43 protein-coding genes and 1 CRISPR repeat array (2 of these 44 cut by a window edge) are annotated in these 57,671 nt (G+C 55.8%); of the genes, 25 read left to right on the plus strand and 18 right to left on the minus strand.

Annotated features, from left to right (window positions below; genetic code table 11):
* The 3 genes in view from U9O48_RS07850 to poxB are tightly spaced (at most 38 nt apart) and all read right to left on the minus strand, a layout consistent with a single transcriptional unit that may run on beyond the window.
* Nucleotides 1-5, minus strand: partial view of an SDR family oxidoreductase gene (locus tag U9O48_RS07850; RefSeq protein WP_285149122.1) — the 5' portion only. The gene continues 1,432 nt to the left of window position 1, outside the view; 5 of the gene's 1,437 nt are visible here — the first part of the coding sequence; it begins with the start codon at nt 3-5; its stop codon lies beyond the left edge, outside the window.
* A gap of 10 nt (nt 6-15) precedes the next feature.
* On the minus strand, nt 16-1,017 hold the full coding sequence (ltaE, locus tag U9O48_RS07855) for a low-specificity L-threonine aldolase (protein WP_324724004.1): 1,002 nt from the start codon (nt 1,015-1,017) through the stop codon (nt 16-18).
* A 38-nt stretch (nt 1,018-1,055) separates the two neighbouring features.
* Nucleotides 1,056-2,774, minus strand: coding sequence for a ubiquinone-dependent pyruvate dehydrogenase (gene poxB / locus U9O48_RS07860; protein WP_282492340.1), 1,719 nt, complete (start codon nt 2,772-2,774; stop codon nt 1,056-1,058).
* 152 nt (nt 2,775-2,926) lie between these two features.
* On the opposite strand from poxB, the gene U9O48_RS07865 reads away from it, so the two are divergent.
* Nucleotides 2,927-3,361, plus strand: coding sequence for a DoxX family protein (locus U9O48_RS07865; protein WP_285145455.1), 435 nt, complete (start codon nt 2,927-2,929; stop codon nt 3,359-3,361).
* Nucleotides 3,362-3,465: 104 nt separating this feature from the next.
* Here U9O48_RS07865 and hcr read toward each other — a convergent pair whose 3' ends face one another.
* The 4 genes from hcr to aqpZ all read right to left on the minus strand — a co-directional run bounded on the left by hcr (nt 3,466) and on the right by aqpZ (nt 8,033).
* Nucleotides 3,466-4,434 carry an NADH oxidoreductase gene (gene hcr / locus U9O48_RS07870; protein WP_324724005.1) on the minus strand — a complete coding sequence of 323 codons (969 nt, stop codon included), beginning with the start codon at nt 4,432-4,434 and terminating at the stop codon, nt 3,466-3,468.
* 10 nt (nt 4,435-4,444) lie between these two features.
* Complete coding sequence (hcp, locus tag U9O48_RS07875; protein WP_324724006.1) at nt 4,445-6,097, minus strand: hydroxylamine reductase; 1,653 nt, start codon at nt 6,095-6,097, stop codon at nt 4,445-4,447.
* Nucleotides 6,098-6,240: 143 nt separating this feature from the next.
* Nucleotides 6,241-7,140: a lysine exporter LysO family protein gene (locus U9O48_RS07880; RefSeq protein WP_324724007.1), complete on the minus strand. Its 900-nt coding sequence runs from the start codon at nt 7,138-7,140 to the stop codon at nt 6,241-6,243.
* Between the two features lie 191 nt (nt 7,141-7,331).
* Entirely contained in the window at nt 7,332-8,033 is a 702-nt protein-coding gene (gene aqpZ / locus U9O48_RS07885) for an aquaporin Z (RefSeq protein WP_255411544.1), read from the minus strand.
* Nucleotides 8,034-8,399: 366 nt separating this feature from the next.
* Between aqpZ and U9O48_RS07890 the strand changes: the two genes are divergently transcribed.
* A complete protein-coding gene (locus tag U9O48_RS07890; protein WP_282492346.1) occupies nt 8,400-10,058 on the plus strand; it encodes an ATP-dependent endonuclease in 1,659 nt (552 codons plus the stop codon).
* Here U9O48_RS07890 and U9O48_RS07895 read toward each other — a convergent pair.
* Complete coding sequence (locus tag U9O48_RS07895) at nt 10,055-11,011, minus strand: VirK/YbjX family protein (protein WP_324724008.1); 957 nt, start codon at nt 11,009-11,011, stop codon at nt 10,055-10,057. The genes U9O48_RS07890 and U9O48_RS07895 overlap by 4 nt on opposite strands.
* Nucleotides 11,012-11,170: 159 nt before the next feature.
* On the opposite strand from U9O48_RS07895, the gene macA reads away from it, so the two are divergent.
* Together macA and macB are read left to right on the plus strand one after the other, a co-directional pair.
* Complete coding sequence (gene macA, locus U9O48_RS07900; RefSeq protein ID WP_285158402.1) at nt 11,171-12,286, plus strand: macrolide transporter subunit MacA; 1,116 nt, start codon at nt 11,171-11,173, stop codon at nt 12,284-12,286.
* A complete protein-coding gene (gene macB, locus U9O48_RS07905) occupies nt 12,283-14,223 on the plus strand; it encodes a macrolide ABC transporter ATP-binding protein/permease MacB (protein WP_324724009.1) in 1,941 nt (646 codons plus the stop codon). The genes macA and macB overlap by 4 nt, the downstream gene beginning before the upstream one ends.
* Before the next feature lie 120 nt (nt 14,224-14,343).
* Here macB and cspD read toward each other — a convergent pair whose 3' ends face one another.
* Nucleotides 14,344-14,565, minus strand: coding sequence for a cold shock-like protein CspD (gene cspD / locus U9O48_RS07910; protein ID WP_100777020.1), 222 nt, complete (start codon nt 14,563-14,565; stop codon nt 14,344-14,346).
* A 319-nt stretch (nt 14,566-14,884) separates the two neighbouring features.
* On the opposite strand from cspD, the gene clpS reads away from it, so the two are divergent.
* From clpS to cas6f, 9 genes are all read left to right on the plus strand, one after another.
* Entirely contained in the window at nt 14,885-15,205 is a 321-nt protein-coding gene (gene clpS / locus U9O48_RS07915) for an ATP-dependent Clp protease adapter ClpS (RefSeq protein ID WP_282492351.1), read from the plus strand.
* Nucleotides 15,206-15,232: 27 nt separating this feature from the next.
* A complete protein-coding gene (gene clpA / locus U9O48_RS07920; protein WP_282492352.1) occupies nt 15,233-17,512 on the plus strand; it encodes an ATP-dependent Clp protease ATP-binding subunit ClpA in 2,280 nt (759 codons plus the stop codon).
* Nucleotides 17,513-18,218: 706 nt separating this feature from the next.
* Nucleotides 18,219-18,659, plus strand: a complete 441-nt coding sequence (locus U9O48_RS07925; protein WP_324724010.1) for a hypothetical protein — start codon at nt 18,219-18,221, stop codon at nt 18,657-18,659.
* 175 nt (nt 18,660-18,834) lie between these two features.
* Nucleotides 18,835-20,364: direct repeats of the CRISPR family, unit length 28 nt; unit sequence GTTCACTGCCGTGCAGGCAGCTTAGAAA.
* A gap of 305 nt (nt 20,365-20,669) precedes the next feature.
* Nucleotides 20,670-21,647, plus strand: a complete 978-nt coding sequence (cas1f, locus tag U9O48_RS07930) for a type I-F CRISPR-associated endonuclease Cas1f (RefSeq protein ID WP_324724011.1) — start codon at nt 20,670-20,672, stop codon at nt 21,645-21,647.
* A complete protein-coding gene (gene cas3f / locus U9O48_RS07935; RefSeq protein WP_324724012.1) occupies nt 21,644-24,862 on the plus strand; it encodes a type I-F CRISPR-associated helicase Cas3f in 3,219 nt (1,072 codons plus the stop codon). Before cas1f ends, cas3f begins: the two co-directional genes overlap by 4 nt.
* Nucleotides 24,863-24,884: 22 nt before the next feature.
* Entirely contained in the window at nt 24,885-26,192 is a 1,308-nt protein-coding gene (gene csy1 / locus U9O48_RS07940; RefSeq protein ID WP_324724013.1) for a type I-F CRISPR-associated protein Csy1, read from the plus strand.
* The gene (gene csy2 / locus U9O48_RS07945) at nt 26,189-27,124 is read left to right on the plus strand and encodes a type I-F CRISPR-associated protein Csy2 (RefSeq protein WP_324724014.1); all 936 of its coding nucleotides are present in this window, start codon (nt 26,189-26,191) and stop codon (nt 27,122-27,124) included. The genes csy1 and csy2 overlap by 4 nt, the downstream gene beginning before the upstream one ends.
* A 13-nt stretch (nt 27,125-27,137) precedes the next feature.
* Nucleotides 27,138-28,136, plus strand: a complete 999-nt coding sequence (gene csy3, locus U9O48_RS07950; protein ID WP_324724015.1) for a type I-F CRISPR-associated protein Csy3 — start codon at nt 27,138-27,140, stop codon at nt 28,134-28,136.
* Between the two features lie 9 nt (nt 28,137-28,145).
* Nucleotides 28,146-28,700, plus strand: coding sequence for a type I-F CRISPR-associated endoribonuclease Cas6/Csy4 (gene cas6f, locus U9O48_RS07955; RefSeq protein WP_324724017.1), 555 nt, complete (start codon nt 28,146-28,148; stop codon nt 28,698-28,700).
* A gap of 142 nt (nt 28,701-28,842) precedes the next feature.
* Here the strand turns inward: cas6f and infA are convergent, their stop codons facing one another.
* The 5 genes from infA to trxB form a co-directional block, all read right to left on the minus strand.
* A complete protein-coding gene (gene infA, locus U9O48_RS07960) occupies nt 28,843-29,061 on the minus strand; it encodes a translation initiation factor IF-1 (protein WP_002211347.1) in 219 nt (72 codons plus the stop codon).
* Nucleotides 29,062-29,349: 288 nt separating this feature from the next.
* Complete coding sequence (gene aat, locus U9O48_RS07965) at nt 29,350-30,054, minus strand: leucyl/phenylalanyl-tRNA--protein transferase (protein ID WP_282492353.1); 705 nt, start codon at nt 30,052-30,054, stop codon at nt 29,350-29,352.
* 46 nt (nt 30,055-30,100) lie between these two features.
* Entirely contained in the window at nt 30,101-31,822 is a 1,722-nt protein-coding gene (gene cydC, locus U9O48_RS07970) for a heme ABC transporter ATP-binding protein/permease CydC (protein WP_324724019.1), read from the minus strand.
* Nucleotides 31,822-33,588 (minus strand): heme ABC transporter permease/ATP-binding protein CydD, encoded by a 1,767-nt coding sequence (cydD, locus tag U9O48_RS07975; protein ID WP_324724020.1) that lies wholly within the window; start codon nt 33,586-33,588, stop codon nt 31,822-31,824. The genes cydC and cydD overlap by 1 nt, the downstream gene beginning before the upstream one ends.
* Before the next feature lie 113 nt (nt 33,589-33,701).
* The gene (trxB, locus tag U9O48_RS07980; protein ID WP_282492358.1) at nt 33,702-34,670 is read right to left on the minus strand and encodes a thioredoxin-disulfide reductase; all 969 of its coding nucleotides are present in this window, start codon (nt 34,668-34,670) and stop codon (nt 33,702-33,704) included.
* A 549-nt stretch (nt 34,671-35,219) separates the two neighbouring features.
* Here trxB and lrp point away from each other — a divergent pair.
* From lrp to U9O48_RS08025, 9 genes are all read left to right on the plus strand, one after another.
* Nucleotides 35,220-35,714, plus strand: a complete 495-nt coding sequence (gene lrp, locus U9O48_RS07985) for a leucine-responsive transcriptional regulator Lrp (protein WP_000228473.1) — start codon at nt 35,220-35,222, stop codon at nt 35,712-35,714.
* A gap of 134 nt (nt 35,715-35,848) precedes the next feature.
* A complete protein-coding gene (locus U9O48_RS07990) occupies nt 35,849-39,565 on the plus strand; it encodes a DNA translocase FtsK 4TM domain-containing protein (RefSeq protein ID WP_324724023.1) in 3,717 nt (1,238 codons plus the stop codon).
* Nucleotides 39,566-39,692: 127 nt separating this feature from the next.
* Nucleotides 39,693-40,307 (plus strand): outer membrane lipoprotein chaperone LolA, encoded by a 615-nt coding sequence (lolA, locus tag U9O48_RS07995; protein ID WP_282492360.1) that lies wholly within the window; start codon nt 39,693-39,695, stop codon nt 40,305-40,307.
* Nucleotides 40,308-40,316: 9 nt separating this feature from the next.
* Nucleotides 40,317-41,660 carry a replication-associated recombination protein RarA gene (gene rarA / locus U9O48_RS08000; RefSeq protein ID WP_324724025.1) on the plus strand — a complete coding sequence of 448 codons (1,344 nt, stop codon included), beginning with the start codon at nt 40,317-40,319 and terminating at the stop codon, nt 41,658-41,660.
* 92 nt (nt 41,661-41,752) lie between these two features.
* The gene (serS, locus tag U9O48_RS08005; RefSeq protein WP_100777011.1) at nt 41,753-43,045 is read left to right on the plus strand and encodes a serine--tRNA ligase; all 1,293 of its coding nucleotides are present in this window, start codon (nt 41,753-41,755) and stop codon (nt 43,043-43,045) included.
* A gap of 208 nt (nt 43,046-43,253) precedes the next feature.
* On the plus strand, nt 43,254-45,698 hold the full coding sequence (gene dmsA, locus U9O48_RS08010) for a dimethylsulfoxide reductase subunit A (protein WP_285145434.1): 2,445 nt from the start codon (nt 43,254-43,256) through the stop codon (nt 45,696-45,698).
* A gap of 10 nt (nt 45,699-45,708) precedes the next feature.
* Entirely contained in the window at nt 45,709-46,326 is a 618-nt protein-coding gene (locus U9O48_RS08015; RefSeq protein WP_282492364.1) for a DMSO/selenate family reductase complex B subunit, read from the plus strand.
* Between the two features lies 1 nt (nt 46,327).
* On the plus strand, nt 46,328-47,191 hold the full coding sequence (locus U9O48_RS08020) for a dimethyl sulfoxide reductase anchor subunit family protein (protein ID WP_285149142.1): 864 nt from the start codon (nt 46,328-46,330) through the stop codon (nt 47,189-47,191).
* Between the two features lie 273 nt (nt 47,192-47,464).
* Nucleotides 47,465-48,613, plus strand: coding sequence for an MFS transporter (locus U9O48_RS08025; protein ID WP_095281432.1), 1,149 nt, complete (start codon nt 47,465-47,467; stop codon nt 48,611-48,613).
* Between the two features lie 37 nt (nt 48,614-48,650).
* Here U9O48_RS08025 and pflA read toward each other — a convergent pair whose 3' ends face one another.
* From pflA to ycaO, 4 genes are all read right to left on the minus strand, one after another.
* Nucleotides 48,651-49,391 (minus strand): pyruvate formate lyase 1-activating protein, encoded by a 741-nt coding sequence (gene pflA, locus U9O48_RS08030; RefSeq protein WP_095281433.1) that lies wholly within the window; start codon nt 49,389-49,391, stop codon nt 48,651-48,653.
* Nucleotides 49,392-49,595: 204 nt separating this feature from the next.
* Nucleotides 49,596-51,878 carry a formate C-acetyltransferase gene (gene pflB / locus U9O48_RS08035; protein WP_282492366.1) on the minus strand — a complete coding sequence of 761 codons (2,283 nt, stop codon included), beginning with the start codon at nt 51,876-51,878 and terminating at the stop codon, nt 49,596-49,598.
* Nucleotides 51,879-51,927: 49 nt separating this feature from the next.
* On the minus strand, nt 51,928-52,785 hold the full coding sequence (gene focA / locus U9O48_RS08040; protein ID WP_133159644.1) for a formate transporter FocA: 858 nt from the start codon (nt 52,783-52,785) through the stop codon (nt 51,928-51,930).
* A gap of 406 nt (nt 52,786-53,191) precedes the next feature.
* Entirely contained in the window at nt 53,192-54,952 is a 1,761-nt protein-coding gene (ycaO, locus tag U9O48_RS08045; RefSeq protein ID WP_324724028.1) for a 30S ribosomal protein S12 methylthiotransferase accessory factor YcaO, read from the minus strand.
* Nucleotides 54,953-55,090: 138 nt separating this feature from the next.
* Between ycaO and U9O48_RS08050 the strand changes: the two genes are divergently transcribed.
* From U9O48_RS08050 to aroA, 3 genes are all read left to right on the plus strand, one after another.
* The gene (locus U9O48_RS08050) at nt 55,091-55,783 is read left to right on the plus strand and encodes a DUF421 domain-containing protein (protein ID WP_285149144.1); all 693 of its coding nucleotides are present in this window, start codon (nt 55,091-55,093) and stop codon (nt 55,781-55,783) included.
* 162 nt (nt 55,784-55,945) lie between these two features.
* On the plus strand, nt 55,946-57,034 hold the full coding sequence (gene serC, locus U9O48_RS08055) for a 3-phosphoserine/phosphohydroxythreonine transaminase (RefSeq protein WP_285149145.1): 1,089 nt from the start codon (nt 55,946-55,948) through the stop codon (nt 57,032-57,034).
* A gap of 71 nt (nt 57,035-57,105) precedes the next feature.
* Nucleotides 57,106-57,671 carry the 5' end (the start) of a 3-phosphoshikimate 1-carboxyvinyltransferase gene (gene aroA, locus U9O48_RS08060; RefSeq protein ID WP_285149146.1) on the plus strand. The gene runs 718 nt beyond the window's last position, so only the first 566 of its 1,284 coding nucleotides appear in the window; the start codon lies at nt 57,106-57,108; its stop codon lies off the right edge, out of view.

The raw sequence follows: 57,671 nt of genomic DNA on the forward strand, positions 1-57,671 counted from the left end.
GACACGTCATGCTCCTTAACGCTGTAAAAAGGCCTGCCAGTGTTTGACCACTTCCGCCAGCTGCTCGCGGCTCACATCGAGGTGCATTACCAGACGCACAATCGGTGAGGCGTTCATCAGCACGCCGTGGGCTTTCATATACTCGCCCAGCGCCGCCGCATTCTCTTCGCCGACGCGAACGAACAGCATATTGGTGTCGTGACGCATCACATCCGCGCCGATCTCGCGCAGCTGCGTCGCCATCCAGGCGGCGTTGTCGTGATCTTCTTTCAGACGAGCGACGTTATTTTTCAGGGCGTACAGCCCGGCCGCCGCCAGAATCCCGGCCTGACGCATTCCGCCGCCGGTCATTTTACGCCAGCGGTTAGCGCGCTTAATGTAGTCCGCGTTCCCGACCAGCAGGGAGCCGACCGGCGTCCCCAGCCCTTTCGACAGGCAGATGGTGAACGAATCGCAGTACTGAGTGATCTCTTTCAGCTCGCAGCCATACTCCACCACGGCGTTAAAGATACGCGCCCCGTCGACGTGCAGGCCCAGTTTGCGCTCGTGGGTGAATTCCCACGCGGCTTTGAGATACTCGCGCGGCAGCACTTTGCCGTTGTGGGTATTTTCCAGACTCAGGAGTTTGGTGCGGGCAAAGTGGATATCGTCGGCTTTGATTTTGGCCGCCACTTTATCGAGCGGCAGGGAGCCGTCAGCGGCGGCGTCGATAGGCTGCGGCTGAATGCTGCCGAGCACCGCCGCGCCACCGGCTTCGTACAGATAGTTATGCGCGCCCTGGCCGACGATATACTCTTCGCCGCGCTCGCAGTGGCTGAGCAGCGCCACCAGGTTAGCCTGAGTGCCTGTCGGCAGGAACAGCGCCGCCTCTTTACCGCTTAATTCGACGGCGTAGCGCTGGAGTTCATTGACGGTGGGATCGTCACCGTAAACGTCATCCCCGACCGGGGCGGCCATCATCTCTTCGAGCATGGCGCGACTCGGACGGGTAACGGTATCACTGCGTAAATCAATCATGGCATTTCCCTGTGTTTTAAAAGGCAATGCCGACTGTTTTACCTGAGCCAGTTGGTTTTTGCCAGTTCGATAACCTCGTCGCCGCGCCCGCTGATAATGGCGCGCAGCATATACAGGCTAAAGCCTTTCGCCTGCTCCAGTTTGATCTGCGGCGGAATAGCCAGCTCCTCTTTGGCGACCACCACGTCCACCAGCACCGGGCCGTCGATGGAGAAGGCGCGCTGCAGCGCTTCGTCAACCTCAGACGCTTTTTCCACACGGATGCCGGTGATCCCGCAGGCTTCGGCGATCTTCGCGAAGTTGGTGTCGTGGAGCTCGGTGCCGTCCGTCAGATAGCCCCCGGCTTTCATCTCCATCGCCACAAAACCTAACACGCTGTTGTTAAACACCACGATTTTGAGCGGAAGTTTCATCTGCACCACCGACAGGAAATCGCCCATCAGCATGCTAAACCCGCCGTCACCGCACATCGCCACCACCTGACGTTCCGGCGCGGTGGCTTGCGCACCCAGCGCCTGCGGCATGGCGTTGGCCATCGAGCCGTGGTTGAAGGAGCCAATCAGGCGGCGTTTGCCGTTCATTTTCAGATAGCGCGCCGCCCAGACGGTCGGCGTGCCGACATCGCAGGTAAAGATGGCGTCATCAGAGGCGAAATGGCTGATCTGCTGCGCGAGGTACTGCGGGTGTATGGCTTTTTCGCTCGGTTTGGCGAGATCGTCCAGCCCTTTGCGCGCGTCGCGATAGTCGCTCAGTGCCTTGTCGAGGAACTTGCGATCGGTTTTCTCCTCCAGATGCGGGAGCAGGGCGGCCAGCGTCGATTTGATATCCCCGATCAGCGCCATATCGACCTTGCTGTGCGCGCCGATGCTGCCGGGGTTGATATCGATTTGGATGATTTTGGCATCGTTTGGATAGAACGCGCGATAGGGGAACTGGGTGCCGAGCAACACCAGGGTGTCGGCGTTCATCATGGTGTGGAACCCGGACGAGAAGCCAATCAGGCCGGTCATGCCGACATCGTAAGGGTTGTCGTATTCCACATGCTCTTTGCCGCGCAGGGCGTGAACAATCGGCGCTTTAATTTTTCCGGCAAATTCGACTAACTCTTTATGCGCCCCCGCACAGCCGCTGCCGCACAGCAGGGCGATATTGCTGGAGTAGCGCAGGAGTTGCGCCAGTTTTTTCAGCTCCTCTTCCGCCGGTGTGACGACCGGCTGCGGAGCCTGATACCAGTGCGTACTGGCCCCTTCTGGCGCGGCTTTGAGCGCCACGTCGCCCGGCAGGACCACCACCGATACGCCGCGGTTGAGGATCGCTTTGCGCATGGCGATCGCCATCACCTGCGGGATCTGCTCCGGCGTGGAGACCAGCTCGCAGTAGTGGCTACATTCACGGAACAGCTCCTGGGGATGCGTCTCCTGAAAATAGCCGCTGCCGATTTCGCTCGACGGAATATGCGCCGCAATCGCCAGCACCGGAACGTGGTTGCGATGGCAGTCGAAAAGACCGTTAATCAGATGCAGGTTGCCTGGCCCGCAGGATCCTGCGCACACCGCCAGCTCGCCTGTCAGCTGCGCTTCTGCGCCTGCGGCAAAGGCCGCCACCTCTTCGTGACGCGTCGGCATCCAGTCGATGGTGCCCATTCGGTTGAGGCTGTCGCTTAAGCCATTGAGGGAATCGCCGGTGACGCCCCAGATGCGTTTGACGCCCGCCTGTTCCAGGGTTTTTGCTACGTAGGCCGCTACGGTCTGTTTCATGGTTGTCCTTCTCCGTTTTGTGATAACGCTTACAAGCTTAGAAGAAACTGAGCGTTATGCCCGTTTAATGCCCCCGATTAATAGTGACTTTCTTTGTGCAACATTTCGTCATATTCTGCTGGGACACAGGGTGAAAACAGGAATCATTTCAGATGGTTAAATCATTGTTAATTGCTGTTAATAGAACGCTAACGCACGACGATTTTGGCAAACTGTTATTACGTCTGGCGGTCGGCGGGCTGATGCTGTTTCACGGTCTGCACAAGCTGTTTGGCGGCGTGGGCTTTATCAGCGGGATGCTGGTGGCAAAAGGGCTGCCGGGGTTTATTGCCTATGGCGTGTTGATTGGTGAAGTAGTGGCACCGGTTCTGATTGTGCTCGGGATCCTGACGCGTCCGGCGGCGCTGGTGCTGGCGTTTACCATGATCGTAGCGTGGCTGATGGTCGGCACGGGCAAAACTTTCGCGCTGGATGCTGTCGGGGCCTGGGCGATTGAAAGCCTGGTCTATTTCTTCATTGGCGCGCTGGCCGTGGCGTTTATGGGGGCAGGGCGTTATGCGCTGGCGCGGGATCCGGCGTGGCGTTGAGATAAAAAAAGCCGGGTGGCGGCTACGCCTTACCCGGCCTACAGGTGTATAGGATATCGTAGGCCCGGTAAGCGTCAGCGCCACCGGGCACAACACGCACAACTTTACGCCAGAACCAAATCACCCTGCGGATGACAGGAGCACGCCAGCACGTAACCCTCGGCGATTTCCGCATCCGTCAGCGTCATGGTGCTGCTGACAGAATACTCACCGGAAACCACTTTCGTTTTACAACACCCGCACACGCCCGCACGACAGGCGGCGACCACCGGAATCTTGTTGCTTTCCAGCGCTTCCAGCAGCGTGGTGCCGACGCGCCCGAAGAAAGTCTGGGCTGGCTGCAGCTTGGTGAATTTCACCCCGCTGGTAGCCGCGTCGGCGACGGGCGTAAAGAACTGCTCCTTGAAGAAGCGAGTCACGCCGAGCGCTTTCACCTCTTTCTCCACGATCTCCATATAGGGCGCGGGGCCGCAGGTCATCACGGTGCGTGAGGCGATATCCGGCACGCTTTGCAGCAGTTCGCGGCTCAGGCGATCCGCAACAAAACCGTGGGTGGCGTTGTTTTCTGCCACCAGCGTCACCGGATAATTGCGCCACTCGTCGGCGAAAATCACATCCTCCGGCGAGCGCACGCTGAAGATCACCTGCACGTCAGCCTGCGGACGGTTTTTCGCCAGCCAGCGACGCATCGACATCACCGGCGTTACGCCGCAGCCTGCCGCCAGCATCAGGAATTTATCGTCGGCTTTGTCGTCGCAGACGAAATCCCCCTGCGCGTCGGAGAGCCACAGATAATCCCCGCGCTTCACCTCGTTGGTCAGCCATTGGGAACCGGCACCGTCGTCGATCCGGCGCACGGTGAGCGTGATGAATTCACTCACCCCCGGCGTCGAGGAGAGAGTGTAGGCGCGCAGAGTATCCGCCGAGTTACGGACACTCACCAGCGCATACTGACCGGCGCGATACGGGTAAAAATCATGGCACAGCAGCGACAGCGTCCACACATCCGGCGTCTCCTGATGGATGTGATGAACCTGCATCCGCCACGGGCATTGTGAGGTTGGCATCGTCATGAAAAACTCCTTACGCGCTCAGCAGTTGCTGCATGTCTTCTTCAACGGTGGTCACAGAACGCAGACCAAATTTCTCGTTAAGCACCGCCAGCAGATCCGGGGTCAGGAAGCCTGGCGCCGTCGGGCCCGTCACGATGTTGGTCACGCCGAGCGACAGCAGGGTCAGCAGGATCACAATCGCTTTCTGCTCGAACCACGAAAGCACCAGCGACAGCGGCAGATCGTTCACGCCGCAGCCCAGTTTCTCGGCCAGCGTCACCGCCAGAATGATCGCCGAGTAGGCGTCGTTACACTGACCGGCATCGATCAGGCGCGGCAGGCCTTCGATATCGCCGAAGTCCAGTTTGTTGAAACGGTACTTACCGCATGCCAGGGTCAGGATCAGGCAGTCCTGCGGAACGCTGGTCGCAAAATCGGTGAAGTAGTTGCGTTCCCCACGTGCGCCGTCGCAGCCGCCGACCAGGAAGATGTGGCGCAGTTTTTCGCGGCTCACCAGGTCGATCAGGGAATCTGCCGCACCGAGCAGGGTTTCACGACCAAAGCCGACGGTGATCAGGTGTTCGATTTCGCTGAAGGGGAAGCCCGCCATCTGCTGCGCCTGGGTGATCACAGGACCGAAATCATCGCCCTCGAGGTGGCTCACGCCCGGCCAGCCGACGATGCTGCGGGTCCAGATGCGATCGTCATAGGAGCCGACGGTCGGATCGATGATGCAGTTGGAGGTCATGACGATTGGGCCAGGGAAGCGGGCGAACTCCACCTGCTGGTTCTGCCAGCCGCTGCCGTAGTTCCCGACCAGATGTTTGAATTTACGCAGCTCCGGGTAGCCGTGGGCAGGCAGCATTTCGCCGTGGGTGTAAACGTTCACGCCCGTGCCTTCGGTCTGTTGCAGCAGGTTGTAGAGATCTTTCAGGTCATGACCGGAAATCAGAATACATTTCCCGGCGGTGGCTTTAACGTTGACCTGAGTCGGCGTCGGGTGACCGTAGGTGCTGGTTTCGCCCGCGTCCAGAATGCTCATCACTTTGAAGTTCATCTGGCCGATTTCCATGGAGCACTCCAGCAGAGCGTTCATATCGGAAGGCCAGGTGCCGAGCCACGCCATGATTTTGTGGTACTGGGCGTAGATATCGTTGTCGTACTGGCCGAGAACGTGGGCGTGTTCCATGTAGGCCGCCGCCCCTTTCAGACCGTACAGGCACAGCAGACGCAGGCCGAGAATGTTCTCGCCAATCGCCGCTTTGTCTTTATTCGGGGTGAATTCCGCCGCCTGACGCTGCAGCTCGCCCAGATCGTCGCTGACCAGTTGCAGACCGGCCATTGGGTTGTCGACCGCAGCGCTGGCGTCGGCTTGCAGGCTTTGCGCTTTCAGCGCTTCGCGCAGGGCGATGGCTTCACGCGCGTAGCCCACGATGCGTGGCGAATCGAAGTTGACGTTAGTGAGAGTCGAGAAGAAGGCGCGCGGGGCGAAGTTGTCGATGTAGTGGTCGACAATGCCGTATTCACGCGCTTTTGCCGCCCAGGCGGAGAGGCCTTGCAGGGCGGCAATCAGCAGATCTTGCAGGTCAGACGTTTCGGCGGTTTTCCCGCACATGCCCTGCGCGTAGGAGCAGCCGTTGCCGGCTGGGGTACGGATGGTTTGTTCACATTGCACACAAAACATAATCACACCTGTTAAAGTTATATTTGATATACATGTTTAAGGTTATGCCTGTGGTCGGACGGAGAAAAGGTCTTTCTGCTACAAAGTAAAGGGAGATTGATTTAACGCAATTTTGGCGGCAGAGACCTACCGCCAGAGAGGTATTACGCGGAGAAGAGCGCCATCAGAATCGGCACCAGCAGGCTCAGAATAAAGCCGTGGACGATGGCCGCCGGGACCAGCTCCAGACCGCCGGAGCGCTGCAGGACGGGCAGGGTAAAGTCCATTGAGGTCGCACCGCACAGGCCGAGCGCCGTAGAGCGGCTTTTTCGCACCAGGCCAGGAATAAGCATAATGGCGATAAGCTCGCGGCCCAGATCGTTAAAGAATGAGGCGCTGCCAATCACCGGGCCAAAGGATTCCGTCATCAGAATACCGGACAGAGAATACCAGCCAAAACCGGAGGCCATCGCCAGCCCGGTTTTCAGCGGCAGATCGAGAATAAAGGCATTCATGACGCCGCCGATAAGCGAGCTGCCGACAACCACAACCGCAACGATCATTCCGCGTCGATTAAGCACAATCTGTTTTAGCGTCATACCGTTATTGCGTAACTGAATGCCGATCAGGAATAAAAGGAAAATCAGGGTATATTCGCTGGCTTCGGTGGCGTGTTGTAAAAAGGCTAATCCGGTCAGGCCAAGCAAAAAGCCGAGAACGACCACGCCGCATAATTTTAATGATTCCAGCGCCATCGCAATTCGCGAGGGTAATTTTTCCTGCTGGTGGTGATTAATCCATGGCAGTGAGCGCTCAAGCCAGAATAGCGCGGCAATATTGCACGCCAGAATAACCACAATAGTCACAACAGAATAATGGAGAATTGAGAGTAAATTGGCGGCCAGGTTATCCAGGAACGCAAGGCTTATTCCCATGAAAAACAGGATGACGTAGACAATCCAGCTGAGAAAGCGATTAATGAGTTTTAATGCCGACTCATGACGAAGGGGAATAAGGTAGCCCACTACCAGCGGCAGCAGAATGATTAAGAGTCCTGAAAACATGAACAGCCGGGTCCTTTTTTGAATGTCCGAAGAGCGCCTGTGACACTACCCAATTCCGGCTGCGCAGTCAAAGTGCAAAAGAAAAGCCGGGTGGCGGCTTCGCCTTACCCGGCCTACTTTTTGACTCGATCACGTTCTTGTAGGTCGGGTAAGGCGTAGCCGCCACCCGACACCACAGCGTACACAATCTATCAGTCGCGTTTTTCCAGCAGCGTACGATACAGTAGCCCGCCGAGGATACCGCCGACAATCGGCATCACCCAGAACAGCCACAGCTGCTGCAGCGCCCAGCCACCCTGGAAGATCGCCACTGCGGTGCTGCGCGCAGGGTTCACGGAGGTGTTGGTCACGGGAATGCTGATCAGGTGAATCAGGGTCAGCGCCAGGCCGATCGCAATCGGTGCGAAACCGGCGGGAGCGTGTTTGTCAGTGGCACCGTGGATCACCAGCAGGAAGCCGGCGGTCAGCACGATTTCAATCACAATCGCCGACAGCATTGAGAAGCCGCCCGGAGAGTGCTCGCCGTAGCCGTTAGAGGCAAAGCCGCTGGCTGCTGCGTCGAAGCCCGCTTTACCGCTGGCCACCACGTACAGAACCGCTGCCGCAATAATGCCGCCAACCACCTGCGCAATAATATAACCAATCACGTCTTTCGCCGGGAAACGACCGCCGGCCCACAGACCTAATGTCACCGCCGGGTTAAAATGGCCGCCGGAAATATGGCCGACAGCAAATGCCATCGTTAATACGGTTAAGCCAAAGGCTAATGCTACGCCTGCGAAACCAATACCTAATTCCGGGAATGCAGCTGCCAGAACGGCGCTACCGCAACCACCAAACACCAGCCAGAATGTACCAAAGCATTCTGCCGCTAATTTTCTAAACATAACCACCTCGTTAATTTCCGCGCGCTGTCCTGCGCGCGGGCTACTAAATCGCCTAAAGGGATGACGACTCAAAGAGCCATTATTTTAAAAACCAACAACACCCCTTCGCCAGTTAAATAAATCTGCTTAATTTGATTTATGGCAATGTGATGTTAATCCTTGTTCGAACTGGATGGATTTAAAGCATAGTCCAATTCGGAATGCGAAGTATCTTATGCGGGCTAATATGTTTCAAACGAAAGTCGAGAAGCAAATTCTGATTTTTACCGCCAGCCCCGACATATTCGGTAAAGGTTAATGTGTCCTGTCGCCACGCCTCCCGCTATACTGCTGATAACTTGAAGGAAAAAGTGAGCGTTTCAAGGGGGATGTATGTTTCTCGAACGTGTGGAGATCGTCGGGTTTCGCGGCATTAATCGCATATCGCTGATGCTGGAACAGAACAACGTGCTGATCGGCGAAAACGCCTGGGGTAAATCCAGCCTGCTGGATGCCTTAACCCTGCTGCTTTCGCCCGGCGCTGAGCTTTACAGCTTCGTTCGGGAGGACTTTTGGTTTCCGCCGGGGGATATTCTCGGGCGCGAGCACCACCTGCATATCATTCTGACCTTTCGCGAGCTTGAACCTGGCCGCCATCGCGTGCGTCGTTATCGACCGCTTTCCCCCTGCTGGACGCCCTCGGATGATGGCTATCAGCGCATTTTTTACCGTCTGGAAGGCGAGCTGGCGGAAGACAACAGCGTCCTGACCCTGCGCGGGTTTATGGATGCCCGCGGGCAGCCGATTATTCTCGATGACATCGACGCCCTGGCCGGGCACCTTGTGCGCCTGATGCCGGTGCTGCGCCTGCGGGATGCGCGCTTTATGCGCCGGATCCGCAACGGGGCGGTGCCGAATCTGCCTGAAGTGGAAGTCACCGCCCGCGAGCTGGATTATCTGGCGCGCGAACTGGTGGCGCGACCGCAAAATCTGACCGACGGGCAGATTCGCCAGGGGCTGTCGGCGATGGTTCAGCTGCTGGAGCACTACTTCTCTGAGCAAGGTATTTCGCAAACTCATAATCGTCTGATGCGCCGTCGTTCCCACGATGAGCAGCGCAGCTGGCGCTATCTGGATATTATCAACCGCATGATCGACCGGCCTGGCGGACGGGCGCATCGGGTGATCCTGCTGGGCCTGTTCTCCACGCTGCTGCAGGCGAAAGGCTCGGTGCGTCTGGACCGCGATGCGCGTCCACTGCTGCTGGTGGAAGACCCGGAGACGCGGCTGCATCCCATCATGCTCTCTGTTGCGTGGCACCTACTGAATCTCTTACCGCTGCAGCGCATCACCACCACCAATTCCGGCGAACTGCTCTCCCTTACGCCGGTGGAACATGTCTGCCGTCTGGTGCGCGAATCGTCCCGCGTTACCGCGTTTCGTCTTGGACCGGGGGGGTTAAGCCCGGAAGACGGTCGGCGGATCGCGTTTCACATCCGCTTTAATCGCGCGTCGTCGCTGTTTGCCCGCTGCTGGCTGCTGGTCGAAGGGGAGACGGAAACCTGGGTGATTAACGAACTGGCGCGCCAGTGCGGCCACCATTTCGACGCTGAAGGGATCAAAGTTATTGAGTTTGCCCAGTCGGGATTAAAGCCGCTGATCAAATTTGCCCGCCGGATGGGCATCGAATGGCATGTACTGGTGGATGGCGACGAGGCCGGGAAAAAATACGCCAGCACTGTGCGCGGTTTGCTGAACAACAACCGGGAAGAGGAGCGCGAGCACCTCACGGAATTACCGGCGATGGATATGGAACACTTTATGTATCGCCAGGGGTTCAGCGATGTCTTTCATCGCGTCGCCATGATTTCGCCGGACGTGCCGATGAATATGCGACGGGTCATCGCCAAAGCGATTCATCGTTCATCGAAGCCGGATCTGGCCATTGAAGTGGCGGCGGAAGCGGGAAGAAGAGGGGTGGATGCGGTGCCGACGTTGCTGCGCAAAATGTTCTCCCGCGTGCTGTGGCTGGCACGCGGGAAAGCCGATTAGCTGCGGGCTGCCTGATTGACCTGAGCGATCAGGCTGTCCAGCAGTTCGTAGCGGCGGCGGTACTCTGAGCGTTTCTTGCTCGCGATCTCTTCCATTGGTTTACGCGCCATCGCCAGCGGCAGCTGGAAGTGGCCGCTCTTCTGCGCTTCGCCACCTAACGAGAGCCAGAAGCTGTCGTAATCCGCCAGCAGTTTGCCCTCTTTTTTCTTGCGGTAGCGCCAGCTGCGATAGATATGCGTATGGTTGCTGACCGCCATAATCTGCTCGACCGGGAACGCTGCGCCCAGCGTCATCGCCGCTTCCACCAGCAGACGTTTCGGGAACAGGCCGTGGCAGGCTTTGGTCGCGCCCTGGATCAACTCGTGAGGCACAAAAGACTTCGCCCCTTGCAGGCCACCGATAAACAGGGTGGTTTTCCCTTCGTGCTGACACAGGGTGAAGGTCATCTCAGCCAGCACCGTATTCTGATGATCGCAAAACGCCAGCGTCGCTTCGCCCTCTTTATCGAGGAATGCGTCGGCGCACAGACGGATCCTAAACTGCTGTTCGTCTTTGCCGGTCAGCGTCAACAAGGTGACACCTTGTTTTGATAAATAGCCGTTAATCAGCGCTGCCGGAAGGGTTTTGCTCATGCTCTGGTAGTGCCAGTTCAGCGCCTCGAGGGCTTTCTGACGGCTCATGTCCACCGAAAGCCAGGGACGATGCAGACGGCACGGCAGCCCTGGCTGCACTTTCAACATTTGCATTAACCGCGGCTGTTTTGCCAGGCTTGCCAGCAGGCGCGCGGTGCTGAACGGTGCCGCAAGTGTACGCAGCATGAATTTACGCCGATAAGCGGGGTTTTGCCACGCAAGCCCTGGCGTTAATTCGCCGGATGCAAGGCTCTGGAAAAGCTGCCAGCCCGATTTTGGCTGAGAACGTTGGGAAGAAGGTATATCGGCGATGGAAGACATGATTATTCCTGGCTTCTGGATGAGATCGCTATTTCAGCAGGGGTTTAATCAACATCTCGTCAACAAACGGGGTGAGAGACAAAAAACGGGGGTTTCGTTGAGGAACAGTTTAGTTAGAATCAACGTTTATAATTGCCAGAACATTTATTTGGAACATTTATGAATCTCAAGGGAAAACGCAGGAAGCTGTTTTTGCTGTTAGCCGTCGTCGTGCTGGTGGGCGGATTCTGGCTGTGGCAGATCCTCAACGCGCCTGTGCCACACTACCAGACGCTGATTGTGCGTCCGGGTGAGCTGCAGCAAAACGTGCTGGCGACAGGCAAACTGGACGCCTTGCGTAAAGTTGACGTCGGCGCGCAGGTCAGCGGTCAGTTAAAAACGCTGTCGGTTGAGATTGGCGACAAAGTAAAAAAAGGTCAGCTTCTGGGGGTGATCGACCCCGAGCAGGCGGAAAACCAGATCCGCGAAGTAGAAGCGACGCTAATGGAATTACGCGCCCAGCGCAGCCAGGCGGAAGCGGAACGGAAGCTTGCGCAGGTGACGCTTGGGCGTCAGCAGGCGCTGGCGAAAACCCAGGCCGTTTCTCGTCAGGATCTGGATACGGCTACTACCGAACTGGCGGTGAAACAGGCGCAGATTGGCACCATTGACGCGCAAATCAAACGTAATCAAGCCTCTCTCGACACGGCCAAAACTAACCTCGATTACACCCGCATCGTGGCCCCCATGGCCGGGGAAGTGACGCAAATCACCACCCTGCAGGGCCAGACGGTGATCGCCGCGCAGCAGGCGCCGAACATTCTGACGCTGGCGGATATGGGCACCATGCTGGTGAAAGCCCAGGTTTCCGAGGCCGACGTGATCCATCTGAAACCCGGCCAGAAGGCCTGGTTTACGGTGCTCGGCGATCCTAATACGCGCTACGAAGGGGTGCTGAAAGATATCCTGCCGACGCCGGAGAAGGTCAACGACGCCATTTTCTACTATGCCCGCTTCGAAGTGCCTAACCCGAAAGGCGTGCTGCGCCTGGACATGACCGCGCAGGTCCACATTCAGCTCACGGGCGTGAAAGATGTGCTGACCGTTCCGCTGGCGGCGCTGGGCGAACCGGCGGGCAACAACCGCTATAAAGTGAAAGTCCTGCGCAACGGCGAAACCCGCGAACGCGAAGTCGAGATTGGCGAGCGTAATGATACGGACGTGGTGATCGTCAAAGGTCTGGAAGAGGGCGACGAGGTGGTGACCAGCGAAACCCTGCCCGGGGCCGCGCAATGACGGCACTGCTTGAGCTCAACGATATCCGCCGCAGCTATCCTTCCGGGGACGGCGCGGTGGAGGTGCTGAAGGGCATCACCCTGAGCGTCGAAGCCGGGGAGATGGTGGCGATAGTCGGGGCATCCGGCTCCGGGAAATCCACCCTGATGAACATTCTCGGCTGTCTGGATAAACCGACCAGCGGCACCTATCGCGTGGCGGGAACGGATATTTCCACCCTCGACAGCGACGCGCTGGCGAAACTGCGCCGGGAGCACTTCGGATTTATCTTCCAGCGCTACCATCTGCTTTCGCATCTGACGGCGGCGCAAAACGTCGAAGTCCCGGCGGTGTACGCAGGGATTGAGCGCAAGAAGCGCCTTGAGCGCGCCCAGGCGCTGCTGACGCGGCTGGGTCTGGCCGAGCGCGTGGATTATCAGCCCTCGCAGCTTTCCGGCGGGCAGCAGCAGCGTGTGAGTATCGCCCGCGCCCTCATGAACGGCGGACAGGTGATTCTGGCCGATGAACCGACCGGGGCGCTGGACAGCCATTCCGGCGAAGAGGTGATGGCGATCCTGCACCAGCTTCGCGATCAGGGCCATACGGTGATTATTGTCACCCACGATCCGCAGGTGGCGGCGCAGGCGGAAAGGATCATCGAGATCCACGACGGGGAGCTGGTCAGCAATCCCCCCGCGAAGAAAAGCCATGCCGGTGTACAAAGAGAAGTTATGCCGCCGTCGACGGGCTGGGGGCAGTTCGTCAGCGGATTTCGCGAGGCGCTGACCATGGCATGGCTGGCAATGGTGGCAAACAAAATGCGCACCCTGCTGACGATGCTCGGCATCATCATCGGCATCGCTTCGGTGGTGTCGATTGTGGTGGTGGGCGATGCGGCGAAACAGCTGGTGCTGGCGGATATCCGCGCCATCGGGACCAACACCATTGATATTTATCCCGGGAAAGATTTCGGCGACGACGAGCCGCAAAACCAGCAGGCGCTGAAATATGACGATCTGGTGGCGCTGCAAAAACAGCCGTGGGTTAACTCTGCCACCCCTGCGGTGTCGCAAAACCTGCGCTTGCGCTACGGGAATATCGACGTCGCGGCCAGCGCCAACGGCGTGAGCGGGGACTATTTTAACGTCTACGGCATGACCTTCAGCCAGGGCGCGACCTTCAACGCCGAGCAGCTCGCGGGCCGCGCGCAGGTGGTGGTGCTGGATGACAACTCGCGTCGTCAGCTGTTCCCCAATAAAACCAACGTCGTCGGGGAAGTGATTCTGGTGGGCAACATGCCCGCGACGGTGATCGGCGTGGCGGAAGAGAAACAGTCGATGTTTGGCAGCAGTAAAATCCTGCGCGTCTGGCTGCCGTACACCACCATCTCCGGGCGCATCATGGGGCAGTCGTGGCTTAACTCCATCACCGTGCGGGTGAAAGAGGGCTACGACAGCACCCAGGCCGAACAGCAGATCGAGCGACTTCTCACCCTGCGCCACGGGAAGAAAGATTTCTTCACCTGGAATATGGACGGCGTCTTGAAAACGGCGGAAAAGACCACACGTACTCTTCAGATGTTCCTGACGCTGGTGGCGGTGATTTCGCTGGTCGTCGGCGGGATTGGGGTGATGAACATCATGCTGGTATCGGTGACGGAGCGCACGCGCGAGATCGGCATCCGCATGGCTGTGGGAGCGCGCGCCAGCGATGTGTTGCAACAGTTTTTGATTGAAGCGGTGCTGGTCTGTCTGGTGGGCGGCGCGTTTGGTATCACGCTGTCGATGCTGATTGCCTTTACGTTGCAGCTGTTTTTACCGGGCTGGGAAATTGGTTTCTCACCCTTTGCGCTGCTGACGGCGTTTTTGTGTTCGACGGCAACGGGCGTATTGTTTGGCTGGTTACCGGCGCGCAATGCGGCGCGGCTGGATCCGGTGGATGCGCTGGCCCGCGAGTAAGTGATTGGTTTTGTATGCCCGTGCAAGCGTAGCGCCGGCGGGCATCGCGCGCTGGAAATAAAAATGCCAGCCGATCGGGCTGGCATTTTGACGACAGGATGTACACAATGAATCAGAGGGCTATGCGACAGCTTCTGCTTCGATGGGCACAATGACGCTGGCATGATTGCCTTTTGGCCCCTGGTGAACATCAAACCGAACCGACTGTCCGGCTTTTAGTGTTCTGTAACCATCCATCTGAATGGTGGAGTAGTGAGCGAAGATATCTTCGCCGCCGCCTTCAGGGCAGATGAACCCGAACCCTTTGGCGTTGTTGAACCACTTAACAGTACCCATTTCCATGCTTCGACATCCTTCGTATATCTTATTAAGTAAGATGGAATGAACCGGTGGTGGAGTGGGGGCTGTTCAAAACCTCGCCAACTCACGCCTGTACAATTTAGATAAACCAGCCTTATCGTCAAGTGTCAGGCGCTGGAGTTGGGACAATAATCAACCAAAATTTGAAGCAGTTAACGCTATTGACGGGAATGTGACAGACATCGCGGATGGCAGTAATAGATGTTTGTTATCTGATATCTGAGGTAGATTCAGAATAGGTATCAATGCCTGTCAGCGAAAATGTTCTGCCGGAAAACGTAACCGATGATGACGACTGACAATGGGTAAGAGCAACGACTGGCTGGATTTTGACCAGCTGGCGGAAGACAAAGTGCGCGACGCGCTAAAACCGCCATCTATGTATAAAGTGATGTTAATGAACGATGATTACACGCCGATGGAATTTGTTATTGACGTGCTACAAAAGTTCTTTTCTTATGATGTTGAACGTGCAACGCAACTGATGCTCACCGTTCACTATCGAGGCAAAGCCATCTGCGGCATTTTTACTGCCGAAGTGGCCGAAACGAAAGTGGCGATGGTGAACGAGTATGCAAGGGAGAACGAGCATCCGTTGCTGTGTACGCTGGAAAAAGCCTGAAAAGGCATAAAATTGGGGGAGGTGCCTATGCTCAATCAAGAACTGGAACTCAGTTTAAACATGGCTTTCGCCAGAGCGCGTGAGCACCGTCATGAGTTTATGACCGTTGAGCACCTGCTGCTTGCACTGCTCAGCAACCCATCTGCCCGCGAAGCGCTGGAAGCCTGCTCCGTGGACCTGGTGGCGTTACGTCAGGAACTCGAAGCCTTCATCGAACAAACCACCCCGGTGCTGCCCGTCAGCGAAGAGGAGCGCGACACTCAGCCGACGCTCAGCTTCCAGCGTGTCCTGCAGCGTGCGGTGTTCCACGTCCAGTCCTCTGGCCGTAGCGAAGTGACCGGCGCGAATGTGCTGGTTGCCATCTTCAGCGAGCAGGAGTCGCAAGCTGCGTACCTGCTGCGCAAACACGAAGTCAGCCGACTCGACGTGGTGAACTTTATCTCTCACGGAACGCGAAAAGACGAGCCGAATCAGGCCTCGGACTCCAGCAATCAGGTCAATAATAATGAAGAGCAAGCAGGCGGGGAGGATCGTATGGAAAACTTCACCACCAATCTTAACCAGCTTGCTCGCGTCGGCGGAATCGACCCGCTGATTGGCCGCGATAAAGAGCTGGAACGCGCGATTCAGGTGCTGTGCCGCCGCCGTAAGAACAACCCGCTGCTGGTGGGGGAATCGGGCGTCGGTAAAACCGCGATTGCCGAAGGGCTGGCCTGGCGTATTGTGCAGGGCGATGTCCCGGAAATTATGGCCGATTGCACCATCTACTCGCTGGACATCGGTTCTCTGCTGGCGGGCACCAAATACCGCGGCGATTTCGAAAAACGCTTTAAAGCGCTGCTGAAACAGCTGGAACAAGACACCAGCAGCATCCTGTTTATCGATGAAATTCATACCATCATCGGGGCAGGCGCGGCGTCTGGCGGCCAGGTGGATGCGGCCAACCTGATCAAACCGCTGCTCTCCAGCGGCAAGATCCGGGTGATGGGCTCGACCACCTATCAGGAGTTCAGCAATATTTTCGAGAAAGACCGTGCGCTGGCGCGCCGCTTCCAGAAAATTGATATTACTGAGCCATCCGTTGAAGAAACGGTGCAGATCATCAACGGCCTGAAACCGAAGTACGAAGCGCACCACGACGTGCGTTACACCGCCAAAGCGGTGCGTGCGGCGGTGGAGCTGGCGGTGAAATACATCAACGACCGTCATCTGCCGGATAAAGCGATTGACGTGATCGACGAAGCGGGCGCGCGTGCGCGTCTGATGCCGGTCAGCAAACGCAAGAAAACCGTCAACGTGGCGGATATCGAATCCGTCGTGGCTCGCATCGCGCGTATCCCTGAGAAGAGTGTTTCTCAGAGCGATCGCGACACCCTGAGAAACCTCGGCGATCGCCTGAAAATGCTGGTGTTTGGTCAGGACAAAGCCATTGAAGCTTTAACCGAAGCCATCAAAATGGCCCGTGCAGGGCTGGGACACGAGCACAAGCCGGTCGGTTCCTTCCTGTTCGCCGGTCCAACCGGTGTCGGGAAAACTGAGGTGACGGTGCAACTGTCGAAAGCGCTGGGCATCGAGCTGCTGCGCTTTGATATGTCCGAGTACATGGAACGCCACACCGTCAGCCGTCTGATTGGTGCGCCTCCGGGATACGTGGGCTTTGACCAGGGCGGCCTGCTCACCGACGCGGTGATCAAGCATCCGCACGCGGTACTGCTGCTCGATGAAATCGAGAAAGCGCACCCTGACGTGTTCAACATCCTCTTGCAGGTGATGGACAACGGTACGCTGACCGACAACAACGGGCGCAAAGCGGACTTCCGCAACGTGGTGCTGGTGATGACCACCAACGCCGGCGTGCGTGAAACGGAACGTAAATCGATCGGCCTGATCCACCAGGATAACAGCACCGACGCGATGGAGGAGATCAAGAAGATCTTTACGCCAGAGTTCCGCAACCGTCTGGACAACATTATCTGGTTCGATCACTTGTCGACCGAGGTGATCCATCAGGTGGTGGACAAGTTCATCGTCGAACTGCAGGTTCAGCTGGATCAGAAAGGCGTGTCGCTGGAAGTGAGCCAGGAGGCCCGCAACTGGCTGGCCGAGAAAGGCTACGACCGTGCGATGGGTGCCCGTCCGATGGCGCGAGCCATTCAGGACAACCTGAAAAAACCGCTGGCCAACGAGCTGCTGTTCGGTTCATTGGTAGACGGCGGCCAGGTGACAGTGGCGCTGGATCAGGCGAAAGGGGAGTTGACGTACGACTTCCAGAGTGCGCAGAAGCATAAGCCGGAAGCGGCTCACTGAGTTTGATTGTTTTGGTAAAAGCCGGGCGAAAGCCCGGTTTTTTTATGCCTGTTTTCGGCCCGATCGGTCCCTTGTCTGTGTGGGTGATCTTCAGGGCGAAAGTGTGTGCTCAATCGGTCCCCCGTCTGTGTGGGCGATCTCCAGCGTGATAGTGTTTGCTCAATCGGTCCCCTGTCTGTGTGGGTAATCTCCAGGGGGAAGGTATTTGCTCGATCGGTCCCCTGTCTGTGTGGGTGATCTCCAGTGTGAAAGTGTTTGCTCAATCGGTCCCCTCTCCCTTGAGGGAGAGGGTTAGGGTGAGGGGGAACATGCGGCTCTGGTGCTGACTCCGCCCTCGCAGCGAAACCTTCACAAGATGAATATCTTGAGCCGCTGAAATTTTGCGAGGCGTTTTCCAGAATTTAAATATGGTTATTGCTGGATAAAATCACAGTAATAAAATGGCGGCGCACCTGCAAAATCAGGTGTCGGGATTGGCGTCCTGACTCATACGATGGATGATGTTGATTTATCAACAATCATTGGGTTCGTTCACTCTTTTGAAATCTGCGGATATAATCCGTAAGCTCAATTATGGTGGGCTGAACTGGGGCTTCTTTTGAAGCGCCGATTTTTCGTGTGAGTCGGTACGCCAAACCGGTTCAGTCTGCCACCTGACTTGGCGTTCGGGTGGAAATATTCAAATTTCACACGGAGTCTTTATTAAATGGAAAACACGAAAACTTTCCCCCTCTATAGCGAACTCAGCCAGGATATCCCCGATCTCCCGACACTTGCCGAGCGCTGTAAATTGCTCGCCGAAATTCTTCTCGACTGTAATTCGCTACCGCAAACGCAGCCAGTTGCCCGTTGTTTTGCGGCATATCTGGATATCCTGCAGGCAGAACTGGAAAAATCTATGGCCGATTTTCGTGTTGTTGAGATTTCTGACGAGCAAGAACAGCCAGAACCCAGGGGCTGGTTTCTGGAGGATACAGAAACACAGTGCAATTACTGTCGCGCGTTAAATCATGTTCTGCTGATCTCGCATTTTGACCGCGATATGCTCCCGCACCTGACCGGGCTTTTACATGATATGACGCATATGATGGCCGAAGGACTGGTGGCATCCAGTCATCAACCCACCGTTACCGTGATTCATTGCTGATTATTAGCACCGCGTCGGGAGCGATCTCCCGGCGTAGGGTTCCAGACCCTTTTTTTCCGGATGATTGTAACTTATTGATTTTTTTGTGGGATTAATGACGGAAATAAAAAGGGTTACAACGTACTGAAGTTGATTATTATCTTTGGCAACAATGGGATAAGGGTGTTACGCTCTAGTTCACTGCCGTGCAGGCAGCTTAGAAACTATTGCTTCGTCATGTTCCAGAAAACACCAGGTTCACTGCCGTGCAGGCAGCTTAGAAATCGCCCACGCCGAAAATTTTCGAAAACTTGCTGTTCACTGCCGTGCAGGCAGCTTAGAAATGAAAACAGCGTCAATGGGCCAGCCTGCGAGCGTTCACTGCCGTGCAGGCAGCTTAGAAAATGTCGCGCGCTCTGGTTTATTCCTCACGGCTTGTTCACTGCCGTGCAGGCAGCTTAGAAAAGCACCCGCATAAAAACAAAAAGAAGAAGAGCGTTCACTGCCGTGCAGGCAGCTTAGAAAAGAGGGCTGGGTAGCCGTTCCCGCTGAGCCGAGTTCACTGCCGTGCAGGCAGCTTAGAAATGCCAAAGAGGGAGATCGACAACATCTCCTTCGTTCACTGCCGTGCAGGCAGCTTAGAAAGACACTCGCCAGGTTTCCTGAGCAGAGTTTTAGGTTCACTGCCGTGCAGGCAGCTTAGAAAAGGATAAGAGCACCGGCTTTCACAAGGTCGCGGTTCACTGCCGTGCAGGCAGCTTAGAAACATCGGTTTTATAGAAACTCCAAGTCAGAATTGTTCACTGCCGTGCAGGCAGCTTAGAAATAGAGCCACTTCAATTCCCAGCGTCTGCAGGTGTTCACTGCCGTGCAGGCAGCTTAGAAAACGCAAGCCAGTGCGCAGGCCGCAATTAATCAGTTCACTGCCGTGCAGGCAGCTTAGAAATGTCGTAATCATGGAATGTACCCGCCCGTGAAGTTCACTGCCGTGCAGGCAGCTTAGAAACCTCTATTGCACTCGCGGAAATGGCTCAATGTGTTCACTGCCGTGCAGGCAGCTTAGAAATTGAGCACGCTATCGCTTACGTCCGCCATACGGTTCACTGCCGTGCAGGCAGCTTAGAAAACGACCACAAATACAGTTAAGCAAGCGTCAAGGTTCACTGCCGTGCAGGCAGCTTAGAAAACGACGCCGCCAAAGCCGCAACCAACGTGAAAGTTCACTGCCGTGCAGGCAGCTTAGAAAGATGCCTGGATTACATCTGCCTCTGTGTAATCGTTCACTGCCGTGCAGGCAGCTTAGAAAGTTGACCGGCATTCAGTCAGCGTGGATAAAATGTTCACTGCCGTGCAGGCAGCTTAGAAAGATGAAATGCAAATACCGCCCACGCACGAGATGTTCACTGCCGTGCAGGCAGCTTAGAAAGTTTAACGGCAACCGTAGAGGGCTTTTATCGTGTTCACTGCCGTGCAGGCAGCTTAGAAACGCAGAGATACGGGCTTGTCGAACTCAAGCCAGTTCACTGCCGTGCAGGCAGCTTAGAAACAAAGGATCACGTCAATTTTTCTCACGCCGTCGTTCACTGCCGTGCAGGCAGCTTAGAAAAATGACCAGCCAACAATCGAGAACCTCGGCGGGTTCACTGACGTGCAGGCAGCTTAGAAAGACGCCAGCAGTCATGGAGAGTGACGACGCCTGTTCACTGCCGTACAGGTAGCTTGGAAAGCGCCGTGCTAGTCACAAGAAGCGTATTCTCAGCCCACTGCCGTACAGGCAGCATAAACCCTATTAGTTAATTAAATAAACCTATATTAATAAACATAATACTACCCATCCTTTATTAATAATCACCCGACATGAAATTATTTTTATTATTCGAAATTAACATGCGATTTTTAATTTTATTAAAACGCCAATGATGTCTTTTTGTATTTTTTGCAGATTGATTTCATGCATTAAATACGCTCTAATCATGACAACGAAATTTGATGCAAGAACCACATTAAATACTATTTAATCAGGATATTGCTATGTCTGTAAAAGGAGTTACACCATCCGACCTCAAAACGATTCTCCATTCTAAGCGAGCCAATATCTATTACCTCGAAAAATGCCGCGTGCAGGTGAACGGTGGTCGGGTTGAGTATGTTACGCAGGAGGGTAAAGAGTCCTTTTACTGGAACATTCCCATCGCCAACACTACGGCGGTTATGCTGGGGATGGGCACGTCGGTCACGCAAATGGCCATGAGAGAATTTGCGCGCGCAGGAGTCATGGTCGGTTTTTGCGGGACAGACGGCACACCGCTTTATTCTGCGAATAAAATAGATATTGATGTTTCCTGGCTCAGTCCGCAAAGTGAATATCGTCCGACAACTTATCTGCAAAACTGGGTATCTTTTTGGTTTGACGAAGAGAAACGATTACAGGCAGCAAAACAGTTCCAGTTTATTCGTTTAATCCAAATCGAGAAATATTGGGTTGGGTCGCGCCCGCATCTGGAAAAATTATTTCATCCGGATAAGAACACCCTGAAGAACATTCTTGAACACGCCAGGCTGGGAATGGAAAATGCAGAAGATCATACCGCGCTAATGCTTCAGGAAGCGCAACTCACCAAATCACTTTATAAATTAGCCAGTCAAACTGTGGGCTACGGTCAATTTACTCGCGCCAAACGGGGCGGTAGTGTCGATCTGGCAAACCGTTTTCTCGATCAAGGGAATTATCTGGCCTATGGGCTTGCCGCCGTTGCGACCTGGGTGACGGGTATTCCCCATGCGCTGGCGGTGATGCATGGCAAAACCCGGCGCGGTGGGCTGGTGTTTGATATCGCGGATTTAATCAAGGATGCGCTGGTCATGCCGCAGGCGTTTCTGGCGGCGATGGAGGGCGAAGACAACCCGATGTTTCGCCAGCGCTGCATCAATGCCTTTCAGCAGGCGGATGCTTTGGATGTGATGATCACATCATTGCAGGAAACGGCGGAAGCGGGAGCGGCACGATGAACGTGCTGATTATATCCCGGTGTACCAGGAACGCCCGTGAAGAAAGTTGCCGAATAGTCGATCAGTTTGCCGAGCGCACGGGGGATGCCGCATGGCAAACCACGATCACCCTCGAAGGGGTCAACACGCTGCGCAAACTGTTGCGTAAAACCGCGCGGCGTAACACGGCGGTGGCCTGTCACTGGCTCAAAAAGAGCGGGCAAACCGAACTGCTGTGGATTGTCGGTAATCTGCGTCGCTTCAATGCTCAGGGGCGGGCCCCGACGCATCGCACCACCACGGATGTGCTCAAAAATGGCACGGAGCATGGCTGGCACTGCGCCGAAAGTATCGCGTTGCTGGCGGCTATCGCTGGGCTGTTTCATGATTTTGGCAAGGCGGGTCGCTGTTTCCAGCAGACGCTAAAAGGTGAAAACCAGCAGCGCTGCCAGCCCTACCGCCATGAATGGATCTCCGTGCGTCTGTTTCAGGCGTTTATCGGTGAAAAAACAGATCAGGAGTGGCTGTCTGAGCTGGAACATTTCAAAGCGTCGGATGAGAAAATCTGGCTCAAAACCCTTTTCTCCGATATGCCATCAAAGAGTGACAGTCCGCTGCGTGGCATGCCGCCGCTGGCGAAAACCGTCGCTTGGTTGATCGTCTCACACCACCGTTTGCCTCAGGCATTATCCACCACGCCACAGCTGGAATATTGCACTGGCTGGCTGGATCGACAGCTGAACGCCGACTGGAATTCGCTGAATCACAAACCCAGTGAGAAGCACCCGTGGCGCGAGCGAGACTATAAAAACGTCTGGTCATTTCCCAACGGCACACCGCTTCGTAGCCAGACCTGGCGGGAGAAAGCCAGGCAAATTGGCAAGCGGGCAAAAAATGCCGTGTCACTAGCCCAGTATGGATCGCTGGATAACCGATTCACGGTCCATCTCGCGCGGCTCTCACTGATGCTGGCCGACCACTTTTACTCAGCGTTTCTTCCTTCTCTTATCTGGCAGGATGACGCCTGCGATCTGTGGGCCAATAGCGATCGCCAGACTGCACAGTTGAAACAAAAACTGGATGAGCACAACTGCGGCGTCGCTCACCATGCGCTGCTGACGGGCCGATCTTTACCCTGGCTTCGTCGCTCGCTCCCGGCTATCTCCCGACACAAGACTTTTCGCGAAAGGGCGAAAGACGCCCGATTTCACTGGCAGAACCAGGCCTGGGATATTGCTCTGGCGCTGCGCGAACGCAGTGCAGAACAGGGTTTTTTCGGTGTGAATATGGCTTCTACGGGCTGCGGGAAAACCTTAGCCAATGCCCGAATTATGTATGGTCTGGCAAATGAACAGGAGGGTTGTCGCTTTAGCGTTGCGCTGGGACTGCGCACGCTAACCCTGCAAACTGGTCAGGCGTTGCAGTCGCGGCTGGGGCTTGATGACGACACGCTGGCGGTGGTGACGGGCTCGGCTGCCGTTCGGGAACTGTATGAGCAGGATAAAGACGACGCGGATAACAGCAGCGCCAGTGATGAAGCGTTTTTTGCCAGCCATCATTATGTTCACTACGAAGGCAGCACCAGTCAGGGTGCGGCACAGAAATGGCTGGCTGCGGAGCCTGCGCTGAATCGCCTGGTGAGTGCGCCGGTGCTGGTGACGACGGTGGATCACCTCATGCCTGCGACAGAAGGTGTGCGGGGTGGCAGGCAGATCCCGGCGATGCTGCGTCTTCTCACCAGCGATCTGGTCCTTGATGAGCCGGATGATTTCGACGTTGATGATTTGCACGCCCTGTGTCGGCTGGTGAACTGGGCGGGAATGCTCGGGTCGCGCGTGTTGCTTTCATCCGCGACGTTACCGCCCGCCTTAACCGAAGCGCTGTTTGAGGCTTATCAGGAAGGGCGTAAAGCCTGGCAGGCGGCCTGCGGAGTGCCAGGAAAACCGGTTGCGGTTTGCTGCGCCTGGTTCGACGAGTATGGCGCGAAGTCGCAGGAGGTGAGTGATGACGCTACATTCCGTCAGACGCACAGTCAGTTTGTGGCGCGTCGGGTGGCGCATTTAATCCGGCAACCCTCTCTGCGACGGGGAAAGCTGGCCGCTATTGCGCCAGGATCAGACTTCTACGGTGCCGTAGCGGCATTGATTTATCAGAACATGCTGGCGCTGCACCAGCAGCATCGCAATCTCCATTCAAGTGGCAAAACAGTCTCGTTTGGTCTGGTGCGGCTGGCGAATATCAACCCGCTGGTGGCCGTGGCGCAAGTACTGATGGCCATGCCTGCACCGGAAAATTACTGCATTCATTATTGCGTCTATCACAGTCAGCATCCGCTGGCGGTGCGCTCCATGATCGAGAAGCGGCTGGACAGGGCGTTTACACGTCATCAACCTGAGCAGATTTGGGCATTGCCCGAAGTCAGACAAGCGCTGATCTCCCCTGAACAGCATCATATTTTTGTGGTGCTCGGTACCTCGGTGCTGGAAGTAGGGCGCGATTTTGACGCCGACTGGGGGATTATCGAGCCGAGCTCGATGCGCTCTTTGATTCAGTTTTCCGGACGCATTCAGCGCCATCGTCAGCAGGTTCCTGAAAGTAACAATCTGGTGGTTTTCAACCGCAATCTGCGGGCGCTACGCGGTGAATCGGTGGCGTATTGTAAACCGGGCTTTGAAACGGAAAAGCATCGACTGACTCACCATGATTTAAACGCACTCCTGCCCGAATCTACGCTGCGTACTCTTAACGCGATCCCGCGGATTGTCGAGGATGTGCCGGATAACGCCTTTGCCCGACTGGAACACACTCGGTTGCGCGCCGCTCTGCTGGAAGGGGGAGACAAAAATGACGTGGTTGCTGCGCAGTGGTGGCGACTTCCCCTGGACTGGAATGGTGAATTGCAGCGGCGCACTCCTTTCAGGCAATCCTCCCCGCAGGTGTCCTGGTTTCTGACCATGAATGAGGATGATGACGACCCTACGTTTTGCCTGTTGCAGGAAGATGGGGGGCTTAAACCTGCTGGTTTATTTCAGAAGCAGGCGTTGTTGCTGGCCGCTGGTGTACGGGCCTGGGTCGACATCGATTATCAGGAGTTGCTGGTCGACCTTGCGGAAGCGAAGCAGATGGAGTTGCGAAACGTCTCGCTACGCTACGGGGAAATATCGTTACGGATGAAGGGTAAAGACGCCACCGAACAATGGCGATATCACCCGATTTTGGGTGTGTTCAGGGAATAGTGACTCACTGGCAGGAGCAGGTATGGATGACAGATCGCTGGCCGCGTTTATCGCGGAGTACATCGCCGGGAGACGGCAAACCAAGCTGGACGCTTTCGAAAAAGAAGCCGCAAAGCGGAGCGCTGAGAACAGCGCAACGCTTGCGGAAGAGCGCCGTGAGCTGGAACGTCGCTACGAGCCAAAAGCATGGCTGACCGATGCGGCGAAACGAGCCGGGCAAATTAGCCTCGTGACCCATGCAGCAAAATTTACGCATGGAGATTCAAAAAGTAGCAGTATATATAGCGAGGCAGTGGCGGCGGAAGGTTACCTCAGCAGCGCGGCGTTGCAAGGTCTGGAACCGGATGCAGTCGGCAATGCGGCGGCGCTGGATGTCGCGAAGTTACTGCAAGCACGCATAGAAGGTGATTCGCTGCTGGACTGCCTGAAGCGCGGCGATCATCGACCCTTTGCGACCTTTACGGATGATGGCACTCAGCTGAATGAATGGATCAGCGGATTTTCCCGCGCGCTTACCGCCGCCGAACCCGCCTCGCACAAGCTGGCAAAGCAAAACTATTTCCCGGTCAACGGCGATTACCATCTGCTCAGCCCGCTGTTTGCCACCTCTTTTGTTCACGCTCTGCATCAGAAAATGATTGCTCTGCGTTTTGGCGACGAAGTGAAAGCCATCTGGAAAGCGCGCCGCGAAAAAACCTGGCATCCGCAGCCGCTGGTGCGCTTTCCCGATGCGGCCGAAACGCATTTTGGCGGCACGAAACCGCAGAATATTTCTTACCTGAAAAGCGTGCGCGGCGGGCGTACGTGGCTGCTCTCCGCGCAGCCACCGCAGTGGAAACGGGCGGAAAAACCGCCGGTGAATATGCTTTCCCTGTTTGCGTTCGGCGGTCAGTTTGATCGACGTGCCAAAGGCATCGTGACATTGCTGGTGTCGTTGCTGTCCAGAACCGGTAAATACACTAACCACCGAATTCGCGGTGCGCGTGAAGAGTACATTGAAGCGCTGATCGACCTGCTGTTTCTGGTGGCAACTGAGATTCAGCGCGAAGCATGGCAAGGCTGGACGCTTAACTGCCCTGAACTGAAAACCCATCAGCAGCTGTGGCTCGATCCCTGGCGCACGAAAACGGATGAAGCATTCCGTCTGGAGCGTGAGAAAGACGACTGGCAGGCCAGCGTAGCGGAAGACTTTGCCCTGTGGCTGAACGCCCGTCTGCGCAAGGCGTTGCCGGAAGTGGGAGCGGTGGAAAAACGAGAATGGGAAACCCGTCAGCATCTGCGTGACCATCTGCGCGAGCTGGAAAAAATCATTCAGGAGGAGCTGAAATGAGTTCGTTGATCCTGCTTCGCCGGGTACGCGTTGAGAACGCCAATGCTATTGCGGGCGTGACCTGGGGTTTTCCGGCGATCACCCATTTTCTGGGGTTCACCCATGCCTTATCCCGCAAGCTCAGCGTCACCCACGGGCTGCACCTGGACGGCTGTGCTGTCGTCAGCCACGAGCATCAGGTCCACGCACATACTTCCGGGCGCGATTATCAATTTGCGTTAACCCGTAACCCGCTGACGCGCGAGGGCAAAACGGCCTCCTTCAACGAAGAGGGACGGATGCACATGACGGTTTCGCTGCTGCTGGAATGTCACGGAGAAATCGCCAACGGCGAGTACGGGCAGCAGGAACTGGCGGATGCCTTGCAACAGATCTGCCCGACGCTCAGGCTGGCGGGTGGGATGATTGTCGGTATTCAGGATATTCGCGTACTGGATATGCCGCAGACAGCCGCTGAGATGTGCCGTTTACAGTGGCGGCTGATGCCGGGATTCGTCCTTCGCGATCGCAGCGCCTGGCTTGCTGAACACCATCAGGCGTTACTGGCAAGCGATCCGACAGCCACTGTGCTTGATGCCTGGCTCGACTTCGCCGCGCTAAAAATCGAGGCGGAAACGCCGGATGAGGGCGATATTCACGAAGGCGAGCCTGCTGAGTGGCACCGCGTCGGGAAACCGCGGCCAGGCTATCTGGTGCCGCTGATGACGGGGTATCAGCGCATCTCTGAACTCTATGCGCCGGGTGTCGTCGCTCATGCGCGCGACGCGCAAACGCCGTTCGCTTTTACCGAGGCAGTCTACGGGATTGGCGAGTGGTGCGGGATGCACCGTATCACATCACTGGAAGCGATCTTCTGGCGCTATCGCACGACACAAACCGGTTATTACTGCCAGGGAGCGGATGCGCCGCTGGCCGCTCAACATCAAAACTGAAAGGGATTCTCTTATGGCAAAGGCTCCAACGGCCGTTAAAACGGCATCTGTGCTGGCGTTCGAACGTAAATTGGCCACCTCTGACGCGGTGATGTATTCGGGAAACTGGCAGGGCGAGAACTGGCAGCCCATCCGCATTCAGGAAAAGGCGGTGCGCGGCACCATTTCCAATCGCCTGAAAAATACCCTTACCAGCGATCCGGCAAAGCTGGATGCGGAAATTCAAAAAGCGAACTTACAGCGTGTGGATGTGGCCGCGCTTCCGGCGGATGCCGATACGCTGCAGGTGAAATTCACGCTGCGGATATTGGGCAATCTCTCCACGCCGTCCGTCTGTAATGACCGGGTCTATCAGGATGAGTTATGTCAGGTTGTTGAGGGGTACATTGGCGAACATGGCTTTGGCGAACTGGCGCGGCGCTATGCGACAAATCTGGCGAATGGCCGCTTTCTGTGGCGTAACCGCGTGGGCGCAGAGCAAATTACGATTAAGGTCAAAGGCAGCCAGCAGTGGGCCTTCGACGCTCATGCACATGGGTTACGTGATTTCTCCGCGACAGATGAGAAACTGTCTGGCCTCGCGCAAGAGATTGAAAAAGGGCTCCGTGGCGATGGATTTGTGTTGCTGAGCGTGGAGGCGCAAGTGCGTTTGGGGGCCGGGCAAGAGATTTTCCCGTCGCAGGAGCTGGTGCTGGACAGCAACAGCACCAAAAGCCGTTTGCTGTATCAGGTGGATAACGTGGCGGGAATGCATTCGCAGAAAATCGGCAATGCGCTGCGCACTATAGATACCTGGCATCCCCATGCCGCTGAGCTTGGTGCCATCGCCGTTGAACCTTATGGCTCCGTGACCAGTCGCGGCGTGGCCTGCCGTCAGCCGAAGGATAAAATGGATTTCTATACTTTGCTCGATAACTGGGTGACCAAAGGGCAGAAGCCTGACGTCGATCAGCAGCACTATGTGATGGCAGTGCTTATTCGTGGCGGTGTCTTTGGCGAGAAGAGCGAATAAGGGGCTGGTATGGATCACTATCTGGAGATCAGGGTGGTTCCCGATCCCGAATTCAGCGAAGAGGTCCTGATGGCGGCACTGTTTGCCAAACTTCATCGGGCGCTTGGGGCAAGAGGAAGGGGCGATATTGGCGTCAGCTTTCCGCAGCACAGGATCAAACCGGGCGATGTGTTGCGCCTGCACGGTACGCTGTCGTCCCTGTCGGAACTGGAACAGATGGCCTGGCGCAGAGGGCTGAGCGATTATTGTCAGTGCGGCAACATCACACCGATTCCTGATGCGACGGGCTGGCGCTGCGTCAGCCGTGTACAGGTGAAAAGCAGTCCCCTGCGATTGCTACGGCGTTCGGTCAAAAAGGGCTGGCTGAGTGAGGAGGACGCGCAGCAAAAGCTGCAGACCATGAAGGAGGAGCACACGGATTTGCCGTGGCTCACTGTGCGAAGCCTTTCCAGCGGGCAAAGCTTTCGGTTATTTATTCACCACGGCGATATTGTCGACTCAGCCGTCACGGGTGAATTTTCCAGCTATGGATTAAGCCCGACCGCGACGATCCCCTGGTTTTAATAAATGCAAAACGCACCCGCAATAAGGGTGCGTTTTGCTATTAATAATTCGTCAGAGGTGCGGTGTTTTTTTATACGAATAAAAAAGGCCGGGGATTCCCCGACCTTTTAAATATCTCTACGCCTTTGACTGGCGATAACAATTAGCGACTACGGAAGACAATGCGGCCTTTGCTCAGGTCGTACGGGGTCAGCTCAACAGTCACTTTGTCGCCCGTCAGGATACGGATGTAGTTTTTGCGCATTTTACCGGAGATGTGCGCGGTTACCACGTGACCGTTTTCCAGTTCTACGCGGAACATGGTGTTAGGCAACGTATCAAGTACGGTACCCTGCATTTCAATATTGTCTTCTTTGGCCATCTAATCCTCTGGGGTATCACTACCAAGTTTTGAACCGGCAAGATAATGCCGAAATTCATCAATTAAGTAAAGAATTGAGCGTTTAAAACGCAACAAAACAGTTTCGGCGTATTGCCCAGTCGTCACGGTATAACCGTACGAGAAGCGCATTCGTAAAGGGGAGGCGACAGGATAAACGCTAGGACGTTATCTGGTGCGAAGGATTCCCAAACGGCGGCGGGGCAACAGGCTGAACCTACTCTGCGGCACCAATTATAACACTCCTCATCAGAAATGGGCGGAAAACATTTAGAGCTGAGGCACAAACAGTGTTCTGGGCACCCAAAAGTTCTGCGGCAGCTTCTGCAAACGCATAGCATCCAACTTTTCCAGGTAGTGACGACGCGATATTTCAACGGCGCCGAGCGACGCGGTGTGTTCGTTCAGCACCTGGCAATCCACCAGCTGGCCGCCGCTCAGGGCGAACTGCTGGCAGAATACAAGCAGGGCTGTTTTAGAGGCATTCACGGCGCGACTGAACATCGACTCACCGCAAAACAGCGTGCCTTGCGCCACGCCGTACATGCCGCCAACCAGCTCGTCGTTCTCCCACACTTCGATAGAGTGGGCGTGGCCCAGTTCATGCAAACGGTGGTAGGCCGTGACGATGTCATGGGTGATCCAGGTGCCTTCATGACGATCGCTGGCGCAGCCTTCGATCACCTCGCCGAAAGCATGATTGATAGTGACGCGATAAGGTGATTTAGCATGGAAGCGTTTCATGCTGCGGCTGAGATGAAACTCTGCCGGTAACAGCACCGCGCGAGGATCGGGCGACCACCACAGAATGGGATCACCGGGGGAAAACCAGGGAAAAATACCGCGCTGATAGGCCATCAGCAGTCGCGCGGGGCTTAAATCGCCCCCGAGCGCCAGCAGCCCATTGGGTTCACGTAGCGCTCCCTCTGGCGAAGGGAACGCAATATTATGACGAGAAAGCTGGACCAGGCGCATGACTGCGAAACTCCAATACGCGAGTTAGGATCGGTTCAAATATAGTCTACAGACGTTGTTTAAACTGGTAGTAGCGACCCTGTTTTGCTAACAGCTCTGCGTGATTACCTTGCTCAATAATTTGTCCGTTGTCCATTACAATTATTTGGTCGAAATTCGCCAGTCCGCGCAGGCGATGCGTCACCATCAGCACGGTTTTGTTTTTCATCACTTGCGCCAGTAAATCAAGGATTTGGATTTCAGTGGTCGCGTCCAGCCCTTCCGTCGGTTCGTCGAGCAACATCAGCGGCGCATCGTGCAGCAGCGCACGCGCGACCGCCAGACGACGCAACTCGCCGCCCGAAAGTTGACGACCGCCTTCGCCAAGCCACTCGTTTAAGCCATCGCCTTCGAGCAGTTTTTGCAGGCCGACCTGTTCCAGCACGGCGCTCAGTTCGCTGTCCGAGGCGTTCGGTGATGCCAGCAGCAGGTTGTCGCGCAGGGTGGCGCTGAACAAATGCACGCGCTGAGGCACCACGCTCACGGATTTGCGCAGCGTCGACTCGCTAAACTCCACGAGCGGCGTGTCGTTAAAGCGGATCTCACCCTGGCGCGGGTCCCAGGCGCGGGTCAGCAGTTGCAGCAGCGTCGATTTGCCACAGCCGGTTCTGCCCAGCACGGCAATATGCTTGCCCGCCGGAATGGTCAGACTGATACCATCCAGCGCGTTTTGCGCCTGCCCGTCGTAGGCAAAGGTCACGTTATGAAGATGCACCGCCACAGACTCAGGAACGGTGTCGTCTTTCGTGGTGAACTGCACTTCCGGTTGTTGCTCGGTAATCTGGGTAATACGCACGGCGGAAGCAATCACCTGGCCGAGATGCTGGAAAGCACCGGTGACCGGGGCGAGGGCTTCAAACGCCGCCAGCGCACAGAAGACAAACAGCGCAATCAGCGCGCCGGGCTGGGTGTTTTCGCCCACGCCACCCGATGCCATCCACAGCATGGCGATCACCGCAATCCCGCCGATCAGCATCATCACCGCCTGGGAGAGAGCCGTCAGCTCAGACTGTCGGCGCTGGGCTTCGTGCCAGCTCAGTTCGGTGCTTTCCATGCGAGCGCGATAGCGGCGGCTGGCCCCGAAAATCGTCAGCTCCGCCTGACCCTGCAGCCAGGAGGTCAGCTGCTGGCGATAGTCACCGCGCAGACGCGTCAGGCTTTCCCCGGTCGATTTCCCCGCGCGATAAAACAGCGGAGGCAGCAGGAGAAGGGTGAGCAGCATGATGCCGCCGAGCGTCAGGGCGATAGGTACGTCGAGCACGCACAGGCCGAGCGTGACGGTCACAATCACCACAAAGGCCCCGACCAGCGGGGAAATCACGCGCAGATAGAGGTGATCCAGCGTATCGACATCGGCCACCACGCGGTTCAGCAGTTCGCCCTGGCGAAAACGCGCCAGCCCGGCAGGGGAGAGCGGCAACAGCTTGCTGAAGGTTGAAACGCGCAGATGTTGCAGGACGCGGAAGGTCGCATCGTGGCTGACCAGACGTTCGAAATAGCGCCCGGCGGTACGGGCAATCGCGGTGCCACGTACGCCTGCGGCGGGCAGCATATAGTTAAAACTGTAGAGCCCGGCAATGCCCGCGACGGCAGAGGCCGAGAGGAACCAGCCGGAGAGCGTCAGCAGGCCGATACTGGCCAGCAGAGTGACAATCGCCAGTACAATCCCCAGCGTCAGCATCCATTTATGGCGTTTATACAGGGCGAGATACGGCAGTAGGGCGCGCATTAAATATCCTCCTGACGATTAGCCAGCAGGGCGGCGAACGGTCCCTGCGCGGCCGCGAGCGTCGCGTAATCGCCTTGTTCGACGATATGTCCGTTTTCCATCACCCAGATCTGATCCCAGTCGGCAATGCCTTCGAGCTGGTGCGTGACCATCAGGGTAGTCTGCTGGCGTGAAGCTTCGTTCAGCGCCTGCATCACACGCTGTTCGCTGTGCGCGTCCAGGCTGGCGGCGGGTTCGTCGAGCAGCATGAGCTGGCTGGGGTTGAGCAATGCGCGCGCCACAGCGATACGCTGGGCCTGCCCGACGGACAATCCTGCCGCCTGATCGCCCACGACGGTATCAACGCCGTTCGGCAGCATCGGCAGAAACTCGCTGACCCAGGCGCGGTCCAGCACTGATTGCAGTTCGTCTTCGCGGGCGTCAGGGCGCGCCAGCAGCACGTTCTCGCGCAGCGTGGCAGCCGGTAGCTGAGGGTTTTGCCCGACCCAACTGAGTTGTCTGCGCCAGGCGTCAGGCTCCAGCGAGCGCAGTTCGGTGCCGTTGATCTGTAGCGAGCCGGTGTACGCCATAAATCCGGATAAGGCATTCAGCAGCGAGCTTTTGCCCGAGCCGCTGATCCCGACCAATACCACGCGCAGGCCCGCAGAGAGGGTAAAGTTGAGCGGCCCGGCCAGCACTTTGCCTTCCGGCGAGAGCACAGAGAAATCTTGCGCATGAACGGCGATTGGCTCTTTGCTGTTGAGCGTGATATCACCCCGCTCCGGGTTTGCCAGCGGCGTTTCGAGGAAGGTTTTCAGGCTGTCGGCAGCACCCACGGCCTGCGCTTTGGCGTGATAGAACGTCCCCAGATCGCGCAGCGGCTGGAAAAATTCAGGGGCCAGGATCAGCGCCAGGAAACCGGCGGAAAGCGTTACGGCTGTGCCGTAATGACCGAAATCCAGCGCGCCAAGATAGGAGAATCCAAAGTAAACCGCGACGAGCGCAATCGACAGGGAGGTGAAGAACTCCAGCACGCCGGAGGAGAGGAACGCCAGGCGCAGTACTTCCATGGTGCGCTGGCGGAAATCCTGTGACGCGACGCGAATATTATCGATTTCCGCTTCGCCGCGACCAAAGACGCGCAGGGTTTCCATGCCGCGCAGGCGGTCGAGGAAATGCCCACTCAGACGGCCCAGCGCGAGGAAGTTACGTCGGTTTGCATCCGCCGCACCCATGCCGACCATCGCCATGAACATCGGGATCAGCGGCGCGGTGCCGAGCAGAATTAGCGCCGCTACCCAGTTAGACGGGAAAATCGCCAGTACGATCAGCAACGGAACGCAGACCGCCAGCGCCATCTGCGGCAGATAGCGGGCGTAGTAGTCGTGCATATCGTCGATTTGCTCAAGGATCAGGGTCGCCCAGCTTCCGGCAGGTTTGCCCTGAATCCAGGCGGGACCGGCTTCCTGGAGCCTGTCCATGACCTGACGGCGGATTTCATAGCGAATCTGCTGTCCGGCGTAAAAGCCCACGCGTTCGCGCAGCCAGACCACCCAGGCGCGCAGCACAAAGATCAACACCAGCACGATAAAGGGCAATAATATTGCCTCGCGCGGAATGTTCTCCATGATCATATGGTTAAGAATGCGGGCCAGCAGCCATGCCTGGGCAACAATCAACAAACCGCTGATAAGACCCAAAAGACGGGAAATAGTCAGCCAGCGGCGGGAAATAACGCTTTGCTGTTTCAGCCAGCGAGTTAACTCTTGTTGACGGGTTTTTTCCATTACGCGCTTTGCAGGTGAGTTATAAGAAATTAGACAACCGCATGTTACACGTGGGAAAAAATAAAGGCGACCTGTGGCCGCCTTTATTTACGTTTGTTACTGACTTGTAACGATTATTGACTTAATTCAGCCAGTCCGTCGAGGTAACGTTCAGCGTCCAGCGCGGCCATACAGCCGGTGCCCGCAGAGGTGATCGCCTGACGGTAAATATGGTCCATCACATCGCCCGCCGCGAAGACGCCAGGGATGCTGGTCTGTGTAGCGTTGCCGTGGATGCCGGATTGCACTTTGATGTAGCCGTTTTCCAGCTCCAGCTGACCGTCGAAGATGGCGGTGTTCGGGCTGTGGCCGATGGCGACAAACAGACCTGCCACTTCCAGCGATTCGATGTTGTCGCTGTTCTGCGTATCACGCAGACGCAGACCGGAAACGCCCATCTGATCGCCCGTGACTTCTTCCAGCGTGCGGTGGGTGTGCAGCACGATGTTGCCGCTTTCCACTTTATCCATCAGACGCTTGATGAGGATTTTTTCCGCGCGGAAGGTGTCGCGACGGTGGATCAGGTGCACTTCGGAGGCAATGTTGGCCAGGTAAAGCGCTTCTTCAACCGCCGTGTTACCGCCACCGATCACCGCGACTTTCTGGTTGCGGTAGAAGAAACCGTCGCAGGTTGCGCAGGCGGACACACCGCGGCCTTTGAACGCCTCTTCAGACGGCAGACCGAGATAACGTGCAGAAGCGCCGGTTGCGATAATCAGCGCGTCACAGGTGTATTCCCCGCTGTCGCCGGTCAGACGGAACGGACGGTTCTGCAGATCAACCTTGTTGATGTGGTCGAACAGAATTTCGGTTTCGAACTTGGCCGCATGCTCATGCATACGCTCCATCAGCAGCGGCCCGGTCAGGTCGTTTGGATCGCCTGGCCAGTTTTCCACTTCAGTTGTGGTGGTCAACTGACCGCCTTTTTCCATGCCGGTGATTAATACCGGGTGCAGGTTAGCGCGTGCAGCATAGACCGCTGCGGTGTAGCCCGCAGGTCCAGAACCAAGGATTAGCAGCTTACTGTGTTTAGCCGTGCCCATGAGATCCCCATTGTTGTTGGCAGACATTTGCTCGGATTGTAGGGAATTTGTTGCCGTAAAAAAAGAGCGCAGCAATTTTGTAAACGATTTGTGCAATAGACGGCGGTGATGGGAGGCCGGATTCTGGGGCGATAACAGGGGGCTATCCGTTAAAAACGGTCGTTTATACGGCGACAAAATGAGGATTAATACCCGGCCGCCATGAATAACTGGCACGTTGTACTAAAAAACGATGTTTTGCTTTGACAATCCCCTGCGCTTTTGCGAAAACATTGAAGGAAGAAAAAAAAGCCGCGCGAACGGTGTGTCGCATAGACATGCACGGAAACGCCATTTTTACCGGGTCAGTGAAATCTACGCATGGTGTGGACAGATGCCATGCGTGATGTCGGTGACAGCCTTTTGGCAACGGTCTTCTCACCGTAGAACCCGAATCTGCATCGCATACACACTATAAAAGGCGATGTGACGATCCGGGTATAGGCTCTGAACAGTGATGTGCACAGGGTCCAGGCAGGAGTAGGGAAGGAATACAGAGAGACAATAATAATGGTAGATAGCAAGAAGCGCCCTGGCAAAGATCTCGACCGTATCGATCGTAACATTCTGAATGAATTGCAAAAGGATGGGCGTATTTCCAACGTCGAGCTTTCAAAACGTGTGGGACTTTCTCCGACGCCATGCCTTGAGCGTGTGCGCCGACTGGAAAGACAGGGTTTCATTCAGGGCTATACGGCTCTGCTGAACCCGCATTATCTGGATGCCTCACTTCTGGTTTTTGTTGAGATTACTCTGAATCGTGGCGCACCGGATGTGTTTGAGCAATTCAATACCGCAGTACAAAAACTTGAAGAAATTCAAGAATGTCATCTGGTCTCTGGTGATTTCGACTACCTGTTGAAGACCCGCGTACCGGACATGTCAGCCTATCGTAAACTGCTGGGTGAAACCCTGCTGCGACTGCCTGGCGTGAATGACACCCGTACTTACGTGGTGATGGAAGAGGTCAAACAGAGCAATCGTCTGGTTATTAAGACGCGCTAATACGGAACAGGTGCAAAATCAGCGTAATTTGATTACACTCCTGTTAATCCATACAGCAACAGTGCCGGGTATCCCGGCGCTGTTGTCCGTTTTAGCAAACAGGCAGGAAATGCCTGGTACCTGGAGAGCCTTTTTTGAGCCAGGAATATACTGAAGACAAAGAAGTCACTTTAACGAAGTTAAGCAGCGGGCGCCGACTCCTTGAGGCGTTACTGATTCTTGTTGCCCTTTTTGCCGTCTGGTTGATGGCCGCCTTACTCAGTTTCAATCCTTCCGATCCCAGCTGGTCGCAAACGGCATGGCATGAACCTATCCATAATTTGGGTGGGGTGCCTGGCGCATGGCTGGCGGACACGCTCTTTTTCGTCTTTGGCGTAATGGCTTACACCATCCCGATCATTATTGTCGGCGGATGCTGGTTTGCCTGGCGTCATCGTCAGAACGAAGAGTACATCGATTACTTTGCCGTTTCGCTCCGCCTGATTGGCGCGCTGGCGCTGATCCTGACCTCCTGCGGGCTGGCGGCGATCAACGCTGATGATATCTGGTATTTTGCCTCCGGTGGCGTGATTGGCAGCCTGCTCAGCACCGCGCTGAAGCCGATGCTTCACAGCAGCGGCGGCACTATCACGCTGCTCTGCATCTGGGCCGCGGGGTTGACCCTCTTTACCGGCTGGTCGTGGGTCAGCATCGCCGAAAAACTTGGCGGCTTTATCCTTAATATTCTGACTTTCGCCAGCAACCGCACCCGTCGTGATGATACCTGGGTGGATGAAGACGAATACGAAGATGATGACTATGAAGAAGAGTCGTCGTCCGCCAACCGAACCGAATCTCGCCGCACGCGCATTATGCGCGGGGCGCTGGCGCGTCGTAAACGCGTCGCTGAAAAATTCACCAATCCTCTGGCGCGTAAAACCGATGCTGCACTCTTCTCCGGCAAACGCATGGATGATGAAGAGGATGTGACCTATACCGCAGGCGGTGTTGCCGCCGATCCGGACGACGTGCTGTTCTCCGGCAGCCGCGCGACGCCGGGCGATTTCGACGAATACGATCCGCTGTTAAACGGCCATTCCGTCACGGCACCTGTTGCCGCTGCCGCTTTCGCGACGACGGCTGCACAAGCGTATGCCGCGCCTGTAGAAGCCGTGATGCCAGCCGCACCGGTTCAGACACCGGAACCTGCGATGCAGCAGCCGGTGGTTGACTGGCAAACGGCACCCGGCGTTCACACGCCGGAACCGACCATTGCGCCAGAACCCGAAAGCTATGTGCCGGTTCCGCCGCAGGATCAGCAATGGCAGCAGCCGTATCAGCCTGAGCCGCTTTACGAACCGCAAGGTTATCCGCAATATGCTGAACCTGAACAACCGTATCAGGAATACACCCCTGAGCCAGTTCCAGAGCCGCAGATTGAGATGGAAGAGGTCAAACCTGCTCGTCCGCCGATGTACTATTTCGAAGAAGTGGAAGAGAAACGCGCCCGCGAACGTGAGCAGCTTGCCGCCTGGTATCAGCCCGTGCCTGAACCTGTCAGCGAGCCCGTTGTCGCGCCTTCGGTGACGCCACCGTCCTTTACCGCACCGGATATTGACCCGACGGCAGCCGTGGCGCCTGTTGCAGCTGGCATTAAGCAGGCGACTGCCTCCGCGGCGGCGACCGCTGCTGCAGCCGCGCCAGTGTTCAGCCTGGCCGCTGGTGGCGCGCCGCGTCCGCAGGTGAAAGAGGGCATCGGCCCGCAATTACCGCGACCAAACCGCGTGCGCGTCCCGACCCGCCGCGAGCTCGCTTCTTATGGCATCAAACTGCCTTCTCAGCGTATGGCCGAGGAGAAAGCGCGCGATCCGGATGACATCGATGATGCCGACGAAATGCAGCAGGACGAGCTGGCTCGCCAGTTTGCCGCCCAGCAGCATCAGCGCTACGGCGAAGAGTATCAGGATCCTACGCAGGCTTATCAGCAGCAGGAAGAGGAAGACGATGCCGCCGAAGCTGAGCTCGCGCGTCAGTTCGCCGCCTCGCAGGAACAGCGTTATTCTGGCGAACAGCCAAAAAATGCGAATCCTTTCTCCCTGTCGGATTTTGAATTTTCACCGATGAAAGATCTGGTGGATGACACGCCGAGCGAGCCGCTGTTTACCCCGAGCGTAATGCCAGAAGCGGAGCCACCGCGTCAGCAGTATGCTCCTGCACAACCGCAGCATGTGCCGCAGCCAGTGGCTCCCCAGCAGTATGCGCAGCCACAGCAGCCAGTTGCAGCTCCACCGCAGTATGCACAGCCTCAGCAGCCGGTGGCACAGCCGCAGGAAAGCCTGATTCACCCACTGCTGATGCGCAATGGCGACAGCCGTCCTGTGCAAAGACCGACGACGCCGCTGCCGTCGCTGGACCTGTTAACCTCTCCGCCAACAGAAGTTGAACCGGTCGATACCTTTGCTCTGGAGCAGATGGCGCGCCTGGTCGAAACGCGTCTGGCGGATTTCCGCATCAAAGCGGATGTGGTGAACTACTCTCCGGGTCCGGTGATTACTCGCTTCGAGTTAAACCTGGCGCCGGGTGTGAAAGCGGCGCGAATTTCTAACCTCTCTCGTGACCTGGCGCGTTCCCTTTCGACCGTCGCGGTGCGTGTGGTTGAGGTGATTCCGGGCAAGCCTTACGTGGGCCTGGAACTGCCGAACAAGAAACGCCACACCGTTTATCTGCGCGAAGTGCTGGATAACGCCAAGTTCCGTGATAACCCGTCGCCGCTGACCGTGGTGCTGGGCAAAGATATCGCGGGCGAGCCTGTCGTTGCCGATCTGGCGAAAATGCCGCACCTGCTGGTGGCCGGTACGACCGGTTCCGGTAAGTCCGTCGGTGTGAACGCCATGATCCTGAGCATGCTCTACAAAGCGCAGCCGGAAGATGTGCGTTTCATCATGATCGACCCGAAAATGCTGGAACTGTCGGTCTACGAAGGCATTCCGCATCTGCTCACCGAAGTGGTGACCGACATGAAAGACGCCGCCAACGCCTTGCGCTGGAGCGTCAACGAGATGGAACGCCGCTACAAGCTGATGTCAGCCCTGGGTGTGCGTAATCTTGCCGGTTATAACGAAAAAATCGCTGAAGCAGCGCGCATGGGTCGTCCGATTCCGGACCCATACTGGAAGCCGGGCGACAGCATGGATGCTCAGCATCCGGTGCTGGAAAAACTGCCGTATATCGTGGTGCTGGTGGATGAGTTCGCCGACCTGATGATGACCGTCGGTAAGAAAGTGGAAGAGCTGATCGCCCGACTGGCGCAGAAAGCGCGTGCGGCAGGTATTCACCTGGTGCTGGCGACGCAGCGTCCGTCCGTCGATGTCATCACTGGTCTGATTAAAGCGAACATCCCGACACGTATCGCCTTCACCGTATCGAGCAAAATCGACTCCCGTACTATCCTCGATCAAGGTGGCGCCGAGTCGCTGCTGGGAATGGGGGATATGCTCTATTCCGGCCCGAACTCCACGACGCCGGTACGTGTGCATGGTGCCTTTGTTCGTGACCAGGAAGTCCACGCCGTGGTCCAGGACTGGAAAGCGCGCGGTCGTCCGCAGTACGTCGACGGCATCACCTCCGAAAGCGAAAGCGAGGGCGGCGGTGGTGGCTTTGACGGTGGTGAAGAGCTGGATCCGTTATTCGATCAGGCAGTCAATTTCGTCACAGAAAAACGCAAAGCTTCTATTTCTGGCGTACAGCGCCAGTTCCGCATCGGTTACAACCGCGCGGCGCGTATCATCGAGCAGATGGAAGCGCAAGGCATTGTGAGCGAGCAGGGGCACAACGGTAACCGCGAAGTGCTGGCACCGCCGCCGTTCGAGTAATCTGTCGCCGATTGCAAAGATGGGTAAATCAGCAAAAATTAAGCATTTTCTTCTGTCGCCTGCCTGCGGGCAGGTCCAGAATAGAGGACAGACCCCGGTTGGGGATGACGAATTTTAAGGATCAATAATGAAAAAAATCGCCATTGTCGGAGCACTACTGACCAGCTTTGTCGCCAGCAGCGTCTGGGCCGATGCCGCAAGCGACCTTAAAAGCCGCCTGGATAAAGTCAGCAGCTTCCACGCCAGCTTCACGCAGAAAGTGACAGATGGCAGCGGCAACGCGGTGCAGGAAGGTCAGGGCGATCTGTGGGTTAAACGTCCTAATCTGTTCAACTGGCACATGACGCAGCCGGATGAAAGCATTCTGGTTTCTGACGGGAAAACCCTGTGGTTCTACAACCCGTTTGTGGAGCAGGCGACCGCCACCTTGCTGAAAGACGCGACCAGCAATACGCCGTTCATGCTGATTGCCCGCAACCAGTCCAGTGACTGGCAGCAGTACAACATCAAACAGAATGGCGATGATTTTGTGCTGACGCCGAAAGGCACTAACGGTAACCTCAAGCAGTTCACCATTAATGTGAGCAGCAACGGGACTATCAATCAGTTCAGCGCCGTTGAGCAAGATGAGCAGCGCAGCAGCTACCAGCTCAAATCTCAGCAGAATGGCGCGATTGACGCATCGAAGTTCACCTTTACCCCGCCGCAGGGCGTAACGGTGGACGATCAACGCAATAAGTAAGAGGCGTGAGTGGGCAACCTGTCGCTCGATTTTTCTGATAATGCGTTTCAACCTCTGGCCGCTCGTATGCGGCCAGAAAATTTAGCGCAGTACATTGGTCAGCAGCATCTGCTGGCTGCCGGGAAACCCTTGCCGCGCGCTATCGAAGCCGGGCATCTGCATTCGATGATCCTGTGGGGACCGCCGGGTACCGGCAAAACCACGCTGGCGGAAGTCATTGCTCGCTACGCTAATGCCGACGTCGAGCGACTTTCTGCCGTCACCTCCGGTGTGAAAGAGATCCGCGAAGCCATCGAGCGCGCCCGTCAGAATCGCAACGCCGGTCGTCGAACCATTCTGTTTGTCGACGAAGTCCATCGTTTCAATAAGAGCCAGCAGGATGCGTTCCTGCCGCACATTGAAGACGGGACCATCTTCTTTATCGGTGCCACCACCGAAAACCCCTCTTTTGAACTCAACTCGGCATTGCTCTCGCGAGCCCGTGTCTATCTGCTGAAGTCGCTCACCACCGACGATATTGAGCAGGTACTCACTCAGGCGATGGAAGACCGCGCGCGCGGCTACGGCGGGCAGGATATCGTCCTGCCGGATGACACCCGTCGTGCGATTGCCGAGCTGGTTAACGGCGATGCGCGCCGGGCACTCAACACGCTGGAAATGATGGCCGATATGGCCGAGCTGGACGGATCCGGCAAGCGCGTATTGAAAGCGGAGCTGCTGACTGAAATTGCCGGTGAGCGCAGCGCGCGATTCGATAACAAAGGCGACCGTTTTTACGATCTCATTTCGGCGTTCCACAAATCCGTTCGCGGTAGTGCGCCTGATGCGGCGCTCTACTGGTATGCGCGCATTATTACCGCCGGGGGCGATCCGCTGTACGTCGCGCGGCGCTGTCTGGCGATTGCCTCGGAAGATGTCGGCAATGCCGATCCGCGCGCGATGCAGGTGGCGATCTCTGCCTGGGACTGTTTTACCCGCGTCGGGCCGTCGGAAGGAGAACGCGCGATTGCTCAGGCGATTGTCTATCTGGCCTGCGCGCCGAAAAGCAATGCTGTCTACACCGCGTTTAAAGCCGCGATGGCAGATGCGCGCGATCGTCCTGACTATGACGTGCCGGTTCACCTGCGCAATGCGCCGTCCAAACTGATGAAAGAGATGGGTTACGGCCAGGAGTATCGCTACGCCCACGATGAGCCGAATGCCTATGCCGCCGGTGAGGAATATTTCCCGCAGGAAATGGCACAAACGCGCTATTATCGCCCGACCAACAGAGGTCTTGAAGGTAAGATTGGCGAAAAGCTCGCCTGGCTAACCGGACAGGATCAAAATAGCCCTATAAAACGCTACCGTTAGCGCGATCGTTGCGGTAATGTTGGCAATGTATCCCTGTGACCGCAGGCTGTGGTCACTTTTCCTCATTTTAATTCGATAAGCACAGGATAAGCATGCTCGATCCCAATCTGCTGCGTAACGAGCCAGACGCAGTCGCTGAAAAACTGGCACGCCGGGGCTTTAAGCTGGATGTAGATAAGCTGCGCGCTCTTGAAGAGCGTCGTAAAGTTCTGCAGGTACAAACTGAAAATCTGCAGGCTGAGCGTAACTCTCGATCGAAATCCATCGGCCAGGCGAAAGCACGCGGGGAAGACATTGAGCCATTGCGTCTGGAAGTGAACAAACTGGGTGAAGAGCTGGATCAGGCGAAAGCTGAACTCGATGTTCTTCAGACCGAAATTCGTGATATCGCCCTGGCGATCCCGAACATTCCTGACGATAGCGTTCCTGTCGGTAAAGACGAAAACGACAACGTGGAAGTGAAGCGCTGGGGTACCCCGCGTGAATTCGACTTCGACGTTCGCGATCACGTCACGCTGGGCGAGATGCATGCGGGCCTGGATTTTGCCGCCGCCGTTAAGCTGACCGGTTCTCGCTTTGTGGTGATGAAAGGCCAGATCGCGCATCTGCACCGTGCGCTGGCACAGTTCATGCTGGATCTGCACACCGAACAGCACGGCTACAGCGAAACTTACGTTCCGTATCTGGTTAACCACGATACGCTGTACGGTACAGGCCAGCTGCCGAAGTTTGCCGGCGATCTGTTCCACACCCGTCCGCTGGACGAAGAAGCTGACAGCAGCAACTACGCGTTGATCCCAACTGCAGAAGTGCCGCTGACCAACCTCGTTCGTGATGAAATCATCGACGAAGACGATCTGCCGATCAAACTGACCGCGCACTCTCCGTGCTTCCGCTCTGAAGCGGGTTCCTACGGTCGTGATACCCGTGGCCTGATCCGTATGCACCAGTTCGACAAAGTCGAGATGGTTCAGATTGTTCGCCCGGAAGAATCAATGGATGCGCTGGAAGAGATGACCGGCCATGCAGAGAAAGTGCTGGAGCTGCTGGGTCTGCCGTACCGTCGTATGGCGCTGTGCTCTGGTGATATGGGCTTCGGCGCATGCAAAACCTATGATCTGGAAGTGTGGGTTCCGGCGCAGAATACCTACCGCGAGATCTCTTCCTGCTCTAACGTCTGGGATTTCCAGGCGCGTCGTATGCAGGCTCGCTGCCGCAGCAAATCTGACAAGAAAACCCGTCTGGTTCATACCCTGAACGGTTCTGGTCTGGCTGTGGGTCGTACGCTGGTTGCGGTGCTGGAAAACTACCAGCAGGCCGACGGTCGTATCGAGATCCCTGAAGTGCTGCGTCCTTACATGAAAGGCCAGCAGTACATCGGCTGATTTGCCGTAAAACAAAAAAGCGCCTGATGGCGCTTTTTTTATGCCTCCGTTTTGACGCCAGACAATAACTCATCCCCCTAAAGTAGTAATACTCACCTCACTTATTATTAGCATAAAAATCTAGTAACGAATAAATTCGTTATATAAAAATCTATATAGCGGTGTCATCCGCACCTTAATTTTTTGTGAGCAACCAAAGTGAGTTTCTATGAAAATCAAAGCGCCTGATGCTCTACTGGCTGCCGAGGTGAGTCGTCGTGGGTTAGTGAAAACCACGGCGATTGGCGGTCTCGCTGTCGCCAGCAGCGCGTTCTCTCTGCCTTTTTCACGTATGGCATCGGCGGCGGAAGCTATCGCGCCGATGAGCGCCCCGGAAAAAGTGGTCTGGAGCGCCTGTACCGTGAACTGTGGCAGCCGTTGCCCGCTGCGTATGCACGTCGTCGATGGCGAAATCAAATATGTCGAAACCGACAACACCGGGGATGATAACTACGAAGGGTTACATCAGGTTCGCGCCTGCCTGCGCGGGCGTTCGATGCGCCGTCGCGTTTACAACCCGGACCGCCTTAAATACCCAATGAAACGCGTGGGTAAACGGGGTGAAGGTAAGTTTGAGAAAATCAGCTGGGAAGAGGCCTTTGACACCATCGCCGGGAACATGCAGCGACTGATCAAAGAGCACGGTAACGAGTCCATCTACCTGAACTACGGCACCGGCACCCTCGGTGGCACCATGACGCGCTCATGGCCACCGGGAAAAACGCTAATCGCCCGTCTGATGAACTGCTGTGGCGGCTATCTCAATCACTACGGTGACTACTCTTCCGCACAGATTGCCGAGGGTCTGAACTACACCTACGGCGGCTGGGCAGACGGCAACAGCCCGTCAGATATCGAAAACAGCAAACTGGTGGTTCTGTTCGGTAACAACCCGGGTGAAACGCGTATGAGCGGCGGCGGGGTGACCTACTACCTCGAACAGGCGCGCGCAAAATCAAACGCCCGAATGATCATCGTCGATCCTCGTTACACGGATACTGGTGCCGGACGTGAAGACGAATGGATCCCGATTCGTCCGGGGACCGATGCCGCGCTGGTGAATGCGCTGGCGTGGGTGATAATCACCGAAAACCTCGTCGATCAGCCGTTCCTCGATAAATACTGCGTCGGTTATGACGAGAAAACGCTGCCAGCCAGCGCACCTGCTAATGGTCACTACAAGGCATACATCCTTGGACAGGGCAGTGATGGCGTAGCGAAAACCCCTCAATGGGCGTCGACTATCACCGGTATTCCTGTCGAGCGCATCGTGCAGCTGGCGCGTGAAATTGGCTCGGCGAAACCGGCCTACATCAGCCAGGGCTGGGGCCCGCAGCGTCACGCGAATGGTGAAATCGCCACTCGCGCCATTTCGATGCTCTCCATTTTAACCGGCAACGTCGGCATCCACGGCGGCAACTCCGGCGCGCGCGAAGGCTCTTATGAAGTGCCGTTCGAACGCATGCCGACGCTGGAAAACCCGGTTCAGACCAGTATTTCCATGTTTATGTGGACGGATGCGATTGAACGCGGCCCGGAAATGACGGCGCTGCGCGACGGTGTGCGCGGGAAAGACAAGCTGGACGTGCCGATCAAGATGATCTGGAACTATGCGGGTAACTGCATTATCAACCAGCATTCCGACATCAACCGCACCCACGACATCCTTCAGGACGACAAAAAATGCGAGCTGATTGTGGTGATCGACTGCCACATGACCTCCTCGGCCAAATATGCCGATATTCTGCTGCCGGACTGCACCGCCTCCGAACAGATGGACTTCGCGCTGGATGCTTCCTGCGGCAACATGTCCTATGTCATCTTCACCGACCAGGCGATCAAACCGCGCTTCGAATGCAAAACCATCTATGAGATGACGACGGAACTGGCTAAACGCCTTGGCGTAGAGCAGCAGTTCACCGAAGGGCGCACTCAGGAAGGGTGGATGCGTCATCTGCATGAACTCTCCCGCAAAGCGATGCCAGAACTGCCAGATTTTGACACCTTCCGCAAGCAGGGGATGTTCAAGCAGCGCGATCCGGAAGGGCACCATGTGGCGTACAAAGCCTTCCGCGAAGATCCGCAGGCGAACCCGCTGACCACGCCGTCGGGCAAAATCGAGATCTACTCCGAAGCGCTGGCAAAAATTGCCGCCAGCTGGGAATTGCCGGAAGGCGACGTGATCGATCCGCTGCCGATCTACACCCCAGGGTTTGAAAACTATAACGATCCGCTGACGGCGAAATACCCGCTGCAGCTGACCGGTTTCCACTACAAAGCCCGCGTTCACTCCACCTACGGCAACGTCGACGTGCTGAAAGCGTCCTGTCGTCAGGAGATGTGGATGAACCCGATGGATGCGCAGAAACGCGGCATCGCCAACGGCGACCGTATTCGTATCTTCAACGATCGCGGCGAAGTGCACATCGAAGCGAAAGTGACGCCTCGCATGATGCCTGGCGTGGTCGCGCTGGGGGAAGGGGCCTGGTACAACCCGGATGCCAATCGCATCGACCAGGCAGGCAGCATTAACGTGCTGACCACGCAGCGCCCGTCGCCACTGGCGAAAGGTAACCCGTCCCACACGAACCTCGTTCAGGTTGAAAAGGTATAAGGAGTAACCGATGACTACCCAGTATGGATTTTTCATTGATTCCAGTCGTTGCACCGGTTGCAAAACCTGCGAGCTGGCCTGTAAAGATTACAAAGACTTAACCCCAGACGTCAGCTTCCGTCGTATTTACGAATACGCGGGCGGCGACTGGCAGGAGGACAACGGCGTCTGGAATCAGAACGTGTTTGCCTACTACCTGTCGATTGCCTGTAACCACTGCGAAGATCCGGCCTGCACCAAAGTCTGTCCGAGCGGCGCGATGCATAAACGTGAAGATGGGTTTGTGGTGGTGGACGAAGATGTCTGTATCGGCTGCCGCTACTGCCATATGGCCTGTCCGTACGGTGCGCCGCAGTACAACGCGGCGAAAGGTCACATGACCAAATGCGACGGCTGCCACACGCGCGTTGCGGATGGCAAAAAACCGATCTGCGTAGAGTCCTGTCCGCTGCGTGCGCTCGATTTTGGTCCGATTGAAGAACTGCGTCAGAAACACGGTCAGCTCGCGGCTGTCGCGCCGCTGCCGTCTGCGCACTTCACCAAGCCAAGTATCGTCATTAAACCGAATGCCAATAGCCGTCCGACGGGTGATACCACCGGCTACCTGGCTAATCCGAAGGAGGTGTGAGATGGGAAGTGGATGGCATGAATGGCCGTTAATGATTTTCACCGTCTTCGGACAGTGCGTGGCGGGCGGGTTTATCGTTCTGGCGCTGGCTTTGCTCAAAGGTGATTTACGCGCTGAGCAGCAACAGCGTCTGATCCTGAGCATGTTTGGGTTGTGGGTGCTGATGGGAATTGGCTTTATCGCCTCGACCCTGCACCTGGGATCGCCGCTGCGCGCCTTTAACTCCCTGAACCGGATCGGTGCCTCTTCGCTCAGTAATGAAATCGCGAGTGGGGCGATCTTCTTTGCTATCGGTGGCCTTGGCTGGCTGCTGGCAGCACTGAAGAAACTGCCGTCCGGGCTGCGCGGTGTGTGGTTGATTGTGACCATGGTGCTCGGAGTGGTGTTCGTGTGGATGATGGTGCGCGTTTACAACACCATCGATACCGTTCCGACCTGGTACAGCGTCTGGACGCCGATGAGCTTCTTCCTGACCATGTTCATTGGCGGTCCGCTGCTGGGCTTCCTGCTGCTGCGCGTGGCAGGCGTTGATGGCTGGGCAATGCGTCTGCTGCCTGCGGTATCACTGCTGGCGCTGGTGGTCAGTGCGATGGTGGCGCTGATGCAGGGCGCTGAGCTGGCGGCTATCCATAGCTCTATTCAGCAAGCCTCTGCGCTGGTACCGGATTATGGTTCGCTGATGGCCTGGCGTATCGGGCTGCTGGTCGCGGCGCTGGCCTGCTGGGTGATCCCGCAGGTCAAGGGTTATCAGCCTGCGGTTCCGCTCCTGTCACTGGCCTTTGTGCTGGTGCTGGCAGGGGAGCTGATTGGTCGCGGTGTCTTCTACGGCCTGCATATGACAGTCGGTATGGCTATCGCCAGTTAATCAATCGTTTCGTTATATCGAGCCGGGGCAAACGCTCCGGCTTTTTTATTTTCTATCATGAAATTTTTCTACTGAGCGCAGGTATTTATTTGCCTCAGAGATGAATAAAAACAATCAGATAATTATTACGTATTCTATTGGATGCGTAAGGAGGATGAATTTTTTAAATCGACAGAGAACAAATCGTGCGAGGCCGCTAACTGCATGGATTGACTTTGTTTTTACCGGTGGCATGATGCGCTCGAAATCTTTACTTCCTCACGGTTTTTACCCATGACCACCTATACCCGCCCAGTGCTCCTTTTGCTCTGTGGCCTGCTTTTGTTGACCCTGGCGATAGCGGTATTAAATACCCTTGTCCCGCTTTGGCTCGCCCATGAAAACCTCCCGACGTGGCAGGTAGGCATGGTTAGTTCCTCCTATTTTACCGGTAATCTGCTGGGGACTTTGCTGACCGGTAAATTAATCAAACGCTTTGGTTTCAACCGCAGCTATTATCTGGCCTCGCTGATTTTTGCGGCCGGATGTGTTGGCCTGGGCGTGATGATGGGGTTCTGGAGCTGGATGACCTGGCGTTTTATCGCCGGCGTTGGCTGCGCGATGATCTGGGTGGTGGTGGAAAGCGCGCTGATGTGCAGCGGCACGTCCCGCAATCGTGGTCGCCTGCTGGCCGCGTACATGATGGTCTATTACGTGGGGACGGTGCTGGGTCAGTTGATGATCAGCAAACTGCCGACCGATTTAATGAGCGTCCTGCCGTGGGTGACCGGCATGGTGCTGGCAGCGATCCTGCCGCTGCTGTTTACCCGGATCGTGAACCAGAGCAGTGAGCATCAGGAAGCGACGCATGTCTGGCCGATGCTCAGATTGCGCCATGCGCGCCTTGGCATTAACGGCTGCATCATCTCCGGGATTGTGTTGGGTTCTCTGTACGGTCTAATGCCGCTCTACCTGAACCATAAAGGCGTGAGTGATTCCAGCATCGGCTTCTGGATGGCGGTGATGGTCAGCGCGGGTATTGTGGGCCAGTGGCCGATTGGTAAGCTGGCCGATAAATTTGGCCGTTTGCTGGTGCTGCGCGTGCAGGTTTTTGTGGTGATCATGGGCTGTCTGGCGATGCTCGGCAGTGCGGCGATGGCCCCTGCGCTGTTTATCCTCGGTGCGGCGGGCTTTACGCTCTATCCGGTGGCGATGGCCTGGGCCTGTGAGAAAGTAGAGCACCATCAGCTGGTGGCAATGAACCAGGCGCTGCTGTTGAGCTACACCATCGGCAGCCTGCTGGGCCCGACGTTTACCGCGATGCTGATGCAAAGCTATTCCGATAATCTGCTGTTTATCATGATCGCCAGCGTGTCGTTTATCTATCTCCTGATGCTGCTGCGCAAAGCGGGCGAGCATCCGACGCCAGTGGCACACGCCTGATACAAAAAAGCCCGGTGCAGATGCCCGGGCTATTGTTTTAGTACATCACCTTGTGACCGTACTGTTCGAGAATACCTTTCACGCGTTCCATCGTCTCTTTCTTCGGCGGCTTCACGCCGTCGAGCTTGTACTCTTCGCCCATCGCCACCCATTTGTGTTTGCCCAGCTCGTGGTAGGGCAGGAGCTCGATTTTCTCGACGTTGCCCATGTCGCGGGTGAATTCACCGAGGCGATGCGCAGAGTCGTCATCGTCTGACCAGCCCGGAACAACCACATAGCGGATCCAGACGTTAATATTTTTGTTGGCCAGGTAGCGGCAAAATTCCAGCGTACGATGGTTCGACACACCGACCAGGTTCTGGTGGATTTCGTCGTTCATCTGTTTCAGATCGAGCATTACCAGATCCGTCACTTCCAGCAGTTCATCAATCACCGGGTCGTAGCGACGCACAAAGCCGTTGGTGTCGAGGCAGGTGTGGATGCCTTCTTTGCGACAGGCGCGGAACCAGTCACGAACAAATTCGGCCTGCAGGATGGCCTCGCCGCCTGACGCCGTGACGCCGCCGCCGGACGCATTCATAAAGTGGCGATAGGTCACCACTTCTTTCATGAGCTCTTCAACGGTGACCTCTTTGCCGCCGTGTGTATCCCAGGTGTCGCGGTTGTGACAGTACAGGCAGCGCATCAGGCAGCCCTGGAAGAAGGTGATAAAGCGGATGCCTGGGCCATCGACAGTGCCACAGGATTCAAAGGAGTGAATGCGACCAATAGTTGACATTGCGGTGATATCTCCAGATTCGGCCCGTCCGGGGCCTGTTTATGTGCATAGCTCATCGGCTATGTCGAGTCTGTTTTGGCTGTTATCCATTAAGTATATAGACAGCGGCCAAAAGAGACTGGTTTGGAGAAGGTGTTAAAAAGGCCCCACTGATGTGGAGCCTTTATTGTACGCTTTTTACTGCGTGATTTCAGTCAATTCCAGTTAGATGGATTGAGTGAAAGTACGGGTGATAACATCCTGCTGCTGTTCTTTAGTCAGGGAGTTAAAACGTACTGCGTAGCCAGATACGCGGATGGTCAGCTGCGGATATTTTTCCGGGTTTTCCATCGCGTCGAGCAGCATTTCACGGTTCATCACGTTCACGTTCAAGTGCTGACCACCTTCGATAGAAGATTCGTGATGGAAGTAACCGTCCATCAGACCTGCCAGGTTGGTTTTACGCACTTCGTCGTCTTTACCCAGCGCATTTGGAACGATAGAGAAGGTATAAGAAATACCATCTTTCGCGTAAGCAAACGGCAGTTTAGCAACGGAGGTCAGAGAGGCAACAGCACCTTTCTGGTCACGACCGTGCATTGGGTTAGCACCTGGACCGAATGGCGCGCCAGCACGACGACCGTCTGGGGTGTTACCGGTTTTCTTACCGTACACAACGTTAGAAGTGATGGTCAGAACAGATTGAGTCGGGATAGCGTTGCGGTAGGTAGTCAGTTTCTGAATTTTCTTCATGAAACGTTCAACCAGGTCAACGGCCATGTCATCTACGCGAGAGTCGTTGTTACCAAACTGCGGGTATTCGCCTTCGATTTCGAAGTCAGTCGCCAGACCATCTTCGTCACGAATTGGTTTAACTTTCGCATATTTGATTGCAGACAGGGAGTCAGCTGCAACGGACAGACCTGCGATACCACATGCCATGGTGCGAACCACGTCACGGTCGTGCAGAGCCATCAGAGACGCTTCGTAGCTGTACTTGTCGTGCATGTAGTGGATGATGTTCAGGGCGGTGACATACTGCTTAGCCAGCCAGTCCATGAAGTGATCCATACGATCCATGACTTCGTCGAAGTTCAGAACGTCGCCTTTGATTGGTTCAGATTTAGGACCAACCTGGATTTTCAGTTTTTCGTCCACGCCGCCGTTGATTGCATACAGCATGGTTTTCGCGAGGTTAGCACGCGCACCGAAGAACTGCATTTGCTTACCAACAACCATTGGGCTTACGCAGCAAGCGATAGCGTAGTCGTCGTTGTTGAAGTCAGGACGCATCAGGTCATCGTTCTCGTACTGCAGAGAAGAGGTATCGATGGAGACTTTAGCCGCGAATTTCTTGAAGTTCAGAGGCAGTTTTTCAGACCACAGAACAGTGATGTTCGGTTCCGGAGACGGGCCCATGGTGTACAGGGTGTTCAGGAAACGGAAGCTGTTTTTGGTTACCAGAGTACGGCCGTCAACGCCCATACCGCCGATAGATTCAGTGGCCCAGATTGGGTCACCGGAGAACAGCTCATCGTATTCTGGGGTACGCAGGAAGCGAACCATACGCAGTTTCATGACCAGGTGGTCAATCATTTCCTGTGCGTCTTGCTCGGTGATTTTGCCTGCTTTGATGTCACGTTCGATGTAAGCATCCAGGAAGGTGGATACGCGACCGAAGGACATTGCTGCGCCGTTCTGAGATTTAACCGCGGCCAGGTAGCCGAAGTAAGTCCACTGGATAGCTTCCTGAGCGTTGGTTGCCGGACCAGAGATATCGCAGCCATATTTAGCGGCCATTTCTTTGATCTGACCCAGCGCACGGTGCTGTTCAGAGATCTCTTCGCGCAGACGGATAGTCGCTTCCAGGTTTACGCCGTTTTCCAGGTCAGACTGCAGGGACAGGAACTGTGCGTATTTGTCTTTCAGCAGGAAGTCGATACCGTACAGAGCAACACGACGGTAGTCACCGATGATACGGCCACGGCCATACGCATCTGGCAGACCGGTCAGAACACCGGATTTACGGCAGTTCAGGATGTCTTTGGTGTAAACGTCAAACACGCCCTGGTTGTGAGTTTTGCGGTATTCGCTGAAGATTTTTTTCAGCATTGGGTCCAGTTCGCGATCGTACGCTTTGCAGGAACCTTCAACCATTTTGATGCCACCGAACGGAATGATCGCACGTTTCAGTGGTTTTTCAGTCTGCAGACCAACGATTTTCTCAAGCGCTTTGTTGATGTAGCCAGCGTCGTGAGAAGTGATGGTAGAGGCAACGGAAGTATCGAAGTCAACTGGCGCGTGAGTGCGGTTTTCCAGTTTGACGCCTTCCATTACATTGTCCCACAGCTTGGTTGTTGCGTCAGTTGCACCAGCCAGGAAAGACTCGTCGCCTTCATATGGGGTATAGTTTTTCTGAATGAAGTCGCGTACGTTGACTTCTTTCTGCCAGTCACCTTTCGCAAAACCTTCCCAGGCTGTGGCTAACTTTTCATTAAGCTCGGACATGTGATACCTACCTTCTTAAGTGGATTTTTCTTTACTGCCTGAGAAACCATCAATGATGATTGTCGCCACGCAGGTAAATGACCCAGTATGTCAACCCAACCAGCAGACCCCCACCGATAATGTTCCCAATAGTGACAGGGATCAGGTTATCTGTGATGAAGTTCATAATAGTCAGGTGAGAGAAACTTTCCGGGGTTGAACCAACAGCAGTCCAAAACTCCGGGCTCGCAAAGTTACGGATTACAATACCCATCGGGATCATAAACATGTTTGCGATACTGTGCTCAAAGCCGCTGGCAACGAACATCGCAACCGGCAGAACCATAATCATGGCTTTGTCCATCAGGCTGCGGCCAGAGTAGCTCATCCAGACGGCCAGGCAGACCATCAGGTTTGCGAGGATGCCGAGAGCGACGGCTTCGATAAAGGTGTGATGCATTTTGTGGTCAGCGGTTTGCAGGACGTTCAGTCCCCAGCCACCGTTGGCGGTCATATACTCGCCAGATAACCACATCAGCAGAACAAAGAGTAAACAGCCAATCAGGTTGCCAACGTAGACATTAATCCAGTTGCGCGCCAGCTGACCCCAGGTGATTCTTCCGCTCGCTTTAGCCACCACGATAAGTACCGTTGAGGTAAAGAGGTCGGCGCCGCAGATGACGCACAGAATCAAGCCCAGTGAGAAACAGATACCGCCAATCAGTTTCGCAATACCGAAAGGCATCGCAGCAGTACCGGTGGTAGCAGTGATGTAGAAGACGAAAGCGATGGAGATGAACACACCAGCGGTGATCGCCAGATAGAACGTCGTCATCGGGTGCTTCGTTGCTTTATAGACACCCGCTTCTTCGGCAACTTTGGCCATCGCAGCTGGGAGTATTAGATCAAAAGGGTTGTCAGCTTTCACACTAACTCTCTCTTTATTAAGTCGGCGACGAGATACTAACAAAGCATTATAGAAGAGAAATTGATATAGATCATATCTCGCCTGGCTTATAGGCCCGCAAAGCGCATGGTTTTGCAGCGATTGCGGAGTAAGTTGTTGATTATCCGTATAAAAATAAATTTTAAAAGTTATGAAAAGAGTTGAATAATTTCCTGAAACCTCTCCCAAAGCAGTTAATTAAAATGGAGTAATTACCCTAAAAAGTAACAGCAAAGCCCAGGTAAACATAATTATATTTACCTGTATTTAACTTTATTATTACAATCAATATTCATTGCAAAAGAAATAAAAAAACGGGGCAATGAAATTGCCCCGTAATATAGCCCAGACGCGTGAGTACGCCTACTGCCAGTAGTACTATATGCGCTTATTTTGACCAGTAAGCGGCTTTCGCACGCTGCAGTTTTTCATAAGCTTTCAGCAGCGACTGATGTGCCGGGAAGGCTTTCAGATCTTTATCAACCGCCTGAAGGCCGTAGAACGGCGCTTCACCGCTCAGCGCGGCGCTTGCCGCTTCGACAGCCTCTGCGCCGTACATACGTACGAAGGCATTCAGGTATTGCAGCGGCTGACGATCTTCTTCCTGAGAGAGCAACAGCAGCGTTTGCAGGCAGCGGTAATAATTGGCGCGCTCCGGGCTGAAGACGGACTGGTTGTATTCGATAGTCCATTCCGTCCAGGCCAGGGCCTGATCCAGATCGCCACCGGCCAGGGCCAGCATCGATTTCAGCTCGCCAACACGCAGGGTGTACCAGCCGTTGTCTTTGCCGGTTGCCAGACCCAGCAGCTCACGCACGCGGGTGAGATCGTCGTGGCCTTCGTCGTCCAGTTGGGCGATCAGGTTCAGATAATCCTCTTTGTCCCACTCACTGCCCGGCAGCGCCAGCAGCGTTTCACGCAGATGGCTGCCCATGCTGTTGTTCGCCAGCCACAGATCTTCCGCCGGATAGATGTCGGACATGCCCGGAACGATAATGCGGCACGCATAGACGCTCAGGTGCTCGTAATCCGCGATGTACACTTCTTTATCTTCCGCTTTGAAGATGGCCATCAGCGTGGCGAACTCTTCTTCCGTAGTGCCGGAGAAATTCCAGTCCACGAACGGATAGTCCGCGTCCTGCTTGAACATATCCCAGGAGATCAAACCGCTGGAATCGATGAAGTGGGTTTCGAGGTTGGTGTGTTCGCCCACTTCTTCGTCGTCAAACGTTGGCGGGGTAAAGACGTCGAGATCTTTCAGGCTACGGCCCTGCAGCAGCTCGGTGACGGTACGTTCCAGCGCCACGCCGAAGTCCGGGTGTGCGCCAAACGAAGCGAAGCAGGTGCCGTTCGCCGGGTTAAACAGAACGACGCAGATCACCGGGTATTTGCCACCCAGAGAGCCGTCATAAGCGAAGATTGGGAAACCTTCTGCTTCCAGTTTGGCGATGGATTCCACCACACCCGGATAGCGCGCCAGCACCTCGTTTGGGATCTCCGGCAGGCTGATGGACTCAGCGATAATGCGGTTTTTGATATGACGCTCAAACACCTCAGACAGACCTTGCACGCGGGCTTCGTTGCGGGTGTTACCGGCGGACATGCCGTTGGAGACATACAGGTTGCCGACGATGTTCATCGGGATGTAGACGGTCTGATCGTCAGACTGGCGGGTGAACGGCAGGGCGCAGATGCCACGCTCGTCGTTGCCAGACTGCAGATCCACCAGCATGCCGGCGGTCAGTTCATTATCAGGATCGTAGAACTTGCGCAGACGCGCGTCGAGAATGCCTTCCGGCAGCTCGTCATCTTCCGTCAGCGGGAACCATTTTTCGTTCGGATAGTGCACGAACGGGCCGTTGGCGATGGTATCGCCCAGCCAGAAATCGGCGAAGAAATAGTTGGTGGACAGGCGCTCAAAATACTCACCCAGGGCAGAAGCGAGAGCCGCTTTTTTGGTGGCGCCTTTACCGTTGGTAAAGCACAGCGCACAGTCGGTGTCGCGAATATGCACAGACCAGACGTGAGGAACCGGGTTGAGCCAGGAGGCTTCTTCGATATTAAAACCCAGGTCGGTCAGTTTTTGCTGGAAGCGAGCGATGGAATCTTCCAGTGCGGCGTCTTTGCCGGGGATAAATGTTTGAGTCATGGCGATCACTTTTATCGTACGTAAAGCGCGCAATGATACGGGTTTTGCGTGACAGGCGCTATCTTCGCGAGGAGAACAGCGAAAATAAAAGAGTCAGCTATGCTTATCAACAGTAACTTACTGTTAAGGCAAATAAAAATGAAAGCGTTCGATCTTCACCGGATGGCGTTCGACAAAGTGCCGCTGGAGTTTTTAGGCGAAGTGGCGTTGCGCAGTCTCTATACCTTTATCTTGGTCTTTCTGTTTCTCAAAATCACCGGACGGCGCGGCGTGCGGCAGATGTCGCTGTTCGAGGTGCTGATCATCCTCACCCTCGGTTCTGCGGCGGGTGACGTGGCCTTTTACGACGATGTGCCGATGATTCCGGTGCTGATTGTGTTTGTCACCCTGGGTTTGCTCTATCGCCTGGTGATGTGGCTGATGTCGAAAAGTGAAAAAATCGAGGATCTGCTGGAAGGGAAACCAGTGGTGATTGTCGAAGAGGGCCAATTGGCCTGGGAGAAAGTTCGCAGCGCGAATATGACGGAATTTGAGTTTTTCATGGAGCTGCGCTTAAACAGCGTGGAACAGCTGGGGCAGGTGCGGCTGGCGATCATGGAAACCAACGGGCAGATCAGTGTCTATTACTACGACGATGCGGACGTCAAGCCAGGCCTCTGTATTTTGCCGGATGAATACGTTGAACGATTTACCACCGTTCCCGAAGCAGGGGAGTATGCCTGTCGACGCTGCAGCCATGTGCTTACGATGCAGCCGGGTGATCACCAACTCTGCCCTCGCTGTGCAAATCCAGTATGGACGAAGGTGAGTCGGGCGAAACGCGTCACCTGACAGCCAATTTGTCGGTTTTGTGACAACGTGCTGGCAGATTGTTTTGTGTGACCGGGGGCACATTTTCCTGGGTCTTGGTTTTAGACATTGCGGCGCGTGTCACTGAATGATAAAACCGATATCCACAGTAATAACTTATGAATTTAAGCGTGGTGAGGGTAAATGGCTCAGGTCTTTAATTTCAGTTCAGGTCCGGCAATGCTACCGGCGGATGTGCTTAAACAAGCTCAGCAGGAGCTTTGCGACTGGCAGGGTCTTGGTACATCGGTGATGGAAATCAGCCACCGTGGAAAAGAGTTTATCCAGGTTGCTGAAGAGGCAGAAAAGGATTTTCGCGATCTGCTGAATATCCCCTCGAACTACAAAGTATTGTTCTGCCACGGCGGCGGGCGCGGTCAGTTTGCGGGTATTCCACTGAACCTGCTGGGTGATAAAACGACAGCGGATTACGTCGATGCCGGTTACTGGGCCGCCAGCGCGGTGAAAGAAGCCAAAAAATACTGCACCCCGAATGTTATCGACGCGAAAATTACCGTCGATGGTCTGCGTGGTGTCACCCCGATGAGTGAATGGCAGCTGTCAGACAATGCGGCGTACCTTCACTACTGCCCGAACGAAACCATCGACGGGATCGCCATTCACGAAGAGCCGAATTTTGGCGACAACGTCATCGTGACCGCTGATTTATCTTCCACCATTCTCTCTGGCCCGCTGGATGTCAGCCGCTACGGCGTGATTTACGCTGGCGCGCAGAAAAACATCGGCCCGGCCGGGCTGACGCTGGTCATTGTTCGTGAAGACCTGTTAGGTAAAGCGCATCAGGCCTGTCCGTCGATTCTCGACTACACCGTCCTGAACGATAACGACTCCATGTTCAACACCCCGCCGACCTTTGCCTGGTATCTTTCTGGCCTGGTCTTTAAATGGCTGAAGAAAAATGGCGGCGTGGCGCAGATGGACAAGATTAATCAGCAGAAAGCGACTCTGCTGTACAGCGTAATTGACGGCAGTGATTTCTACCGCAATGACGTGGCCAAAGCGAACCGTTCCCGCATGAACGTGCCGTTCCAGCTTGCCGACAGCCAACTCGACAAAGTGTTCCTCGAAGAGTCCTTCGCTGCAGGTCTGCACGCGCTGAAAGGCCACCGCGTGGTGGGCGGCATGCGTGCTTCCATCTACAACGCGATGCCGCTCGAAGGTGTTAAAGCGCTGACTGATTTTATGGTCGACTTCGAACGTCGCCACGGTTAATCGCGCGAGTTTTTCACCCCCGAAGCCCGACTTCGGGGTTTTTATTATGTTGATTTGAGAGTTAAGTTTTCATGGAATCCCTGACGTTACAACCGATCGCGCGGGTAGATGGCACCATCAATCTGCCTGGTTCAAAAAGTGTCTCGAACCGCGCCCTGCTGCTGGCTGCTCTGGCAAACGGCACCACCGTCCTCACCAATCTGCTGGACAGTGATGACGTTCGCCACATGCTGAATGCGCTGAAAGCGTTAGGTGTTCACTACACACTGTCAGCCGATCGTACGCGTTGTGAAGTGACAGGCAACGGCGGAGCGCTGCAAACGACCGAAGAACTTGAGCTGTTTCTCGGTAACGCAGGTACGGCGATGCGTCCGCTGGCGGCCGCGCTGTGTCTGGGTAGCAACAATATTGTGCTGACCGGCGAGCCACGCATGAAGGAGCGCCCGATTGGCCATCTGGTGGATGCCCTGCGTCAGGGCGGCGCGCACATTGATTATCTGGAGCAGGAAAATTATCCGCCACTGCGCCTGCGCGGTGGATTTACGGGCGGTGAAGTGGCTGTGGATGGTAGCGTGTCCAGCCAGTTCCTGACGGCGCTGCTGATGACGGCTCCACTGGCCCCGCAGGATACGGTGAT

The organism is Lelliottia sp. JS-SCA-14 (genome assembly GCF_035593345.1).
GTDB classification, from domain to species: Bacteria; Pseudomonadota; Gammaproteobacteria; order Enterobacterales; family Enterobacteriaceae; genus Enterobacter; species Enterobacter wanjuensis.

Bases quoted from the DNA above. Each gene is read 5' to 3' on its own strand.
- ltaE (WP_324724004.1), bottom strand. From the start codon at position 1,017: ATGATTGATTTACGCAGTGATACCGTTACCCGTCCGAGTCGCGCCATG.
- poxB (WP_282492340.1), bottom strand. From the start codon at position 2,774: ATGAAACAGACCGTAGCGGCCTACGTAGCAAAAACCCTGGAACAGGCG.
- U9O48_RS07865 (WP_285145455.1), top strand. From the start codon at position 2,927: ATGGTTAAATCATTGTTAATTGCTGTTAATAGAACGCTAACGCACGAC.
- hcr (WP_324724005.1), bottom strand. From the start codon at position 4,434: ATGACGATGCCAACCTCACAATGCCCGTGGCGGATGCAGGTTCATCAC.
- hcp (WP_324724006.1), bottom strand. From the start codon at position 6,097: ATGTTTTGTGTGCAATGTGAACAAACCATCCGTACCCCAGCCGGCAAC.
- U9O48_RS07880 (WP_324724007.1), bottom strand. From the start codon at position 7,140: ATGTTTTCAGGACTCTTAATCATTCTGCTGCCGCTGGTAGTGGGCTAC.
- U9O48_RS07890 (WP_282492346.1), top strand. From the start codon at position 8,400: ATGTTTCTCGAACGTGTGGAGATCGTCGGGTTTCGCGGCATTAATCGC.
- U9O48_RS07895 (WP_324724008.1), bottom strand. From the start codon at position 11,011: ATGTCTTCCATCGCCGATATACCTTCTTCCCAACGTTCTCAGCCAAAA.
- macA (WP_285158402.1), top strand. From the start codon at position 11,171: ATGAATCTCAAGGGAAAACGCAGGAAGCTGTTTTTGCTGTTAGCCGTC.
- macB (WP_324724009.1), top strand. From the start codon at position 12,283: ATGACGGCACTGCTTGAGCTCAACGATATCCGCCGCAGCTATCCTTCC.
- cspD (WP_100777020.1), bottom strand. From the start codon at position 14,565: ATGGAAATGGGTACTGTTAAGTGGTTCAACAACGCCAAAGGGTTCGGG.
- clpS (WP_282492351.1), top strand. From the start codon at position 14,885: ATGGGTAAGAGCAACGACTGGCTGGATTTTGACCAGCTGGCGGAAGAC.
- clpA (WP_282492352.1), top strand. From the start codon at position 15,233: ATGCTCAATCAAGAACTGGAACTCAGTTTAAACATGGCTTTCGCCAGA.
- U9O48_RS07925 (WP_324724010.1), top strand. From the start codon at position 18,219: ATGGAAAACACGAAAACTTTCCCCCTCTATAGCGAACTCAGCCAGGAT.
- cas1f (WP_324724011.1), top strand. From the start codon at position 20,670: ATGTCTGTAAAAGGAGTTACACCATCCGACCTCAAAACGATTCTCCAT.
- cas3f (WP_324724012.1), top strand. From the start codon at position 21,644: ATGAACGTGCTGATTATATCCCGGTGTACCAGGAACGCCCGTGAAGAA.
- csy1 (WP_324724013.1), top strand. From the start codon at position 24,885: ATGGATGACAGATCGCTGGCCGCGTTTATCGCGGAGTACATCGCCGGG.
- csy2 (WP_324724014.1), top strand. From the start codon at position 26,189: ATGAGTTCGTTGATCCTGCTTCGCCGGGTACGCGTTGAGAACGCCAAT.
- csy3 (WP_324724015.1), top strand. From the start codon at position 27,138: ATGGCAAAGGCTCCAACGGCCGTTAAAACGGCATCTGTGCTGGCGTTC.
- cas6f (WP_324724017.1), top strand. From the start codon at position 28,146: ATGGATCACTATCTGGAGATCAGGGTGGTTCCCGATCCCGAATTCAGC.
- infA (WP_002211347.1), bottom strand. From the start codon at position 29,061: ATGGCCAAAGAAGACAATATTGAAATGCAGGGTACCGTACTTGATACG.
- aat (WP_282492353.1), bottom strand. From the start codon at position 30,054: ATGCGCCTGGTCCAGCTTTCTCGTCATAATATTGCGTTCCCTTCGCCA.
- cydC (WP_324724019.1), bottom strand. From the start codon at position 31,822: ATGCGCGCCCTACTGCCGTATCTCGCCCTGTATAAACGCCATAAATGG.
- cydD (WP_324724020.1), bottom strand. From the start codon at position 33,588: ATGGAAAAAACCCGTCAACAAGAGTTAACTCGCTGGCTGAAACAGCAA.
- trxB (WP_282492358.1), bottom strand. From the start codon at position 34,670: ATGGGCACGGCTAAACACAGTAAGCTGCTAATCCTTGGTTCTGGACCT.
- lrp (WP_000228473.1), top strand. From the start codon at position 35,220: ATGGTAGATAGCAAGAAGCGCCCTGGCAAAGATCTCGACCGTATCGAT.
- lolA (WP_282492360.1), top strand. From the start codon at position 39,693: ATGAAAAAAATCGCCATTGTCGGAGCACTACTGACCAGCTTTGTCGCC.
- serS (WP_100777011.1), top strand. From the start codon at position 41,753: ATGCTCGATCCCAATCTGCTGCGTAACGAGCCAGACGCAGTCGCTGAA.
- dmsA (WP_285145434.1), top strand. From the start codon at position 43,254: ATGAAAATCAAAGCGCCTGATGCTCTACTGGCTGCCGAGGTGAGTCGT.
- U9O48_RS08015 (WP_282492364.1), top strand. From the start codon at position 45,709: ATGACTACCCAGTATGGATTTTTCATTGATTCCAGTCGTTGCACCGGT.
- U9O48_RS08020 (WP_285149142.1), top strand. From the start codon at position 46,328: ATGGGAAGTGGATGGCATGAATGGCCGTTAATGATTTTCACCGTCTTC.
- U9O48_RS08025 (WP_095281432.1), top strand. From the start codon at position 47,465: ATGACCACCTATACCCGCCCAGTGCTCCTTTTGCTCTGTGGCCTGCTT.
- pflA (WP_095281433.1), bottom strand. From the start codon at position 49,391: ATGTCAACTATTGGTCGCATTCACTCCTTTGAATCCTGTGGCACTGTC.
- pflB (WP_282492366.1), bottom strand. From the start codon at position 51,878: ATGTCCGAGCTTAATGAAAAGTTAGCCACAGCCTGGGAAGGTTTTGCG.
- ycaO (WP_324724028.1), bottom strand. From the start codon at position 54,952: ATGACTCAAACATTTATCCCCGGCAAAGACGCCGCACTGGAAGATTCC.
- U9O48_RS08050 (WP_285149144.1), top strand. From the start codon at position 55,091: ATGAAAGCGTTCGATCTTCACCGGATGGCGTTCGACAAAGTGCCGCTG.
- serC (WP_285149145.1), top strand. From the start codon at position 55,946: ATGGCTCAGGTCTTTAATTTCAGTTCAGGTCCGGCAATGCTACCGGCG.